This is a genomic window from Paenibacillus thalictri, assembly GCF_004307995.1.
In the GTDB taxonomy this organism is placed as follows: Bacteria; Bacillota; Bacilli; order Paenibacillales; family NBRC-103111; genus Paenibacillus_AF; species Paenibacillus_AF thalictri.
Genome location: NZ_SIRE01000018.1, coordinates 173,015 through 220,974 on the forward strand (window position 1 = coordinate 173,015; position 47,960 = coordinate 220,974).

At 51.5% G+C, this 47,960-nt stretch carries 42 protein-coding genes (1 of these 42 cut by a window edge); 6 read left to right on the forward strand and 36 right to left on the reverse strand.

Annotated features, from left to right (window positions below; translation table 11 throughout):
- From EYB31_RS24370 to EYB31_RS24410, 9 genes are all read right to left on the reverse strand, one after another.
- On the reverse strand, positions 1-1,073 hold the 5' portion of the coding sequence (locus EYB31_RS24370; protein WP_240762790.1) for a putative bifunctional diguanylate cyclase/phosphodiesterase. The gene continues 844 nt to the left of window position 1, outside the view; the window shows 1,073 of its 1,917 coding nt (coding positions 1-1,073); its start codon is at positions 1,071-1,073; its stop codon lies beyond the left edge, outside the window.
- Positions 1,074-1,245: 172 nt separating this feature from the next.
- Positions 1,246-1,635 (reverse strand): DUF423 domain-containing protein, encoded by a 390-nt coding sequence (locus EYB31_RS24375; RefSeq protein WP_131016033.1) that lies wholly within the window; start codon positions 1,633-1,635, stop codon positions 1,246-1,248.
- 140 nt (positions 1,636-1,775) lie between these two features.
- Positions 1,776-2,078, reverse strand: coding sequence for a hypothetical protein (locus tag EYB31_RS24380; RefSeq protein WP_131016034.1), 303 nt, complete (start codon positions 2,076-2,078; stop codon positions 1,776-1,778).
- A 23-nt stretch (positions 2,079-2,101) separates the two neighbouring features.
- Positions 2,102-4,099 (reverse strand): beta/alpha barrel domain-containing protein, encoded by a 1,998-nt coding sequence (locus EYB31_RS24385; RefSeq protein ID WP_131016035.1) that lies wholly within the window; start codon positions 4,097-4,099, stop codon positions 2,102-2,104.
- 82 nt (positions 4,100-4,181) lie between these two features.
- Positions 4,182-4,940 carry a 2-dehydro-3-deoxy-D-gluconate 5-dehydrogenase KduD gene (gene kduD, locus EYB31_RS24390; RefSeq protein ID WP_131016080.1) on the reverse strand — a complete coding sequence of 253 codons (759 nt, stop codon included), beginning with the start codon at positions 4,938-4,940 and terminating at the stop codon, positions 4,182-4,184.
- Between the two features lie 68 nt (positions 4,941-5,008).
- Entirely contained in the window at positions 5,009-5,806 is a 798-nt protein-coding gene (locus tag EYB31_RS24395) for an SDR family oxidoreductase (RefSeq protein WP_131016036.1), read from the reverse strand.
- A gap of 210 nt (positions 5,807-6,016) precedes the next feature.
- Positions 6,017-7,537 carry a monocarboxylate uptake permease MctP gene (gene mctP, locus EYB31_RS24400; protein ID WP_131016037.1) on the reverse strand — a complete coding sequence of 507 codons (1,521 nt, stop codon included), beginning with the start codon at positions 7,535-7,537 and terminating at the stop codon, positions 6,017-6,019.
- 49 nt (positions 7,538-7,586) lie between these two features.
- Entirely contained in the window at positions 7,587-7,799 is a 213-nt protein-coding gene (locus tag EYB31_RS41580) for a DUF3311 domain-containing protein (RefSeq protein ID WP_206105493.1), read from the reverse strand.
- A gap of 360 nt (positions 7,800-8,159) precedes the next feature.
- A complete protein-coding gene (locus EYB31_RS24410) occupies positions 8,160-8,699 on the reverse strand; it encodes a DoxX family protein (protein ID WP_131016039.1) in 540 nt (179 codons plus the stop codon).
- Between the two features lie 483 nt (positions 8,700-9,182).
- Between EYB31_RS24410 and EYB31_RS24415 the strand changes: the two genes are divergently transcribed.
- On the forward strand, positions 9,183-10,400 hold the full coding sequence (locus EYB31_RS24415) for a WD40/YVTN/BNR-like repeat-containing protein (protein WP_131016038.1): 1,218 nt from the start codon (positions 9,183-9,185) through the stop codon (positions 10,398-10,400).
- 512 nt (positions 10,401-10,912) lie between these two features.
- Here EYB31_RS24415 and EYB31_RS24420 read toward each other — a convergent pair.
- Positions 10,913-11,452 (reverse strand): DoxX family protein, encoded by a 540-nt coding sequence (locus tag EYB31_RS24420; RefSeq protein ID WP_131016039.1) that lies wholly within the window; start codon positions 11,450-11,452, stop codon positions 10,913-10,915.
- 470 nt (positions 11,453-11,922) lie between these two features.
- Between EYB31_RS24420 and EYB31_RS24425 the strand changes: the two genes are divergently transcribed.
- Together EYB31_RS24425 and EYB31_RS24430 are read left to right on the forward strand one after the other, a co-directional pair.
- Positions 11,923-12,777 carry a DMT family transporter gene (locus tag EYB31_RS24425; protein WP_131016040.1) on the forward strand — a complete coding sequence of 285 codons (855 nt, stop codon included), beginning with the start codon at positions 11,923-11,925 and terminating at the stop codon, positions 12,775-12,777.
- A 378-nt stretch (positions 12,778-13,155) separates the two neighbouring features.
- Positions 13,156-14,121, forward strand: coding sequence for a Gfo/Idh/MocA family protein (locus tag EYB31_RS24430; RefSeq protein WP_131016041.1), 966 nt, complete (start codon positions 13,156-13,158; stop codon positions 14,119-14,121).
- Between the two features lie 369 nt (positions 14,122-14,490).
- On the opposite strand, the gene EYB31_RS24435 is transcribed toward EYB31_RS24430, so the two are convergent.
- The 5 genes from EYB31_RS24435 to EYB31_RS24455 form a co-directional block, all read right to left on the reverse strand.
- Positions 14,491-15,552 carry an ADP-ribosylglycohydrolase family protein gene (locus EYB31_RS24435; protein ID WP_131016042.1) on the reverse strand — a complete coding sequence of 354 codons (1,062 nt, stop codon included), beginning with the start codon at positions 15,550-15,552 and terminating at the stop codon, positions 14,491-14,493.
- Positions 15,553-15,577: 25 nt separating this feature from the next.
- Positions 15,578-16,411 carry a carbohydrate ABC transporter permease gene (locus EYB31_RS24440; protein WP_240762792.1) on the reverse strand — a complete coding sequence of 278 codons (834 nt, stop codon included), beginning with the start codon at positions 16,409-16,411 and terminating at the stop codon, positions 15,578-15,580.
- A 14-nt stretch (positions 16,412-16,425) separates the two neighbouring features.
- Entirely contained in the window at positions 16,426-17,337 is a 912-nt protein-coding gene (locus EYB31_RS24445; RefSeq protein WP_131016044.1) for a carbohydrate ABC transporter permease, read from the reverse strand.
- A gap of 18 nt (positions 17,338-17,355) precedes the next feature.
- Positions 17,356-18,684 carry an ABC transporter substrate-binding protein gene (locus EYB31_RS24450; RefSeq protein WP_131016045.1) on the reverse strand — a complete coding sequence of 443 codons (1,329 nt, stop codon included), beginning with the start codon at positions 18,682-18,684 and terminating at the stop codon, positions 17,356-17,358.
- Positions 18,685-18,820: 136 nt separating this feature from the next.
- Positions 18,821-19,285, reverse strand: coding sequence for an RpiB/LacA/LacB family sugar-phosphate isomerase (locus tag EYB31_RS24455; RefSeq protein ID WP_131016046.1), 465 nt, complete (start codon positions 19,283-19,285; stop codon positions 18,821-18,823).
- Between the two features lie 271 nt (positions 19,286-19,556).
- On the opposite strand from EYB31_RS24455, the gene EYB31_RS24460 reads away from it, so the two are divergent.
- Positions 19,557-20,630, forward strand: coding sequence for a LacI family DNA-binding transcriptional regulator (locus EYB31_RS24460; protein WP_165452589.1), 1,074 nt, complete (start codon positions 19,557-19,559; stop codon positions 20,628-20,630).
- Between the two features lie 174 nt (positions 20,631-20,804).
- Here the strand turns inward: EYB31_RS24460 and EYB31_RS24465 are convergent, their stop codons facing one another.
- From EYB31_RS24465 to EYB31_RS24500, 8 genes are all read right to left on the reverse strand, one after another.
- A complete protein-coding gene (locus EYB31_RS24465; protein ID WP_131016048.1) occupies positions 20,805-21,875 on the reverse strand; it encodes a bifunctional phosphoglucose/phosphomannose isomerase in 1,071 nt (356 codons plus the stop codon).
- Positions 21,872-23,893 (reverse strand): alpha-amylase family protein, encoded by a 2,022-nt coding sequence (locus tag EYB31_RS24470; RefSeq protein WP_131016049.1) that lies wholly within the window; start codon positions 23,891-23,893, stop codon positions 21,872-21,874. Before EYB31_RS24470 ends, EYB31_RS24465 begins: the two co-directional genes overlap by 4 nt.
- Positions 23,894-23,943: 50 nt before the next feature.
- On the reverse strand, positions 23,944-24,909 hold the full coding sequence (locus EYB31_RS24475; protein WP_131016050.1) for a D-2-hydroxyacid dehydrogenase: 966 nt from the start codon (positions 24,907-24,909) through the stop codon (positions 23,944-23,946).
- Between the two features lie 13 nt (positions 24,910-24,922).
- Positions 24,923-26,776 (reverse strand): response regulator, encoded by a 1,854-nt coding sequence (locus EYB31_RS24480; RefSeq protein WP_131016051.1) that lies wholly within the window; start codon positions 26,774-26,776, stop codon positions 24,923-24,925.
- A 3-nt stretch (positions 26,777-26,779) separates the two neighbouring features.
- Positions 26,780-28,549, reverse strand: coding sequence for a sensor histidine kinase (locus EYB31_RS24485; RefSeq protein WP_131016052.1), 1,770 nt, complete (start codon positions 28,547-28,549; stop codon positions 26,780-26,782).
- A gap of 18 nt (positions 28,550-28,567) precedes the next feature.
- Positions 28,568-29,443 carry a carbohydrate ABC transporter permease gene (locus tag EYB31_RS24490; RefSeq protein WP_131016053.1) on the reverse strand — a complete coding sequence of 292 codons (876 nt, stop codon included), beginning with the start codon at positions 29,441-29,443 and terminating at the stop codon, positions 28,568-28,570.
- A gap of 15 nt (positions 29,444-29,458) precedes the next feature.
- The gene (locus EYB31_RS24495; RefSeq protein ID WP_240762806.1) at positions 29,459-30,319 is read right to left on the reverse strand and encodes an ABC transporter permease; all 861 of its coding nucleotides are present in this window, start codon (positions 30,317-30,319) and stop codon (positions 29,459-29,461) included.
- Between the two features lie 255 nt (positions 30,320-30,574).
- Complete coding sequence (locus EYB31_RS24500; RefSeq protein WP_165452590.1) at positions 30,575-32,296, reverse strand: extracellular solute-binding protein; 1,722 nt, start codon at positions 32,294-32,296, stop codon at positions 30,575-30,577.
- Between the two features lie 440 nt (positions 32,297-32,736).
- Here EYB31_RS24500 and EYB31_RS24505 point away from each other — a divergent pair, with 440 nt between their 5' ends.
- Positions 32,737-33,702: an EcsC family protein gene (locus tag EYB31_RS24505; protein WP_131016056.1), complete on the forward strand. Its 966-nt coding sequence runs from the start codon at positions 32,737-32,739 to the stop codon at positions 33,700-33,702.
- On the opposite strand, the gene EYB31_RS40355 is transcribed toward EYB31_RS24505, so the two are convergent.
- From EYB31_RS40355 to EYB31_RS24560, 12 genes are all read right to left on the reverse strand, one after another.
- Positions 33,695-33,856: a PDDEXK family nuclease gene (locus tag EYB31_RS40355; RefSeq protein WP_165452591.1), complete on the reverse strand. Its 162-nt coding sequence runs from the start codon at positions 33,854-33,856 to the stop codon at positions 33,695-33,697. The genes EYB31_RS24505 and EYB31_RS40355 overlap by 8 nt on opposite strands.
- Positions 33,857-33,929: 73 nt before the next feature.
- A complete protein-coding gene (locus tag EYB31_RS24510) occupies positions 33,930-34,703 on the reverse strand; it encodes an RQC-minor-1 family DNA-binding protein (RefSeq protein ID WP_131016057.1) in 774 nt (257 codons plus the stop codon).
- Positions 34,704-34,833: 130 nt separating this feature from the next.
- Positions 34,834-36,090, reverse strand: a complete 1,257-nt coding sequence (locus EYB31_RS24515) for an enolase C-terminal domain-like protein (protein ID WP_131016058.1) — start codon at positions 36,088-36,090, stop codon at positions 34,834-34,836.
- A 17-nt stretch (positions 36,091-36,107) separates the two neighbouring features.
- Entirely contained in the window at positions 36,108-37,352 is a 1,245-nt protein-coding gene (locus EYB31_RS24520) for an enolase C-terminal domain-like protein (RefSeq protein ID WP_131016059.1), read from the reverse strand.
- A gap of 308 nt (positions 37,353-37,660) precedes the next feature.
- Positions 37,661-38,440 (reverse strand): NAD-dependent epimerase/dehydratase family protein, encoded by a 780-nt coding sequence (locus EYB31_RS24525; protein WP_131016060.1) that lies wholly within the window; start codon positions 38,438-38,440, stop codon positions 37,661-37,663.
- A gap of 38 nt (positions 38,441-38,478) precedes the next feature.
- The gene (gene yiaK / locus EYB31_RS24530; protein WP_131016061.1) at positions 38,479-39,477 is read right to left on the reverse strand and encodes a 3-dehydro-L-gulonate 2-dehydrogenase; all 999 of its coding nucleotides are present in this window, start codon (positions 39,475-39,477) and stop codon (positions 38,479-38,481) included.
- Positions 39,478-39,570: 93 nt separating this feature from the next.
- On the reverse strand, positions 39,571-40,938 hold the full coding sequence (locus EYB31_RS24535) for an ABC transporter substrate-binding protein (protein ID WP_165452592.1): 1,368 nt from the start codon (positions 40,936-40,938) through the stop codon (positions 39,571-39,573).
- A gap of 13 nt (positions 40,939-40,951) precedes the next feature.
- Entirely contained in the window at positions 40,952-41,986 is a 1,035-nt protein-coding gene (locus EYB31_RS24540) for an Ldh family oxidoreductase (protein WP_165452593.1), read from the reverse strand.
- Between the two features lie 164 nt (positions 41,987-42,150).
- On the reverse strand, positions 42,151-42,882 hold the full coding sequence (locus EYB31_RS24545; protein WP_206105494.1) for a response regulator transcription factor: 732 nt from the start codon (positions 42,880-42,882) through the stop codon (positions 42,151-42,153).
- A 25-nt stretch (positions 42,883-42,907) separates the two neighbouring features.
- The gene (locus EYB31_RS24550) at positions 42,908-43,762 is read right to left on the reverse strand and encodes a carbohydrate ABC transporter permease (RefSeq protein ID WP_338119985.1); all 855 of its coding nucleotides are present in this window, start codon (positions 43,760-43,762) and stop codon (positions 42,908-42,910) included.
- Positions 43,759-44,646: a carbohydrate ABC transporter permease gene (locus EYB31_RS24555; RefSeq protein WP_240762794.1), complete on the reverse strand. Its 888-nt coding sequence runs from the start codon at positions 44,644-44,646 to the stop codon at positions 43,759-43,761. The genes EYB31_RS24550 and EYB31_RS24555 overlap by 4 nt, the downstream gene beginning before the upstream one ends.
- Before the next feature lie 130 nt (positions 44,647-44,776).
- Positions 44,777-46,519: a sensor histidine kinase gene (locus EYB31_RS24560; RefSeq protein WP_131016065.1), complete on the reverse strand. Its 1,743-nt coding sequence runs from the start codon at positions 46,517-46,519 to the stop codon at positions 44,777-44,779.
- 253 nt (positions 46,520-46,772) lie between these two features.
- Here EYB31_RS24560 and EYB31_RS24565 point away from each other — a divergent pair, with 253 nt between their 5' ends.
- The gene (locus EYB31_RS24565) at positions 46,773-47,462 is read left to right on the forward strand and encodes a FadR/GntR family transcriptional regulator (RefSeq protein WP_131016066.1); all 690 of its coding nucleotides are present in this window, start codon (positions 46,773-46,775) and stop codon (positions 47,460-47,462) included.
- A 117-nt stretch (positions 47,463-47,579) separates the two neighbouring features.
- Here EYB31_RS24565 and EYB31_RS24570 read toward each other — a convergent pair.
- On the reverse strand, positions 47,580-47,960 hold a 381-nt coding region (locus tag EYB31_RS24570; RefSeq protein ID WP_170318266.1), incomplete at its 5' end, for a transposase.

A 47,960-nucleotide genomic window follows, 5' to 3' on the forward strand; every position in this document is an offset into this window, starting at 1 on the left:
TGATATGTATTTTTGCCTTTTTCCTTTGCCCGGGATAAGGCGATATCGGCATATTTCATCAGCGTTTCGGCGTCGCTTTCTTCTTCAGATACGATAGCAATGCCGATGCTTGCCGTCACATGCAGTTGAAACTGCTGAAGCGTAAAAGGCTCTTCCAGCACAAGCGAGATCGAGCGGGCCAGCTTCACCACCTCGTCTACCGACACGATGTTGGCAAAAAAGAAGGCGAATTCGTCGCCTTCGGTACGGGCGACGAAATCTTGCTCCGACACAACGCGGGTAAACCGCTCAGCCACCTGCAGCAGCAGCATATCCCCGTAATCATGGCCAAAGCAGTCGTTGACGATTTTAAACCGGTCGATATCCAGATAAAAGACGGCAAGCAATCCGCCAAGCTGACAGGACGTTTGGAGCGATTGTGTCAGGTGCTCGCTGAACAATCTCCGGTTCGGGAGTCCGGTCATATCGTCGTAGTAGGCCAGATGACGCATCTGTTCTTCGGCCCGTTTGCGCACGGTGACGTCTTGACCGATAAATATGAGGCCTTGCGGGCCATCTTCATCCATGACGGGTACAGCCGTAACTTCCAGATCGACACGATACCCGTTCTTATGTATAACCGATGTGGAAAACGATTGAGGCACACCTGTGCGGGCTTCGCCGAAGTGTTCGATCGTCTTTCTGATGTGTTCTCCGGCCAGCACTTTCGTGAACGGCGTTTGTCTGATTTCTTCCTCGGAGTAGCCAAGCAATTGCTCGGCGACGGAATTGATTTGCAGAAACCGTCCCCCCAGATCGATTAAGCCAACCGCATTCGGATTATAGTGAAATAACGATGAGAATACGCGTTCTTTCTCGGACAGCATCGTTTTGAGCCGGGCGATTTCCGATCCTTCTTCTGCCGAAGGAGACTGGTTTTCCTTTTGCCGCATAGAAAGATTTCTTGATTCTCTCCATAAGAATGCGGAGAAAACGGCCCACGCGATCGTTGAAATCATCCATGACCAGATATTGTTGTAGAAGACAGCCAGTGCCAAATAGGCCGCAAATGAGCACAACACCGTCCATTTCAAACATGCCCACTCCTTTTTACCTTACTCATGAATAAACTGCCCCTGCCCGTTCTATTCCATGTTTATCCGTCGATGTAAGGAGGTGGCTGCAAACTCACAATTTCTACGCGGAAAGCCGATATTCCTGCAAAAACTGTGAATTTCTTAACAAAACCGAAAAGAACCGTGTGGATTACGGTTCTTTTCTTGTTGTGACTTCACTTTTATAAGCGGCAACGGCCAAAACCATCCACCCTGCGAGAAAAGAAACGCCTCCCAGCGGAGTGATGGCACCAAGCCAGCCGATGCTTGTCAATGCGAGCAGATACAAGCTCCCGGAGAACAATACAACACCCGCAAACAGCAGCCATCCTGCCGTAACCGCTTTTTTGCCGAGTCTGCCTGCAAGCGAACCTGCGGCAATCAGCCCAAGGGCATGAAACATATGATATTGTACGCCGGTTTGATAAACCGCCAGCATATCTGCTGTAATAACACCTTTAAGCGCATGTGCGCCGAATGCTCCGAAAGCTACGGATAAAAAAGCAAGGATGCTTCCCATCCCGATCAAACGTTTATTCATAGCCATCCGCCTTCCTTGGATCTACTCCCATCATAAACGATTTCCCCGCCATATTCCAAGCAGTTCGCCAAATTGCCATAAAGCGGCTGATCTCACTTGTTGCGGCAGACGCTTACTCCGGAAGCCGACCGATCGGCGGATTATTCAAACTGTCCGATGTCGTGTTGTCCGACGATTAAAGTCACCGGTTCAAGATACACTTTGGTTGTGACCGGCTTGTTAATCAGATCGATTTCAATATCCGTAATCGTGTGTCGTACCGTGCGGCCCTCACGTTTGTCATAAACAACCTCAAACTCTTTCAAGCCAAGCTCATAATGCATGACGGATGAACCGATCGACAGTGCGGGCGAATCGTAGTCGCCGTGATTAAATACCGTTTCAGCCAAAATTTCCTCGTTCATATCGATGATTTTGACAGACTGCAAAATATTGTAGCGCATCCGTTTCCTCCTAATTGATTGGACTATTCGTACTTATTCGACAAATTCCTTCCAATTCCTCTTGCTTTGCAACGGCTTTGCTGCGATTTCTCGGCTAATCTGCGTCCGGCCATAAACGGATACAATAAATACAATCCGGCGGCAAATAAGCCGAAGGCCAAATAAGCAGGAAACAAATGCCAGAAATCGGTGTAACCGATAGTGAAATGGACGAGGAAGCCGGCAGCGAACCCCGGCAGTCCCCCCAGCAGAAACATCCACCACAGCCATCGCTCACCTTCGCGAACGCCCCATAACGCAGCGGCAAGCAACGCGATCGCATCGGCGAACAAGGCGCCTCCGAAGCCCGCGCGATCATGCGCAATCAGCGGGAGCAGCTTTTCATTGATGGCCTTAAGCATGTCGGGGGATGCGCAAAGAAATTCCAGATCGGTGACTACAAATACCCTCGTAATCCCGATATACGAAATCAGAGCGCCGCCGGCAGCCAGCGCAAAACCAAGCGACACCAGCATCAGCTGCCCCCACTGCGCCCGGCGCCACAGCTTGTCGTTATGCAGATTAGGCGGCGTACGCGATGGCGTGTCCGCACGTCCCCTCATCGAAAGGACAAACATCGGCAGCAACATGACGGCAACCGCCGCATGAAGCGGATCGAAATAGCCGTAGCCCAGGAACAAGAAGAAACTGCCGAAGCCTACCCCGCCCGATGCCAGCAATGCCGTTTTGCACCAATGCAGCCCTGCCTTTAAGCCGTACCGGGCCAACATGAAATAAAGAACGCCGATCGATATCATCGTTCCTGCCAGCGTAATCCGGTCGTGCGACATGAAAGGAAGCAGCCGCAGGTTGGCTGCCGACAGCGCCGCAGACGAAATGCCAAGAAACTCGATATCGTAGGGCAGCACAACGAGTGTAGAAGCAATCAGCCATGCCAATATGCCGCCGATGACCATACCCAGACCCAGAAAACACATCCACCCCCAACTCCGCCAAAAAGCGGCAGGCTCCGCATCCGTACCACACGTTTTCCGGTATACGACGGCTTCGTTAATGCGTTTCGGCAAGCCCGGACCGGCGTATACAAGCCCGCTATGAAGCTGAACCAGCTGCGCTCCGGCCTCATAGAGCTCCAGCGCATCCTGCGGCTCGTTCACGCCGCCGGAGGCGACAATCGGCCAATCTTCGCCGCATAACTCGCGGATGAGCCGAATTTTGGCGATGCCGGGCTGCTTGGCGGCGGGTCCGACAACCAGCCAGTCTCCGCTCTCATCCCGCATATGTACGGCATCGCCGATAACCATCCCTTTCCATATGTCCCGGTCGGCGGCAAGAACAAGCTTGCACGTCTCCGGCTCCGGAAAATCGGCAGGCACGTACAGCAACAGCGGTTTTCCGCAGGACGCCGCATCCAGCCTCTTGCCCGCTTCCTCCACTGCATCCAGAACATGCTGCGCGCGCCGTTCACCGGCGTATAAGTCAATGACAAAACCGTCCGCATACGCCGCCAGCCGGCCAGCCATCCGCTCTATTTGCCGTATCGCTTCCTGTATATCCGCTCCCGGCATACCGCTGAGCCGGATGATATACGGCTTGGAGTGAGCGCGCTTGCGCTGCAGCCGCCGGATCCAAGCATCCAGTCCGTCATTGACCGGCAGATCCGGATAAACGATACTTTCGTGAACGAGATCTCTGTATACGGACTGACCGCTTTCCACTTTTTCCACCGTAACGGGTCCGATTTCGAAATAACCGAAGCCAAACGGAGCCAGCGCCTTATGCGCCGTTCCATGTACGTCAAGCCTTCCGCTTAAACCGATCGGGTATTTGAACTCGGTGCCCCAGATGACGTTATGCAGATCGGAGTATGATTCCATATGCCCCATCGTTTTAATGACCCATGTACCGCCCGGCAGGCTGCTTAACGTGCCCATCGCCCTTAACGTTACATCGCGCGCCCGCTCCGCAGGCAGCTTAAACAATGCGGGCTTAAACAACGTTTGATACGACCAATCCGGCAAAAGCGATCAACTCCTTAACAGCGCTTGCTTCATTGCCGCGAGTATGTATCCTGCGGCTTATCAAGACCGCAGCAAACGTGTCTCATCGGCCCATCCACCCACCGTCAACCAAAAGAACATGCCCGTTGACATAATCCGATGCCCTTGAAGCGAGGTAGATGACCGCCCCCTTCATGTCTTCCGGGTTGCCCCAGCGCCCGGCGGGAATACGCTCGAGAATTTGACGGCTGCGCACCTCATTTTGCTTTAGCGCCGTATTCATCTCCGTATCCATGTATCCCGGGGCAATCGCATTGACATTAACGCCTTGACCCGCCCATTCGTTGGAAAGCGCTTTGGTCAGCTGGGCTACGCCGCCTTTGGAAGCCGCATAAGCAGGAACGGTAAAACCTCCCTGAAAAGACAGCAGCGAAGCGATATTGATGATTTTGCCGCTTTTCTGCGCAACCATCCGTTTTCCCGCCTCCCGGCATAATAAAAAGACCGATTTGAGATTCACATCGATCACGTCATCCCAGTCGTCTTCCGGAAAATCGGTGGAAGGAGAACGCCGCTGAATTCCGGCGTTGTTGACCAAAATATCGACGCGGCCGAATAACCGGTCGACTTCTTCCATCACCTGCAGCACCTGCGCGCGGTCCGCCAAATCGCAGTCGACCGTTTCGCAGCGCCTGCCAAGTTCGCGGATCCGCTCTGCGGTTTGCCGGTCTGCTCCATTGCGCTGCACAAGCGCGATATCCGCGCCCGCCTCGGCCAAGGCAAGCGCCATACCTTGCCCCAGCCCGCGGGTCGCTCCTGTAATCACGGCAACTTTGCCGGTTAAATCAAATATGTTCAACATGTTATCGCCCTTTCCCATTGGATTTGAACCGAGGGCGGCCCGCTTAAGGCAGCCCCTTCCTCAACTGCTCACACACCCGGCTGCTGACCGCCGTCAATGACGATTTCCGTACCGGTGATCGACGGTACAAGGTCCGAAACAAGCAGCAGCGCCATCGCGGCAATTTCCGCCGGATCGGCCATATGCCCTAACGGAATGGACGCGCTGGTCTCCGCTTTCTGCGCTTCCACGCTGATGCCTTTTGCTTCCGCGTGTTGTTCGGCCAGCCGCTGCGCCCGCTCTGTCGCCGTGGTTCCCGGCGAAATGGCGTTGATCCGCACGCCCGACTTGGCCAGCTCTTTGGACACGCCTCTTGTAAAATTAAGCAAGGCCGCATTCGACGTGCTGCCCGCCAAAAAATTAGCGGACGGCGTACGTCCCGCCGCGCCGACGATGTTGACAATCCGTCCGTCGCCTTGGCTCATCATATGCGGCGCCGCTTCCCTAACCATACGAATATATCCGAGCAGCTTCAAATTCCACGCTTCCAAGAAGGCTTCCTCCGGCAGCTCGAAAAACGCGCCCGCTCTTGCCGAACCTGCGTTATTAATCAAAATATCGATCCGGCCAAACCGCGACAACGCCGTTTCCACTGCCAGCTTCACCGTTTCCTGCTGCCGCATGTCGCCGCTCACTACTGCAATGCGAACCTCCGCTTCCGGCTGTTCCTGCACAACCTGCTCAACAGCCTGGCGCATCCGCTCCGGATCTCTGGCTACCATAACTACAGAAACGCCTTCTTCAAGCAAAGCTTTAGAGCAGGCAAGTCCGATACCGGCGCTTGCTCCCGTTACGATCGCCGTTTTCCCGGCAAGTCCTAATTTCATGCGTGAAACCTCCTTATCAACAAAGAAAGTGTTATGCTGCGCTTTCAAAAAATGCAGGTGCAGACAACCTTTGGGTTGCTTTCTCTATTGTACAATCAGAAGCTGCGTTCTGAACACCGCTATCTGGGAAAATGATCCATACTACCGGGAATTTTCTTCAAAAAAAGAACCGGAAACCCTTTTGCGGGCTTCCGGCTGCTTTAGTCCGTGTTATGATGCCGTTGTTGCTTCTTCAAAATCATAATCGGATTTATTCGTCTCATCTTTGCCGTTTTTCACACCAACGGCACGGAAAATAATCGTGAGCACAAGCGATACGATCAAATTCACAGCCAGCGCATATAAGCCGGAGTAAATCGTTGTGCCTTCGGCCAACCCGAAAGGCAGCTTGTACTGATTGCCATAACCGGTTGAAGCGGCCATATAAGTGCCCCAGCCCATGCCCGCAATCCAGCCGATCAACAGCGCCGACTTGTTGAACCAGTTCGTATACAGGCCGACAATGACAGCCGGGACGGTTTGCAGGATCCAGATGCCGCCGAGCAGTTGCAGATTGATCGCATCCTGCTTATTCATAAGAAGAATAAACACAAGAGCGCCGAGCTTGACGATAAGAGAAATCATCTTGGCCATTTTCGCTTCCTGCTTATCCGTACAATTCTGATTGATGTATTCTTTGTAAATATTGCGTGTAAACAGGTTCGCCGCAGCAATGGACATAATCGCTGCCGGGACAAGCGCCCCGATGGCGATAGCCGCAAAGACAAACCCCGAAAACCAGTCAGGGAACATGTGCAAAAACAGCTGCGGGATCGAGTCGTTCGGATTGGTTACTTTAATTCCGGCAGCCAGCGCCATGTAACCGAGCAAGGCGATGACCCCAAGAGCCAGCGAATAAGCAGGCAGCAAAGCCGCATTGCGTTTAATCACGTCCCGGCTCTTCGAGCTGAATATGCCGGTGAGCGAATGCGGGTACAGAAACAATGCCAACCCCGAACCAAGCGCCAAGGTCGAATAAGCGGCGAACATTTTCGGAGTAATAATCGCCGCCTCATGATGCTTCGCTTCCGCTGCATCGAAGATCGGCCCGAAACCGCCGAGCTTGTACGGAATATAAATAACGACAGCCGCCACCGATACATAGATCATCAGGTCTTTGACCACGGCAATCGCCGCCGGAGCGCGAAGACCGCTGTTGTAAGTATAAATAGCCAGCACCAGGAAAGCGACGATTAACGGCAGGTCTCCTGCCAGCCCCGTACCTGAAAAACCCATGGCGACAAGCACCGCCTGCATGCCGACAAGCTGAAGCGCAATATAAGGCATCGTCGCCAAAATGCCGGTAATCGCAATGGCGAGCGCCAGCGTGCTGCTTCCGTATCGGCCGCGAACAAAGTCCGCCGCCGTAATGTATCCGTGTTTTTTGGCCACCGACCAAAGACGCGGAAACACGACAAAAATAAAAGGATAAATCAAAATCGTATAAGGTATCGCAAAAAAGCCGAGTCCCCCTTTGGCATACATAGACGCCGGAACGGCGATAAAAGTATAAGCCGTATAGAGATCGCCTCCAAGCAGAAACCATGTAATCAGGGTGCCGAAACGGCGTCCTCCAAGTCCCCACTCGTCAAGCAGCTCCAAATTTCCCTTGCGCCAGTTGGCAGACAAGAAACCGACAACGGTAACAAGAAGGAAAAAGATGAGAAATACGATAAAAGCGGTCCAGTTCATAATGCGCTCCTTTATTAGCCATCCAAATCGATCAATTATAAACCATAGGTTATTTCTTTTTGGTCGCGAAATATACGAAAACCGTCAATAAGGCCGTTAAAATGATCCATAGAAACTGGTACCAATAAAAAAACGGCACTCCCGCCAGCCGAGGCTCCACCGAAGCGTAAAATGGCGGCCAAAGCACTGCAACACATGGGATTGCGAGCAGGAGGAAGTACAGGAATCCGTGCGATCTGGACTTGCTTGGTTTGTTCTCCACGGTTAAATGACACCCCTTTCATTTCTTGATGTTATTACAGCAACCTTTCTATTTTTTCACATATTTTAACCTCTGACAAAGGTAATTTTTTCTACTTTATAGAATATCTATTGCCCTCGCTTTTTATACAAAAAAAATTGTTCGGTAGCATCGCCGGACGGTTTAGAGCGATAAGTTACTTTTTGCGCGTTATAAGGGGATGCGTATGGGCAAGTCCGCCGTGCCGCCGTGATCTTGCATCGCGACAACCCGCTGCAACAAAAAGAACCATGGAGTCGTTCCATGGTTCCCGCTTGCAGATGAAGTTTTTTTAAGATGCGGTGTGTGTTTAGCGCTGCCGGTTCAGGCCAGTTTGGAAGCTTAAGCGTGAGCCGGTTTGGCCGCGCCGCCGGCCTTATTGTTGCGGCCGCCTTTGTGACGTTTGTCCAGCCAGTTGTGAAGTGCCGGCATCAGGTAGTAGTCGACGCCGAATCTTGCCGCGTTTGTGCCGGCCAGGATGACGATACCGCCAAGCAATGCAAGCCACGGGTTGGTGTTAAGCGTTCCGGCGAACATGAACATGAAGTTCATCAGCAATCCGAAGAATGCGGCCGCGGTAGTTAAGCAACCAAGGATGAGGCCAAGCCCGACAAGCGTTTCACCGACCGGTATGAGGTAGTTGAACAACTTGGCGTTCGGTAAAGCAAAGTGTTCCAAGAAGGCGGTGAGTGTCGGGTAAACAAGCTCGCCTGTCGCTTTGTCGGCAATCGGTTTGGCTACCGCGTTTTTGAGGAAGCCGGTGGCATCGAAGCCGCCCGTTAATTTATGAAATCCGGCGGTAAGCCATTCATAACCGACGTACAATCTGACCAGGAGCAGCAATCCTGCTGCATACACGTTTTCTCTCATCCATTTTAACATGATAACCATCTCCCTAAATTAGTTTTAAAATTAGTGTTCGTGAATTATTTCACAAATTTCTGTAAAAAGAAAACTTCTATCCGAAGCGTTTGCGTTAGCATTGATTTAAATGCGTCAGTTTATGTTGCTTAAGATCGGATTGCCTTGCAGCGGGATCGTTTGGGTTTCCGGTTTTGACTTTCGAATGTGTACCGCATGGCTCATGTTCCTTTCCTTATTGGTATTTCTTTGATTACCTCTTCCTTACATCTATAATGTAACACGCGGGAAAATATCTGGATGTGAAAAAAATCACATATATCGAAAGTTTTTTAATTAGCGTTCTCACCAATCCATACGGGCGGAAGCCAGACTCCTGCAGATCCGTGAACCGCCGAAGCGAAACTTACTAAAGAAAAAAAACGTCTAACAAGTAAGTTTAAAAAATGGGAGCGGAGTGAGCAGGCTGTGAAAAAAGCCGTCGTATATGTTCTTTTAGTTAGCATGGGGGCAATGTCGCTTGCAGGCTGTCAGGAAGGAAGCGGGAAAGAAGCTGCGAAAACTACATTGTCGCAAACCCTAACTGCCCTGTCCCCGGATAAGAAGCAGGGTCGATCCAAAGACGATCAGGCTAAAGATACTATTAATAATTCTGCAGCAAACGATTATTCCTCATCCGACGCGCCTTCCACCGGAAATTTGGAGCAGCCGCTCTATTTAGATGGAGACAACGATTGGGTGATTTTCGATGGCACGCTGCTTCGTTCCGACCATAATGGACAGCAGTGGGAGCCGGTGCTTGTCGACAATATCCTTTCTTCGGACCAATTATTATCCGGCTACTTTTCCAGCCCCTTGACGGGATGGGTCTTTTACTGGAGAGACGATAAGAACAAGCCGTCCCTAGTCATTGCACATACCGAACCCGATTATAGTATGGAGGGAAAAATAACGCCATGGTCAACCGAGGCATTACCGACCGAGGAGGATTGGGAGACGTCACCGGACGTAGCTGTACATTTCTTTTCCTATGAATACCGACCCAGCTATGCCTTGCTTTCTTCCGGCCCGGCGGCGGGTCAGATGATGAAATCCCTTTACCTCTCCGATGATCATGGCGTGAATTGGAAACGGCTGGGGAACCTGACCTCTATGATCAAAGGGTATCCGACAGGCATCTCTTTCCGGAGCAGCGACGTTGGATGGATATCGTGCTCCATACGCGGGGAAGAACGAATCCAGTTTTACCGTACCAAGGACGGTGGACGCACATGGTCGGAGCAACCGCTCCCCTTCCCTGAGCCTTTTCAAGGTAGCGGTTCTTATGCCGAGACTTATGCTCCCGTCTTTGACCAGGAAAATGACCACCACGGCATACTTTTCGCTGAATTCGTAAATGATTTGGGCAAAACGCTTGTTCCCTACGAAACGCAGGATGGCGGGGAAACATGGATACCCAAATCTCCGCTGCCTGAAGAAGTAAAAAGCCCGCCGATTGCCGGCATCAATTTTCTGGAAATGAACGGTTGGGCTCTTTCCGCAGACGGATCCACGCTGTACACCATTAACGACATCAATAAAGGCTGGCAAGTTATCCGGCCTAGCCGGGAGCTGCAGCGTGCAAGCGGCATGTATTTTCGCGGTGATGGCTCGGGCCACGTATTGATGAACGGGCATGAGTTACGTACTTCCGACGGCGGCAAAACTTGGCTTGCCCCTTGATTCCGGCTATAGCTTAACGAGGATGCCGACTTTTCCACGGCAGCCTCGTGGTTGTTTTGCGTTCTCGTTTCCCGGTAACACTGGGTCATCTGCATCAAACCAGAGTTACTTGTGACACACCAGATTTTTCCTATATGTTACAGCTTATTGTCACGCGCTTCCCACCACCTAAATGATGAAGGCTTTGACGTTTCGTATTTAGCGAAGGCAGGATCATCATACCTTTTCACCAATCCCACCTCGCGATCCCGAGCATGAAGCATTAACGCGGTTGTTCCTAACCAATTCTGTATATTCGGATCCGGTTCTGCCTCCTTAGACTGCCGCGGTCGCTGGAGCAACTGCTCCATCTGTCTAGCCTACTGAAAGCAATCGAAGTGATCGAGGATGACGCCCATGCTGAGCGTACGCAAAAAAGAACCATGGATAAATTCCATGGTTCCCGCTTGCAAGTTGATGAAATTTAGGCACTAGGCCAAGTTATCGCTGCCGGATCAGGCTAACTTGGAAGCTTAGGCGTGAGCCGGTTTGGCCGCGCCGCCGGCCTTATTGTTGCGGCCGCCTTTGTGGCGTTTGTCCAGCCAGTTGTGCAGTGCCGGCATCAGGTAGTAGTCGACGCCGAATCTTGCCGCGTTTGTGCCGGCCAGGATGACGATACCGCCAAGCAATGCAAGCCACGGGTTGGTGTTAAGCGTTCCGGCGAACATGAACATGAAGTTCATCAGCAATCCGAAGAATGCGGCCGCGGTAGTTAAGCAACCAAGGATGAGGCCAAGCCCGACAAGTGTTTCACCGACCGGTATGAGGTAGTTGAACAGCTTGGCGTTCGGTAAAGCAAAGTGTTCCAAGAAGGCGGTGAGTGTCGGGTAAACAAGCTCGCCTGTCGCTTTGTCGGCAATCGGTTTGGCTACCGCGTTTTTGAGGAAGCCGGTGGCATCGAAGCCGCCCGTTAATTTATGAAATCCGGCGGTAAGCCATTCATAACCGACGTACAATCTGACCAAGAGCAGCAATCCTGCTGCATACACGTTTTCTCTCATCCATTTTAACATGACAACCATCTCCCTAAATTAGTTTTATAATTAGTTCTCGTGAATTTTTTCACAAATTTCTGTAAAAGAAAACTTCTATCCGAAGCGTTTGCGTTAGCATTGATTTAAATGCGTTAGTTTATGTTGCTTAAGATCGGATTGCCTTGCAGCGGGATCGTTTGGGTTTCCGGTTTTGACTTTCGAATGTGTACCGCATGGCTCATGTTCCTTTCTTTATTGGTATTTCTTTGATTACCTCTTCCTTACATTTATAATGTAACACGCGGGAAAATATCTGGATGTGAAAAAAATCACATATATCGAAAGTTTTTAATTGTTGTTTTATTTTTTATTTGTTGTTCTCGCCCTTCCCCTGAACATTCGTTATAATGTACTGAGCGTTTTAAGCTGAACCGTTCAAATCGATTCAAGTGGCATCAACCGGACAACGTTCTCTAACGATACCCTATTAAGGAAAGGATGAATGAGTTATGCCTCGCGGAATCGGACTTCTTATTCTGGCTACCGTCCTCTGGGGCGGAAATTACATATGCGGGCGTTTTTTGGCGGACGCGCTTCCCCCAACGCTGCTCAATACGATCCGGTGGGCAATCTCGACGGTGCTGCTTGCCGGCATATTGGCGGTTAACAAAAAAAGCTTCCCGCTGATCGCGAATTGGAAACCATTCGCGATACTCGGATTTTTGGGCGTGTTTTCATTCTCGACGTTAACTTATCTTGGCTTGCACAGCATCAGCGCCTCACAGGCTGGCATGATTTCCGCGGGAATTCCGATCGCCATCCTGCTGTTTACGCCGCTCATTCTAAAAGAACGGATCCGCGTCAAAGCCTGGATCGGCGCGCTCGTATCGGTAGCGGGCGTCATCGTCTTGTTCCAAGGCAAACATGCCGCCGCTTCCTCAGGATCCATGCTGGGCAATCTGGAGATTCTCCTCTCCTGCTTTGCTTGGGGACTGTACACCGTGCTTGGCAAACGTTATGGTAAAACGACGGATCCGCTAACGCTTACTGCCGGCGCCGCTTTCTACGGGACGTTGTTCAGCGCCTTAAGCTGCATCGGCACCGTTCATGCAGATTCGATCCATATGACAGGAACAGCTTGGTTATGTGTCGCTTACGTCAGCACCTTCGCTTCGGTCGGCGCATACCTCGCTTGGAATGCCGGAGTCAGAACGGTCGGCCCCGGCCGCGCGGCGCCGTACATCAATCTGTTGCCGGTATGGACGGTTGTGTTTGGCGTCATCCTGCTCGGCGAGCAGTTGTCCCTTGTTTCTTTCGCAGGCGGGTTTATTACGATTATTGGGGCGGTTCTGGCCAGTTTGTAAACGACACTCGCCGCTTCGCAAGTTCTCGATAAGAAGCGCAGTGAATGGCGTCTGTCCAAACATGCTGAAAAGCTGGGGATAACTCCAGTTGTGGATATGTGTATATTTACCATTTGAGATATGCACAACCTCGGCCTGCCTGTTGTTGAGTTTGTGGATAATTTTGTTAATAAGCACATCATCTGCGCTGTTATTTTTTTCAATCCGAGCCGCATCATTCGTGATATAATATACCCATATGTTGGATGAGAGCGATTAACTTTGCTATCGCAAAGTTCTTGAGCACACGCTTTCGAAGCGAACTTTGCGCAGCAAAGTTCTTGAGCACATGCTTACGAAGTGAACTTTGCTATCGCAAAGTTCTTAGGAGGACTGAAAATGTCGACAATTAGATGGGGAATTATCGGCTGCGGCAACGTAACCGAAGTCAAAAGCGGGCCCGGCTTTCAAAAAGCCGATAACTCTCAGCTTGTAGCGGTTATGCGGCGGGATGCCGCTTTAGCGGAGGATTATGCCGCACGGCACGGCGTGCCCAAGTGGTACAGCGACGCAAAGCAGCTGATTGAAGATCCTGAGGTGGACGCAGTGTATGTCGCTACGCCGCCGTCTTCCCACAAGGAATATGTGCTGCAAGTTGCGCAAGCGGGCAAACCCGTATACGTGGAAAAGCCGATGGCGATGAATTATGCGGAATGCCAGGACATGATCGAGGCTTGCGAGAAAGCGGGAGTTCCGCTGTTTGTCGCGTATTACCGCAGAGCGCTGCCGCGTTTCGTCAAAGTCAAGGAGCTGCTCGCAAGCGAAGTCATCGGCGAGGTGCGTTTTGTAGCTTCGACACAGCTCGGTCGTCTAGTCAACAATTCCTCCTGGCGGGTGGACCCTGTCGTATCCGGCGGCGGATTGTTTGTCGACGTAGGCAGCCATACGCTCGATTTGCTTGATTACTTGTTCGGACCGGTTGCCGAAGTTCACGGGATGGCGGGCAATCAGGGACGGTTTTACAAAGCTGAGGACATCGTGACGGCCACCTACCGCTTCGAATCAGGCGTGTATGGAACAGGCACCTGGTGTTTTGCCTCTTCGCAAGACTTGGATCGGAATGAAATCGTCGGCTCGAAGGGAAGCATCTCGTTCTCTACCTTCCAGGATAAGCCAATCGTGGTCACCTCCGCGCAAGGGGTGGAGGAGATTATGATCGACCACCCGGCGCATGTGCAGCAGCCGCTGATTCAAACGGTTGTGAACGAGCTGCTCGGGAAAGGAACCTCTCCAAGCAGCGGTCTCTCCGGAGCCCGGACAAGCAAAGTGATGGACACTCTGCTCCGGGGGTATTACGGAACATAGTTGCTAGAAATAGCGAATCTTACTAGAAATAACGGCCGCCGTAAACGGCAGGCAATAAGAAACTTAAGAAGCCCTGTTTTCACTTATGGTTCCTTGATGAGCCATAAATGAAACAGGGCTTCTCTTTGCTGACCTCCATTTGTTCGGCCTATACTCATCCAACTTGTGGACAACCGCTCTGTGGATATGTGCGCAAGTCCGAAATAACTTTATGGAATAAGGCATCTTCTCTTGATCAATATGTGGATAACTGAAGTGTGATGTCCTGGTTGAACTAAGAACCCCCACGATACCGTGAAGGTTCTTAAGAATCGGGAAAGCAAAGCGAACCCCAAGCGCACGTTGCTGCGCTGCGCGACTAAAAAGGTATTAAACGGCCATCCCGGCGTATATTTGCTTCATTCTCTCATATCTTGCGACATACGCCTCGTAGAGGCCATCCGCGTGCTCGCGAATCGTGCGCTGCGAATTGGTGTATTGATTGATGCTTGTTGCATGATTCGTCTGTTCGATCCATTCCGCCGGAACGCTCCCCGCCCCGGTCAAGGCACCGGAAATACCGGAAGATACGGCCGTAATGCAGTCCACATCCCGCCCGAAATTGACGGCGGCGACCATCGCATCCTTCAGATTGCCCCCTACCATGCGGAAAATACATACCGACTTCGTAACTACCTCGTTTGCCGAGCTGAAGGCGTAAGGGATGCCGCACCCGCTGTACACGCTGTCGAAGGAGGCGCGCAGCTCTTGGAAATCTTTGCAGGCGGCGGTTCTTTTCAGCTCCCGGTCCAGCTCCTTGAGCACGATGTCTTTATCGCAGTGGTCGTAAATCGCACCCAGCACACTGTCCACCGTCGCATTGGGCTTAGTTGCAGCCGCAATCGCGACACCCGTTACGCACGCCCATTTTAACCCGCGGCTGTTCGACGTCTGGTACAGCTGCCCGACCTCCAGCACATCCGCGACTGCGCCTGCTTCGTCGCCGGCGTTAATAAGCCCGATCGGATGACAGGAACGCGAGAAGCTGTTAAGCCCCGCGTAATCGCAATATTTGCCGAGATCTCTGGCCGGTATGCCCGTTTTGGCCATAGCCAGCAGCGTCGCTTCGAACGGCTCGGAAACCATGCCTGCGGAGATTGGTTTAATGTCGCGCAGCCAAATGTTTCTCACATCTTCGGCATTCACGCGATCTTTTTTCTCGATAATCGCCGTGATCATCAGCTTCTGCCGTTCGATGCCGTCCTCCGTCGTGCCGGGCTCGCGAACCCAGCCGTTGTTGTAGTGATGGTACGGAAGCAGCTTTTCGAGCGTACCGTATTTGGCGTCGATTTCCTCGTAACTCCAGCCCTCGACAGCGGCTCCCATAGCGGAACCGACGTGCGCGCCGACAAGACAGCCGTAAAACTTTTCCCTCAACGTTACATTAGCCATGAACCAAACACCATCCTTTATATAATTATCCTTTAATTCCCCCAAAGGTAATGCCTTGAATAAAGGACCTTTGGACGAAAAAGTAAAACACGATAATCGGCACCGCTACCATAACGGAAGCGGCCATCAGCTGGCTCCATTCGGTATGGTACGCCTGCTTGAACTGCTGCAGCCCGAGCTGCAGCGTATACAGCGTTTCATCGCTCAAATAAATGAGCGGGCCAACAAAATCGTTCCACGAATGCATAAACTGGAACAGTGCAATCGTCAATATCGCCGGCTGGCATAAGGGCAGCATGACGCGGGTATAGATGCCAATTTCCGAGCAGCCGTCGATACGCGCGGCATCCTCCAGGCTTTTGGGCAGCTGCTTGAAAAACTGCCGCATCAGGAATATGAAAAACGGAGCGCCGAAAAAAGCCGGAAGGATTAACGGATAAAACGTGCCTACCAAGTTCAGCTTGGAGAAAACAATAAACAGCGATACCATCGTAACTTGGCTCGGCACCATCAGCACGGCAAGCGTGATCACAAACAGGGTGTCCCTGCCTCTCCACTGCAGCCGGGCAAAGCTGTATCCGGCCAGCGGACAGCTCAGCACCGCTCCCAATGTGGCGCAGCACGCGACGATCAACGTATTTTGCAGGTAAACGAAAAAAGGCACCGTCGTCATCGCTTTCAAATAATTGCTCCAAACGAGAGGTTCGGGAATCCAGACCGGCGGATAGACGAACAATTGGGTGTTTGGCTTCAGCGATGTGGAGACCATCCACAGAAACGGGAGCAAAAAGAGAAAACCCGAAACGATTAGCAGCAAATAAGCAAGTAATGCGGGCCAAGCGGCCAACGGCCTTTTCAAGCTTCTCCCTCCTTTCAGTCGTCTCCTTGGTAATACACCCATTTGCTGGATGACTTGAACACCCACAAAGTGATCGTAATAATAATGACAAACATGATCCACGCCATAGCGGAAGCAAAGCCCATTTTCATATACAGAAAGGCGTTGTTATACAAATACATGCTGTAAAACAGCAGCGAATCGGCCGGTTTCCCGGTTCCATACGTGACCGCATACGGCAGCGTAAATACTTGCAGCGCATTGATGATCCCCATCACAACGTTGAAAAAAATGACGGGAGTGAGCAAGGGCAGCGTGATCCGCCACGCTTTATTTACGGCACCCGCACCGTCGATCTCGGCCGCCTCGTAGTAATCTTTGGAGATGTCCTGCAGCCCCGCCAAATAAATGATCATCGCATTGCCGATCCCCCACACCGACATAAGAATCAGCGACGGCTTCGACCAAGTCGGGTCGCCCAGCCATCCCGGCCCTTTGATGCCAAGCAATTCGAGATTCGAGTTGACAAGGCCAAACTGCGGGTTAAGCAGCCATTCCCAGATAATCGAGGTGGCGACGACAGGCACCAGCGTGGGCAGGAAAAATACGGTGCGGAAAATACCGCGCCCCTTGATCTCCAGATTCAACAGCAGGGCCAGCAGCACGCCGACAACGACGCTTAACGGAACCTCGAATGCCGCGTAAATCAGCGTATTTTGGATTCCCGTCCAAAAAAGCGGATCTTTCATCAGCTCATGATAGTTGGCCAAGCCAACCCATGTCGTTTCGCTGACGACGTTATAATTCGTAAAGCTGTAATAGATGGAACCAAACAACGGGTACGCATAAAACAGCAGCAATCCGGCCACCCAAGGAGCAATGAACAAATAAGCGTATTTGGCCCTTCTTTTTTCGATGCCGCTGCGTCCCCTCACCATTTGAGACATACGGCTTCACGCCTCCCGTTACTTGATCTGGGCTTTTTTCTTGTTGATTTCATCGTTTACTTTCTTGGTGATTTGATCCAAAATTTCTTTCGGTGTACCTTTGCCGTTATTGACGAGATCCGGCGCTTTGGCGAGCTCATCCCACATCATGTTGCCGGCCAGCACCACCGGCCTGTTTTTCCCGTTAGGCAGCACCTCCAAAAACTTATCCTGACGGCGGTCGTCGGCGTAAATTTTCTTATTGATGCTTGGAATGGCGGCGAACTCCCCGGTTATTTTTTTCAAGCTTTGCGCTTCCTCGCTGGTTGTCATCCATTTGATAAATTCCCATGCGGCATCGGGATTTTTCACCCCTTTGGGCATGATGAGCACCCGACCGCCAACAAAGGTGTTAAAATCTTTGCCCGTTGGTGTCGGAATGTAGCCGATGCCATAGTTCAGCTTCGGATTATATTCTTCGATTTGCGAAATCATCCAATTGCCGTTCACCATCATGGAAAGCTGACCCGTGATAAAAGGATTGGTCGCATTGGTGCCGGCCGAACTCGTGAAGCTCGTTACATCCTGAATGCCAAATTGCTTGGCGAAATTTGTTTCCCACTCCAGCGATTTAATAATGTTCGGATCGTTAGCCGTCACTTTGCCCGACTTTTCATCAAGAAACGAACCTCCGAACGCCCAGCCCCAGGAATACACCCAGCCTTCTCCATACCAAGGTATCAGGCCAAAGCGGGTGAATTTGCTGCCTTCCTTTTTGGTCAGCTTTTTTGCCGCCTCTTCCAATTCCGCAATCGTCGTCGGCGGTTTTTCCGGATCAAGCCCGGCTTCCTTGAAATGATCCTTATTGTAAAATAAAGCCCTCGCCGTGCCGTCATACGGAATGCCCAGCAGCTTTCCTTCGTAAACCGATTCGTCCCATGCCCATTTGTAAAACATCGATTCGGTGATATTGTCTTTTTTCGCCCTATCGTCCAGCAGCGTCACTGCATCCATATATTCCGCTACGCCGTACCGGCTGGCGAGCATAACGTCGGGCGGATTGCCTCCGGCCACGGCGGTAACCAGCTTCGAGGTGACGGAATCGCCCCCGTCCGCTGCAACGTATACCGGCTTCACCTTAATGTTCGGATGCGATTTGTTAAACGCTTCCACCGACTTGGTGATCGATTCTCCGGACGGACCGGTCGACCAGTTGTGCCAAAACGAAATTTCCGTCACTCCCGATGCGGGGCCGCCCCCTTTTTCACCGGTTGCGGTATTTTTGCTGGCGGGGATCGAGCAAGCGGTTAACGTTAATAAAGAAGTCAACACCACGCATGCATGTTTCAACACAAATGAATGAGCCATGCTTTAAACCTCCCTTATTATCTTGAAATGGTGCGGCATAACGGCCTCCCGGTTTTCGACGCCCTCCTTTCCCCACTTTCCGTTATGCCATTGCTATGGAAAATAACTTCCAGCGAAGTCATTCTAAGATGACAAATCAAGATGAGCTTGGGTTGTAAAACGACTTTTCCATTTCCGAAAGTTTTGCCACCCGCCTGCGAAACTGCTCTTCGGTGCTGAATTCCGCCTGCAAAAAGGTTGCAATATATGTTGCAGCCAGTGTGGGGCCGATAATCTGCGCTCCGATACACATGACGTTGACATCGTCATGCTCCACGCATTGAGCGGCGGAATAAACGTCGTGGCATACGGCTGCCCGGATGCCGGGAATTTTGTTAGCCGCAATGCAGGCGCCAACCCCTGTGCCGCACACCATAATGCCCCGTTTCGCTTTCCCGGACAACACGGAATCGCATACCAGCCGCGTTATGTCGGGAAAGTCAACCGGATGCTCGTCATAGCTGCCGTGATCCATGATCTGTACCCCCAGCGAGCTTAAAACCTGAACCACATGAGACTTTAACGGATACCCCGCATGGTCATTCCCCAACGCGATATTCATCGATAATTCTCCTTTTTGATTGTAAAATTGGTATCGTTCCCATAGAATCTATTGCGAATAAAGCCGAAAGATGTCAAATTAAACATAATATCGTCATGAAATAAGTGAATTCCTGCTTAATCATTCCATTTTGGTGTGGGAACGATACCATTTAATCGCTTACATTTTCGATTTTATTAACTGATGTTTTATTTGTCAATACAAATTTTTCAAAAAAATGAAATCCGATGCAGCGATAATTAGATTGATTTGTATAAAGAAGCCCATTATAATGAACTCAAATGGGAACGGTTCCAATAATGAGCAGGCGGTGAAAACAATTTTGAATCGAATTACTATAAACGATGTGGCTAAACATGCAAACACGACCAAATCCACGGTATCGCGTGTGCTTAATAACTCGCCTCTCGTCAATCCAAAAACAAAAGAAAAGGTGCTCGAAGCCATTCGAGTGCTTGGATATACGCCCAGCACGACAGCCAGATCGCTTAAATCGGGCAAAAACCATGTGCTCGGACTGGTCGTCTCCCAGCAGCAGATTAGCGAAGTCATCATGAACCCCAATTACCCCGCGATCATCAAAGCAATCTCGGAAAGGGCGCAAAGCGAAGGGTATCACATTTTATTGATTACTTCGGCCGGTGTTGAATATCAGACTTACGACGGCATTCTCACGAGCCATGCTGTAGACGGCTTTATCGTACTGGGCGCAACCATCGACGATCCGCTGAATGAAGTGCTTGATTCGGCCAATATCCCCTACGTGTTCAACATGAAATATTCGAGAGCACGCGATGACTGTTACGTTTCTTTTGACGATTTCGAAGGCGGGTACATAGCGGCCAAATATTTGCTGGACTTGGGTCATACGGACATAAAGCTGGTGGTCGGGGATATTAGGGGCAAAGTGCTGACGCATAATTTACAGCGGATCAGCGGCTTTAAAAAAGCTCTTGAGGAATACAGCGTTTCATTTAACGAATCGATGGTGCTTCGCACGCCGGGCGATATGGAAAGCAGTTACAACTTCATCAGCAATTTGTTTAATCATGAAAAACCGAGCGCTCTGCTGCTCTCCAACGAGGTGACTTCGATCGCCGCGCTGAACGCGCTGATCGATAAAGGGTTCCATGTGCCCAATGACGTATCGCTGGTCGCTTTCGGATATCCGGAATTTTTTAGAAACACGCGTCCGAGCCTGACGACAGTCGGCCAAGATACGATTTGGCAGGGCAATCATTTGGTCGATATGCTGCTGCAGCGGATACAGGAGCATAAGAACACGCCCCCTCCGCTCATCCGCAAACCGGAATTGATCATAAGAGAGAGCACGAGGAAGCTGTAGTTGATGGGGCAAGAATTCGGCAAGAAAACACAGCTTGTGAACACTCCATATCCTTGCAGGCACGCAATTTCTGCGCGTTCAGGAGCCACACCAGCTGTTGGATGGCCTGCGCGAAAAAAAGATGACTCCATCCCGCGCAGGCATCAGCAGCAGCCGTTCTCCCGACGTCCGGTATCAGCTTGTATACAGTTTGCGGAAACGGTTTAACGCATCGCTTTGCGCAGGGTTGACGCCGCGAATAAGCGCCGTATACAAAGTGACAAAATCGATCGTGTGCACAAGCGAGCACAAACGCGCCAGCCGGCTCTCCCCGATCGAAGCCAGCTCCCGCACGCCACCGGCTTGCCCTCGCAGCACATCACGTGTCGCCGCGATCCGCTTGGACATCGCCGGCGAATCCTCGCGGTCGCGCAGCAGCGTAAAATGAAACTGCCTCAGCATGGCGCTGTCGGCGTCCCAGCCGTACGCTTCGTCATGATGCAGCGCAGACATCGCGTTAGCAAAAGCCATCACCTTGCCGTTTTCGGCAAGCTGGTTTTTGAAGCGCAGCGCGGCGGCATCGGTAAACGGCAGGGTGCCGTAGATGACGGGAATCAAGCCGTCCATTTCCGCGGCGATCTGCTTGGCTGCATTCCGCTCCAGCGGCACCTCCGCTCCATATTGATCCGAAAGCCGCTCCAATAAGGCGGCCGTTTCGGCAATATCCGCCGCGGGATCGTCCAACAGGCCCATTTGATGCAGGATGACCAGCAGCGGCACCAGCACGTGGCCGGTCGAGATGATCCGCGGCACCCGTCCTTCCGGCAAAGCATAAAAGGAATGCCCGTGCTCCGCGGCGATCTCCTTCGCTTTCCCTCCAGCCGACATCACAAGAATAAAAGCTCCGGTTTTCGCCGCATGTTCATAGGCGCTGACAATCTCCTCCGATCCGCCGGAGTAATTGACGACGATCACTAAGGAATCTTCATCCACATAAGCCGGCATGGAATACGCCTGGGATAAGATGACCGGAACCCGCAGCCGGTCGTGCACCAGCGATTTCAGTTGCACAAGACTGGCTACAGGTCCGCCGCCGACACTGCATACAACGATCTCATGTATGCTGCGGGTAAGCTTCGGCGCTTCGAACTGCAGAGCGCGTTCGTACCCTTCGGCAATCCATTTGTGGCCTGCCGCCGTCGCTTGAAGCAGCTGCGATTTGTCGAGCTGAAGCAGCGCTTCCGTATGATCGAGTGATGTTCTCATTCCACGGCCCCTTTCTTAATTAACACGGCGGCAAAATCCGCCAACTCACCGATTTCGATTGTCGTATCTCCGGCGTCGGTCGAGCCGATCCGGCACTCCGTGTCCTCCGTCAACGCGGTGAATTGGCCGAAACCTTCTCCCAAGCCGTTCAGCGTCACGCTGATGTTATACACAGGAACCGGTTCAAAATACGTTACCCCGTTAAATCCGGACAAATTCAGCAGGTGCAATATATAGGTCTCGTCATCGAGCCGGTTAAAAAACAACTCGACGTTTTGCGGCGCGTTTGTTTCCACTTTATACGGCTGCCCTTCGAGCGCATGGTCGAGCAGATCAAGCAGCACATGCTTGTGATCAGCATAGCCGAACTGATGGTACAGCTCCCCCGGCTGCCATGGCATATATACCGCTTTGCCGCGGCCGTTCTCGCGAATTGCCGCACCCGCATACCCCATCACCGTATGCCCTAATGCGCGTTCCGGCGGTCCAAACGTCGAGGCCGACACGAGCGGCAGCGGATTGCCGGCTGCTCCGGCAAACTGCGCATATTGATAGGTACCGTCCAAAATAACCCAGTCCCGCTCGGGAAATCTGTTGAAGATGGTCTTATCGTCCGTTTTTAAATATGCGGCCCGCATCTTGGTATCCACCGATTCGGGATTCAAGCCGAATAAGCGTCCGGAAAAATCCGCATTCGCCCCGGCTTCCGTAAACGACAGCCCCGTTGCCAGCAGATGAACGCCGTCTTGCTGCGCCTGCTCGAGAACCGCAAGCTGCTCTTGCGAAAACGCTGCGATATCCGGCACGATCACCGCTTTGTAACGCTGCAGGCTGTCCGCTTTGGCCGTCATATTGTCCTGGTGAATGACGTCGAACAAAATATGCTGTTCCTTCAACATTTTAAAAATCCCCGCATATTCCTTGCTGTTTTTATGCAGCGGTCCGCCGGGCTTGATCAGGGCGACGTCGGCAGCCGACAGAAACCGCCCGTAATAACTTTCGTTCTCCTCATGGTATTTGAAAATCGACTGCACCGTCTGCAAATTTTCACGATCCGGATAATCCTCGAAGACACCGATGATGCAGAAGTCGAGCCCCGAGCCGCTGGCCAGCCCTTCCTTGAGGCGAATGTTCACCTCATGTTTGGAAACGCCGGTGAACCGGTAAAACAAATCGATCGCGTTGATGCAGCAGTTGCTCACCAGCTTGTCATCCCATGAATCCTCGAGCGACTTGACGTTTTCCGAGCCCGAATACAGCCATACCGGATGCGGACGTTTGATCGCCGTGTTGGACTCCTTGCGCACGATATCGACTTTATGCTCGTTGTAAGTGGAAATCGCGATGTCTTTGTTTTTGCTCTGCACCAGCTCGTGGATGTTGTCCAGCATCTGCTTGGTTGTAATGTCCTGAAACTGCTTGTAGGTACGATATACGGGATCGTTCAAATCTTCTTTGTCCGGCAGCTCGAGCCCGAACATCTCGCTGAATCGCGTCTTGCAGTTATCGCAAAAGCAGGTGCCGTAATAGTTGCCGCTGTAGTCCCAGTTCTGGTAGCCGAACATATTGAAGAAAATGCCGTCGACGTCGTAATTTGAAATGACCTCGTCGATCATCTGCAGCGAATATTGCTGCTGATAATAACCGTTAATGCACGTATGATAGATGCCAAAATAATTCACTTCCCGGCCGTCCTTGCTTTTGTAAAACCATTCCGGCTTGCGGGCGTAAATCGATTCGTGCGCCTTGCTGAAATCGAAGCGGGCAATAAACTTCATGCCGTTGGCATGCGCCTTATCGATCGCTTCGCGCAGCAGATCTTTCTCCTGCCCCGCCGCCCGATAATGGTATTCCAGCTGTGTCGGGTAAAAAGCGACAATACCTCCCGCGTTCATCATCAGCACATTGGTCGACAGCCGCTTAAGCTCGCCGATGAGCGCATCCACATCCAGGTTGGCGTCCGATTCCCGCAAATTGTTCTGTATCAGTCTTAAATTGTTTTTCTCCCACCATGCCATTGTTGTTCCTCCTCTAATTCTTCCTGCATCAGCCGCGGCGGCGTTCCCGTTTAATACCCCTTGCCAAATTCTCTGACGTTCAGCATCTGCTCCCATTTCCCATCCAAAAAGAGCTGCAGGTTGTGCATAAACCCGCCAGTGAACCGCTCGTTGAACTGGTCTCCGCCGCCGGCGCAATGCGGTGTAATAATGATGTTGTCCAGTTCCCAAAACGGGCTTTCCGGCGGCAGCTTGCCAAGCTTAAACTCCTCCACAAATACATCGAGCCCCGCTCCGGCTATTTTATGGCCGCGTAAATAATCGAGCAGCACCTCCTCGTCAATGAGCGCTCCGCGCGAAATGTTGATAATAAAAGCGGTCGGCTTCATCAGCTTGAACTGCTCTTCGCCGAGCAAATTGACGGACTGATCGGTAAGCGGCAGGCTAAGCACGATAAAATCGCTTTGTGTTATGACCTCGTTTAGCTGCTCCGGCTTGTAGACGCGGTCATATTCCGGCAGCTGGCGGCCCGTCGTGTTGATGCCGATGACCCGCATCCCGAAAGCCCGCGCCCGGATCGCCGTTTCCGTACCGACGTCCCCGGTGCCGATAATGCCGGCCGTTTTGCCGTTTAAGTTGATAAACCCGCGTACGCCGCCCCACTCATGTGCCAGCTGCTTGTTCATGACCGCGGCGCTTTTGCGGGCCAACATCAGCATTTTACACATGATGTCCTCGGCAATCGGCATGCCCAGCGAGCCGCGGGCATTCACCACGACAACGCCCCGCTCCTGCAGGTAGTCCATCGGCAATCTTTCAATGCCGATATGCGCAACCTGCACCCACTTCACCTTCTCGCATTTTTCCAGAAAGTCCCTTTGCAGCGTACGATGGTTGGCTATGATGATATCGGCATCGGCATATTCGCCGGAATCGGCGAACTCCTGCTCCGAGCCAAACAGCTTGACTTCAACTCCTTTCGCGCGTATTTCCTCCAGCTGACTTTCTTGAAATTTAAACGTAGATACAAGCTTCATAACGGCAAACCTCCTAGTTTTGAATCGATTTGTATTCCTGCGGCGTAATGCCGTAATACTTCTTGAACACCTTGATAAAATAATGCGGCGTCTGGTATCCGAGCTTGCCTGCTACGGCATACACTTTGTCGTGTTTATTGCGCAGCAGTTGGGCCGCTTTCTCCATCCTCGCTTTCGTCACGAAGTCGCTTAAACTGACGCCGGTTTCCAGCTTGTATAATTTGGACAAGTAAGCCGGGTGCAGTCCGACACAATCGGCAATCGCCTGCAGCGAAGTATCGCCATCCAAATTCCGCTCGATATAACCGTGCACCCTCTCCACCACCGGCATGCGGGACAATCCTTGTTCCATGGCAGCATCGTCTTGGATCGTGCGGAACACATGCAGCGTCCAGACACGTAGCTGGTTCAGCGAATAAAACGGGCGGTTTTGCTGCAGCTTGGCGCCGTGCCGGCCGATTAAATCTTGAAGTTGGCGGCCATTTTTATGGCAAACATGCATAAAGGCTGCGGCGATGGCAAAAAACGCTTCGCTCAAATATTCCGGCGACTCCCGCCACTTGGCATCAAGCTCCGTAAAGATCGATTCCAGCCGTCGCTCCGCTTGCTCCCACCGGCCGGATTCCAACATATGCAGCAAATGGGGAGGTTCATACAGCGATTGCAGAGAACCTACGTTGACTGTTTCGGACCCATCCTCCAGCACGATAAAAATCTGCTTCTCCGTTCCCATCTCTTTGCGCATCCGATGCACCGCCTGCCGATAAGCCGAAGCGACCGTAAGGGTACGGGCCGGGTCACCTTCCGCCGAAGAGAGAACTGCTGCGTCAAGCACTGGCGCGCTGGATGGAGCCGCTGCACCCGACGACGGCCGCTTGGCCCACGCCGCTTGCGGCCCGGGATCAAGCAGCGGCAACCAGCGTTTGATGAGCAGCATGGATATTTTACGCTTCAAGTAAATGCGCACTTTCCGCTGCAATTCCCGGGCACAATCACCGAGCCGCTCCAGCGCCGGTTCACAGTTCCCGAACCCGCTTATGGCCGCCGAAATCGGGGCATTCGCATCCCCCGCACCGCTGCGGCAAACGCACGGTCCGCTGCAAGCTCTGCTCATACCGCTGCCAACCGGAAGTTCTTTTCGCGCGGGCGCCGCCAAAAACACCAAATATCCGCTTGGGTCCTTGCCGTACCACAGCTTAAATTCAATGCCGAGCAGCTCTTCGGCCATATTGGTGACCGCATATTCGAGCGGCGATATCTCGGTTTCCTCGTCCTCCTGCGGCTGCATGTCCTCGTCAAGCCGGACGATCATCATGCCCACCTGTTCCCCGCAGTCCAAATCGAGCTCCAATTTCCTCATCTTGCATTGCAGCGTTTCGGGCGGCACTTGTTTTCCCTGAAGCAGCTCTTTCAGCATATTGGCCCGCAAAGCGGGAATGTGCTCGCGCAAGGTATACATCACGCTGCTGTACCGTTCCTCCGTATTCCGCTCGGCATGCATTTCGGCTACCGTCTGATCGATCAGGCCGACCAGTTCGGAAGTATCGACCGGCTTCATCAAATAACCGAGCGTTTTATGCTGAATCGCCTGCTTGGCATATTCGAAATCGCTGTAACCCGACATCAGGATACATCTTGTTTTGGCGGAAAGGGCGCGCACCTGTTGAATCAGTTCAAGCCCGCTCATCCCCGGCATACGAATGTCGGTAATCAGAATGTCGGCCGGCTCCTGTTCGAACATGGCCAACGCTTCACCCCCCGAATACGCTTTGCACACCGTTTCGATCCCGTGTTCGCGCCAGGGAACCGTAAGGGCCATGCTTTCCACTTGTCCCGGGTGATCGTCTACGATCATCAGCCTCAGCATCGCTTACCCCACCTCCGCTTCCGAAATCAACAACCGCTTTTCCATGACCATCATGACTCGCAATCCGCCCCGTTCGGAAGCCGATATACGCAGTCCGGACCGCCCACCATAATGATGCTTCAGCCGTTGATGCACATTCCACATGCCGCATCCGCTGCCGCTTGATCCGCCCGGTTCGGCAGGCTCGCACGCAAGCTTCGCTTCGAGTTCCTTCATGCCTTCCGCACTCATCCCCGCCCCGCTGTCTTCGACAACGATGACATGCTCCCGCTCCGTTTCGTATCCCGTGATGCGAATCTCCCCCATCCCCGGCTTGCACTCGATACCGTGGACAATCGCATTTTCAACAAGCGGCTGAAGCAGCAGCCGGGGGAGCTTCGCCTCCAGCATAATCATCGGGATCTCGATTTCGTAGCAAAGCCGGCGCGTTTGCAGCTTCTGGATTTCCAAATAATTGCGTATCAGGTCTAGCTCCCCGCCCAGCGTCGTCTCCCGCTGCATCGTCCGGGTCGTATAGCGGTAATATTTGCCCAAATGCTGCGTCATCGCCACAATCGCCTGCTTGTTTTCAAGCTGGGCCATGCTCTGAATAAAGGCCAGGCAGTTGTACAAAAAATGCGGGTTGATCTGCGACTGCAGCTGTTTGAGCGTGGCGTCGCGCACTTGGATTTTTTCCTGCAGCACCTTCTCGATCAAATCCTGGATTTGGTCGGCCATATGATTGAAATGATTAAACAGAATGGAAAATTCCTTGCTTGACGGCTTCGCCAACCGTTCCGAAAAATCGCCCCGTTTCAGCTTGTTGACGCCGCCGATCAGACGGCCGATCGGGACCTGCACGTTTTTGTAAAGCAAGTAGGCGATGATAATTCCGATGGCCAGCAGCATGGACAACGTGACGTAAAACAGATTGCGGCTTGTCGTGATCGGGGCGAGCACGTGCTCCAGCGGCACGGCGTCCACCAAATACCAGCCCAGCGTAGCCGATTTGGCATAGCTGAGCAGATACGAGGTTCCGTTAAGCTCGATCACCTCGCTGCCTGACTTCCCCAGATCCTTGCCTTTCAGCAGCGCATTCATGCTTTGGACGAGACCGTTGTCCGCGCTCGAATTCATAATCGGCTCAAACGACGGGTGAAAACAGAAAGGCTCTCCGATGCTCCCTTCCTTGAATTTGTCCAGCATCACTTCGATATTGTGGGCGGCAAAAGCGACTTCGATAATGATGTTGACATGTTCGATACCGTCAAACATGACCGACGGGTCCGACGAATAGCGGAAAAAGTAGTTCTGCACGCCGTAATCCGTCTGCTTGGCGCGGTAGCTCCAATCCATGCTCATGTTCCGTCTGAAGTAATCCATGTCGTAGCGCTGCGACGGATTCGTCGACACCATCTGCAGCGCCACCGGCGAAAAGAGGGTCATCTCGTTGGTCCAGCCGTAGGATGCGCTTTGCAGATTGATTTTTTCCTGAAGCGTCTGCTTGATCTTAATCGTGTCGAACAAATCGTACGAATACGACATGTGGATCGACTGGAATTTGACGGCCTCCGGCTCCCTCCCCAGCGTAAACGCGACCTTCGACAACTGATCGGCGACACTGTCCATCTGGCTGAGGAAAAAAGACAGCCGGTTAACGTTCGAATTTTCAATTTCCTTTTCGACCACCTTCATGCTCACCTGATTGGAGTAAGCATAAAGCAGCAGCAGCGGAATCAGCAGCAGGAACACCATCGTCATGACTTTGCTGAAAATGCTCTGGTTTTTAAGCACCGGCCTCGCCCCACTCGCCTATTCTTTCACCGAACCGAGAATGACGCCTTTGACAAAATATTTTTGCAGGAATGGATACACCGCCAAAATCGGCAGCGCGCCGATAAAAATTTGCGATGCTTTGACGGTGCGCGGCGAAATGTTTTTGATCTCGTCTTCGGTTAAACCAAGCGCCGCAAAGTTTTCCGACACGATAATCGACCTTAAAAACGTAGAAAGCGGGTAGTCCTGTGAATTGGACATGTACAACATGCCGTCAAACCAGGCGTTCCAATGAGTGACCATCGTGAATAGCGACAACGTGGCGATCGACGGCATCGATACGGGCAAATAGATCTGGAACAAAATGCGCAGATGCCCCGCCCCATCCATCAATGCCGCCTCCTCCAGCTCCTTCGGAATCGTGCGAAAAAAATTGAGCAGCAGGATCAAGTTCCAGACGCTGACCGCGCCGGGAATAACCAGCGCCCACACCGTGTTCATCAGGCCGGTCCCTTTGACAACAAGATAAGTCGGTATAAGTCCGGCATGAAACAGCATCGTGAATACAAAAAACCAGGCGTATACGGAGCGGCCGCGGAATTTATGCTCTTCCTTGGACAGCGGATAAGCGGCCAGCAGCATCAGCAGCATGGAAACGACGGTGCCAAGCGCGGTCCGCTTGACGCCGTTCAGCAGCGCATGCATGAAATTACCGTTGCCCAGCGTTTCCGTGTATGCCTCAAATGTCAGCTGCACGGGCCAAAACGTTACGAGGTTGCCGGTAGCCGCGGCGCTGGAACTCAAAGATAGGGCAAAAACGTGAATCAGCGGCAGCACGCATACTGCGGCAAGCACCGCTAGGAAAGTGTTGTTGACATAAGTAAATATTTTGTGCGGCACCGATTTGTGCATGAGAGCTCACCCGCTTTAAAAGATTCGGTAATTGGCGAATTTGGCCGCCAGCCGGTAGGAAATGACAACAAGCAGGAAGCCGATCACCGATTTAAATAAGCCAACCGCCGCCGCAAAGCTGAATTGTCCGCCGACCAATCCGATCCGGTAAACAAAGGTATCGATAATATCGCCTTTTTTGTAAACGAGCGGGTTATAAAGGTTGAAGATCTGGTCAAAGCCGCCGTCCAAAATTTTGCCCAACGCAAGCGTTCCTACGACCACGGCGATCGGCAGCACCGACGGCACCGTAATATGCAGCGTCATCTGCCAGCGGTTCGCGCCGTCGACCTCGGCCGCCTCATACAGCGCCGGATTGATGCCGCTTAGTGCGGCCAAATAGATAATAGCCGAGAAGCCGAAATCCTTCCACACGTCGCTGATGATAACTGTAAACCGGAACCAGTCCCCGTCCCCGAGAAAAAACACCGGCTCAAAGCCGAGAAGCCGCACCAACTGGTTGACGATACCTCCCTTGACCGAAAGGATGTCGATCAGAATGCCCCCCAGAATGATCCATGACAAGAAATGCGGCAAATAAACGAGCGTCTGCACCGTTCTTTTGAACAAAGCGGCCCGCACCTCGTTTAACAGCAAAGCGAATAGAAATGGAACCGTCAGGTTGCTGCATATTTTCAACGAGGAAATAATGAGCGTATTCCAGATCACCTGCTTGCTGTCCGGGTACGTAAACAAATACTTGAAATGATCGAAGCCAACCCACTCCGATTGGAAAATACCCAGCCACGGCTTATACTCCTTGAACGCGATGATAATACCCAGCATCGGCACATAATGATAGATGAAGATGACCATAACCGCAGGCAAAAGCAGCATATGAAACGGCCATGTTGTTTTTAGGTAAGACGCGATGGGCGATTTTTTAACGCCTGCAGCTGCCTGCGACGGTACGGCGTGCTGCTTGGAACGAATCCACTCGCTCATGAAACCAACCTCCTTTCCGGCAAAATCGGGGAACGCAACTGAGCGAGGAGGGGCTTGCCAAATATGCCCCGTCTGCAACAATAGAATCGCGCGCGCTGCAATAGCAGTCCCGCCCAGCGCTTCCCGTTCCCCTCCCGCTTGCGCTGCTTACTTGCTTAACGATTTGTACCACTCGTTGACTTCCTTCGTAATGTCGTCTCCGCCGTTCGCTTTCCAATCGCTGACGAATTTGTCGAAGGCGTCAAGCGGCAGCTTGCCGTAGATGATTTGGTTAAATGTTTCTTTCTCCATCTTCTCCAGCAGCTCCAGTTTTGTTCTCATCGTTTTGGTCGGAGCGCCTTTGAATTCGTTTTTCACTTCGTATTTGTTTTGCTCGATCCGCACTTTGCCCGCCAATTGATGAATCGGAACGCGGTCCTTGATGCTGTCTTCGATCGGATTGGCCGGCGTGGCCTTCGGATCGTTGGCAAATTTCAGGATGCCCTCGTCATAGGAGTACGGCCGGTTCAAGTTTGTGCCGCCGATCAGGGAAGCGTACGCTTTTGCTTCGATTGGCGTTTTGCCATCGGGCAGCGGCCACTTGTCCTTAGGCACGCCCATTTTTTCAAACTGCTGGTACACCGGTTTGCCGTCCAACATGACGTAGTCATAACCTTCATGGTTGCCGAGATAAAACTCGGAATCTTTATCGAAGAACTGGTAACCGAACATCCTGTTGTAATAATCGAACCAGGCGTCCATATACGGAAAATCTTTGCGGAACACGATGCCGCGTTTGACCATCAGCGTTTCGTTGCGGCCGATGCTGCCGGTTGGTCCGGCAGGCAGCGACATCGGCTGAAAGTCGGCGTTCGGGTTATTTTTGGTCGTATCAAGCAGCGGCGTCGGATACATGAAATATTCTCCGGCGACAAGACCTGCGGAACCGCTTACAAAACTTTCGGTCGCCTTGTTTGCGTCTTTGATTCCCGCCTCCGGATCGATATACCCTTTCGCCATCCAATCGCGCATTTTGCCAAGCGCCTGTTTGATCGAAGGCTGAATTGAGCCGTAGACAAGCGATCCGTCCTGCGCTTTGCTCCAATGAAACGGCATGTAGCTGCCGTATGCGCCGAACACCCAGTCCGCCGTCGCCCGGCTGCCGTTAATCCGGTCCTGCATGGACAAGGCCAGCCCAAACGTATCTTTTTTGCCGTTGCCGTCAGGGTCCTGATTCGTAAACGCTTCAAACACTTTGTCCAACTCGTCGATTGTCTTCGGCTGCGGCAAATTCACTTTCTTCAGCCAATCTTGACGAACCCACAGCAGCGTGCCGCCGGTTAAGCTTTCGTACATCGGCACCCCGTATGTTTTGCCATTGCGCTTAAACATGTTGAAACCGTCCGGATATTTGGCGTACAAATCTTTAATGCGCTGCGGTGCGTATTTGGCAATCGCATCGTCAATCGCCATCAGCTTGCCGGATTGGATAAATTCGTCAATCAGCGTAGCGTCGGACAGTTGAAACACATCTGGAAGCGGATCGCTGCTGGCCAGCAGCAGGCGCATTTTCGTATTAAAATCTTTGTCGTTGTTGACAACGAAGTTATGCTTCATGATGATACCCATACGGTCTTTCATCCAGCGGGTGTGCACATTGTCCTCAATCGTTTCCCCGGGTTTGAATTTCGTATTGGCGTCCAAGGTCCGGGCTGTCGTAATCGTGATCGGCGGATCGTATTTCCCGTCGGCTTTTTTGGCCGAGCTTCCGGCCGCTTGTTTCCCCCCGCCTGAATTGTCGGAACACGCCGCTACTACCGAAGATAACAGCAGGGCAGCTGCCAGCGGAACATACAGCTTGGTAAGCTTGGTGCTTGTGCGATCGCTCATCTCATTGATTCCCCCTTCAGAATTTTGCTTGCCTGCCCTCATTGTAGGACGGAGCCGCCGGCGATGATATACAAAATTTTTAAGGGGATACCACTATATTTATATCGCTTGCCACCCATTTTAATATGGTTTGCGTCGGCAACATACGGACAAATTTTGAGGTAACAGGGACGGGCAATATATGTCCTGATGCGGGAGCGGGATTTATGGCGTAAAAGTCGGGGGAAGCCGCTCTTCAGCTAAGGTTGCGTTAGATTTGGCGAGGTTTTGCCAAACCGCTCGGCGGTGGTGTAGAACATACGGGATGCGCGCTGTTCCCGGAAGGCCACTGAAAAAGTGAACGCTGCATGAAGGCGGCCGGACGGCCTCTCACTCTACAAATCCGCAAAGCTGCTGTATAATAATAACAATCTTACCTTAAAGCAGCTGGAGGCAATGTTATGACCCCATTCGAACCATACGAATCGTTAGCGATCTCGGAAATAGCCAAACATGAATGCTCCCCTAACCCGATCCAGTCTGCGCTTGAACTCGTTGGCAAACCGATTGCGAAAGTGCTGGAAGTCGCTCACCAGTCCAAAAACAAATACATTCGGAAGGCTGTCTCTTCCATTGACACCACGATTGAAAAGTCGCTTAAAGCGACGATCAAGGGCGCCAATCTGCTGACCGGCGAAGATGTCGTGCGTAAAGCATATATGAAAAAACACAACATCCAAATTACCGATATCAACACAGTCAAGCAGTTGCCTCTTCAGCAAATGGATAGCGTGGCCGATTCGTTTGATTTCAGCAACGGATTTTTCGTAACAACGGAAGGCGCCGTGCTGGGAGCCGCCACTACGCTGCTGGAGGCGGTGCCGCTTGCGCAAATTGCCATACCGGCGGTAGTGACGGCCGATGTGGCGGCCTCGATGACGCTGATGTCGCGGCATGTGTGCCAAATAGCCACTTCATACGGCTACTCGTCGAGGGATGCGGCGAATGTTCCGCACATTTTATCGGCGATGGTCTCGACTTCTTCGTCGTCCGACGAAGGGTTCCTGGTAACCAAAGCCGCAGCGATCAGCGAAATACGCGCAGCCACGCACTTTGCCGCCAATCATGCCGGTTCCTTATCCGGCAGCGTTGTCAAAGATTCGGTGTCCCCTCAACTTGTCAAATTGGTGCAATTCGTAACGGAACGTTTAGGAATGATCATCACGGAAAAAGAATTGGGCATGCTGGTGCCGATCGCCGGAGCGGTCTTAAACGGAGGACTTAACTTGGCATTCCAGCAGATGAACCATACCAATGCCAAAGATTATTTCAGGCGGCTGATTTTAACGGACAAATACGGGGAAGATGCTGTGACGGCAGCGATTCAGCTGGAAAAGGACAAGCTGAACGCACGTACCGCTATTTGAATACGCCGCTTAACTCAATATCGAAGCCGGGAAATACAAACGATGTAAGTCTGCCGTCTTTGCCAAACACATCTCTTTTCCGGTATGCGCCATGCTCTAACCCATACACCTCAATCGTTTGGTGTATGGGATCGGAGCCACAAATTCTTCGCAAGTTGTCCCTTTAAGCGAAGAATTTGCACGGCATTATTTCTCATTGTAACATAAGGCGCCATTCGTCGCAGTTTTCAAAAGAAGCCCCAGCCTTCCTTGGTTCTGCGGCGCTGCTCCCGGCACGGTTCACAGCGTTTGGGCGGATCCCAGCCCTTCATACGGAAAAAATCCTGCTCCTCAACCGGCCAATCAAACCGCTTGCCGCATTCCCAGCATTTCAGCCTTTCGGCAGTCCGCGGATAAACGACCAGTTGTTCAGCCACATCGTCAACCGGCGCGTCTTCCAAGCTCAGCGGGCCTCCTTTCCCGCTCAACAGGTGGTCGATAACTTGACGGATCGCCCGCTTTACCTTCTGGTAATCGACCTCCGCCCATTGCTCCAGCAGCGGGATATACGCCGTATTGCCGGTTTCGGCAAGCTTTTGCAAAAACAATAAAATCATGCCCCGATTCCTGTCCTTCAGGTAAGACAGGTCTTGCCGGAGCTCATTGCCTTGAACCCATTGATCCCATTGCCGCAGCAGCAGACCCGCCGCTTGATCGCGCTGAATGATCCAGCCCCTCTCTGTAAATACAATCACCGGCATATCTCCTTGGTGTTCGATCTCCAGAAATTGATGCCGGATCATCCAATCAACCTTCTCCGTGATCCTCTCCATCGTAATGACATGGTAGTATCCGTAGGCCACGTTATCGTTTAATCCAAGCTCCAGCAGCTTCTTATCACGCGAGCCCTTTAAGATCTTCACCAGCATCGTTCTGCCACCGCGGCCAACCAAGCTGTCTGCCGCATGCAGAATATGACGAATCTCCTCTTCTTCCAGATCAGTTGCACTTGTTGATGACATTGGAACTTCACCCTCATTTACTATGAATATACCATCCATTATTTCATATTTCACAAAAAAAATCCCCTGCTCCCTTGCTGCTTCGCCAAAGGATGAAGAGGATTTCTCGCTTTATTTTTGCCCGGAAACCTTACTCTCCGGACAGACGGTTCTGTTCAATATAGCCGTAATTGATGTCCACACCCAAACCGGCCTTTTGCGGAACCGTAATGAATCCTTCCTCATCCATCGGATCGACCATCTCGTTTAACCATGGAGGAGTGACGTCATAATTCAAGAAGGGGTGCAGCAGCCCACGTTCGTAGTATTCGCCGGGAATACTCATGGCCGCTATGGCGTGCACGCTTCCGATTCCGGGACTGTGGGCCTCAAGCGGAATGCCAAAAGCTTCGGCAAGATGGGCGATTTTCATAAACGGTGTCAGTCCTCCGACACCCATGACCCCCGCTCTCAGTATGTCCGCCGCTTTATGTATGACCCATTCCGTACGGGCGTATATTTTACCCGCATGGGATTCCGGACCGATAACTGGAATGTCGAGCTGTTCGCTCAGCCATGCATAAGAGGATACGGAATATTCGTTCATCGGCTCCTCAAACCAGTAGTAGTCCAGCTTCTCCAGCTCTTTGCCTATGGTCAGCGCCTGCTGGCGGGAATACGTGTGGTACGGATCAAGCATCAGCACCATATCGCTGCCTACTCTGTCCCTTACCGCACGGCAAGCCTCGATATCCCGCGCGGGGTCGGGAGTTGCCATAATTGTCGATGGAGTCCATACCTCATCCATCCATGTGTGCAGCTTAAACGCCTTATACCCCATCTTCTTGCACGCTTCGGCGTAATCCGCAAAATCTTCAGGCGAACTAAGGCCGCCTTGATAATGGTCCCCCACCATCGTGCTGGCATAGGCCTTTACCTTCTGGCGGTGACCGCCAAGCAGCTTATACACGGGCTGATTACTGACTTTTCCCGCCAAATCCCATAAAGCCAAATCAATCATCGCCAGCATCCGGTCCGTCAATTTCGGAAACGACCGCTGCAGCCCGGAAAGCTTGCGCCAAATCCGCTCCCGGCAAAACGGATCTTCCCCCAGCAGATGGGGGCGAACCGTCTTGAGCAGCACATCCCATGAGTTGGAGTTTACTTGAAAACTCGCTTGCTGATTCCCGCCGGACGGTGTTTGCAGCCGTTCAAACGGGTATTTATCCGTAGGTTCGAAATGCCGCTGCGAGCTGACAAATATCCCTTCCGCCCCTTCGTCCGTCACGATGCGAATAAGCGCCTCTTCGGACCATCGCCCGGGAACCGGATGCTGGTGGCCGGAAGCGTCAAATCCGTTATACGCCGGAACCTGAAACCGCACTACCTGAAGATCGACTATTTTCATCAATAGCCCTCCTTTTTTTACAACCGATGCGCATCAATATAGTCAAAATTAATGTCCCACCCGAGACCCGGTTTGTCTGGCACATGAACATACCCTTCTTCATCCATATGTTCGACCGACGAATGAAGCCAAGCAGGCACATGGTCATAATTCAAAAACGGATGCAGCATGCCGCGTTCGTAATATTCTCCCGGGATGGTCATCGCCGCCATCGCGTGCAGATTGCCCGGACCTGGGGAATGAAGCTCCAACCGCACGCCAAACGCTTCGCATAAACCGACAACTTTCATCAGCGGCGTCAAACCGCCGACGTTCATCACTCCCGCCCGGCATATGTCGCTGGCTTTTCTGACGATCCATTCCGCCCGCGAGGCGAGTTTTCCTTTGTGCACCTCGGGTCCGATCACCGGAATATCCAGACGTTCGGCCAGCCATATATAAGACGAAAGCGAATATTCGTCCATCGGCTCCTCCAGCCAGGCAAAATTCAGCTTCTCCAATTCCTTGCCCAAATAAAGCGCCTGCTCCCGGTTGTAGTAATGATAAGGGTCAAGCATCAGGTCCATGTCGTCGCCGACCCGCTCCCTAACCGCGCGGCATGCCGCGATATCCCGCTTCGGATCGGGCGATGCCGAAATCGTCGATTCCGTCCACGTCCGTTCGGCCCACGTGTGCAGCTTGAACGCCTGGTAACCTCTTTTTTTACATTCCTCGGCATAATCGGCAAAAGCCTCCGGCGTATTGAGTCCGCCTTCCAGCTGATCTCCGATCATCGTGCTGGCATACGCTTTCACCTTCGTGCGGTGGCCGCCAAGCAGTTTATACACCGGCTGGTTAAATGCCCGGCCGGCCAAATCCCATAAAGCCAAATCGATAAAGCAAACCAGTCTGTCCGTCAAACGTTTGCTGCTCCGCTGCATGACCCACAATTTGTTGTGAATTTTTTCACGGGCCATCGGGTCTTCCCCGACAAGCAGCGGTTTGATCACTTTGTCAATGACGCCTTGAATCGGGTCATGTTTCGGGTCCGGCAGCGGTTTGCCGGATGACTTGCCCGATTCCAAACCCAGCAGAGCATGCCGCTCGTTTGGAATGAGCTGCTGATACGGGATATGATACCCTACCGCCCCTTCGTCCGTCATAATGCGAATCATCGGATGAGCGATATCGTGTTCGCGGCCGGGACCCTGATGGCCGTCTTTGTTGCTGCCAAGCCATGACTTGGCGTGAAATGTCACCACGTCCACATCAACGATTTTCATAAGTGTTCCTCCCGTATATAAGGCTCTAGGAGTCTGTCCGACGGATTGATGTTGATGAATTTTTATTCAGCTGACTGTTACGACGGGAAGGGATTGCCATTCCACCGCCAATGAAAACCGTGTTTTTATTTGATTTTACCTTACGGTAAAAACACGATTTTCAAAGCGGACGTAAACTTAAGAGTTTTCCGCAGGAAAACTTGCATCGGAAGCATAAGCTACACGGCAATTCCCTTCCCTCTGTATAATCCTGAATAAATATTCACCGATTTACTTTCGTCGGACAGGCTCCCAGCATTCTGCGCCTCCTAATACACCGCCGGACGGTGTGCCCCGATGCCCCCTTGGTAGACAAGCTCGTCCGGATTAGCCTGATCCGGATCAATGTCCCCTTCGTACGCCGCACCGTCATCCTGCGGGTTATAGCCGATTAACTCTTTTAAATAAGCGATATCCCAATATTTATCGCGGTTGTTGGAGATGCCGAATAAAGTCAGGAATTTCAACTGTGCATCCGCTTCCACACAACATTTCATCAATTGGACCAAATCCCGTCTGCTGATCCAAGTTTTCAGGTGCCTTTCCGATTTGGGAGGGACTCCGAAAAAAGTGCCGATCCGCACATTGATAGACGAAATACCGCATTTATCCGAATACAAACGCCCCATTAACTCTCCGTGGCATTTCGACAGCCCGTATAAATTGCTCGGACGGTACAGCGAATCCGCATCGACGGTTTCGTCTGTAAGATAACGGCCCACGGTATGGTTGGAGCTGCCAAAAATCACTCTTCCGACTCCGCACTCCTTGGCCGCTTCATAAATATGATGCGTTCCCAAATAATTAACTTGGAACGCATCGGCCAGACTGGGATGATTCATCCGGTAAGCCATATGGATGACCGTATCGACGCCTTTCATCCAGTGCAGGCAGCTTTCGAAATCCGTCACATCCATCATTTCGATGCCAAGGCTCGGATCCGGCTGAATGTCGGTGCCGATCACTTCGTAATCCGGGTCATCTTGTAAGCCCAAATAAATGCATTTGCCAACCATTCCGGCAGCCCCGGTAATGAGTATTTTTCTCATACAAATCCCTCCCCGAAAACGAAATCTAACGAAATCGCTTATGCGTTAAGCACCGACTGCCATATGTGCGGATCAACAGGAACCCCGTTGCGCAAATGATCGTCCCGTCTGCGCAGCGTATCTTCGCCCGGATACCGGACGGCGCCATGATCTTGAACGGGCACGGACCTGTGCAGATCATCGACGATTTGCTCGACTTTCTCCTTCAGGATACTGCGGTCCGATAAAACCGTCGTGTCGAATGCCAGAAACACTTGAGAAACCGCTTGTTCGGCTTCATCCAAACCGACCTCGTAAGTAGAGCGGCCGCCCGACAGCATCGTGGCGATAAGGTCCAACATAATTGACAGTCCGGAGCCTTTCCAATAACCGATCGGCAGCAGCCGCCCGCTGGCCAATATTTGATCCGGGTTGCTTGTCAAATTCCCTTCTACGTCATAACCGCCGGCCACCGGCAACTCCTCGCCGCGTGTCGAATAAGCGTTCAGATTGCCATACGAAAATTGGGACATCGCGACATCAAGCACAATCGGGCCATTGTCCCGCGGAACGGCCAGCACGATCGGATTGTTGCCGATCTTCCGGTCTATAGCCCCCCATGGCGCCAAATTCGGCAGCGTATTCGTCCAGCATATTCCGATACATCCCGCTTCCGCGGCCTGCCAGCCGTAGCTCCCCGCCCTCATCCAATGATTCGTGTTTTTGATCGCTACACAGCCCATACCGTGTGTTCGCGCAAGCTCGATGGCCCGTCCCATGCTCAGATAAGCATTGATGTTCCCCGGCCCCCTGTGTCCGTCCCACCGCTCGATCGCTCCCATGCTTTCCACTTTTTCCGGAATCGCGTGAATATCGATGAAGCCTTTGCGGATGTATTCCAGATAGACCGGAAACCGGTTGAGCCCGTGGGAATGAACCCCATCCCTGCTGGCCTCGGCGAACAATGTGGAGGAAAGCTCCGCTCTTTCCACGGAAAATCCTTCTTTTAACAACACTCTGCGGAACTCGCCGTACAACTGTTCATAAGGTACGCGCATCCCAGCACCTCCTGCTGCATGTTTGATTGCACTTCCTCGAATAGAGTTGGGCCAAGGCTTCCCTTGACCCAACCGTCATCTCTTTCTATTATATTATTTCTTCAACGTCTTTAAGATGTCATTAATTAATTTCATAGAGTCGTCCGTCACTTTATTGATGTTAGCGTTCGGATACGCTACGATTTCCACCGCATTTTCCAATACCTCGATAATTTCCCCGTTGGTCGTAGGACCGTTATCGCCGAGACCCATATTTTTCATGCCATATTCATGGCCCTTTAACACAACCGGATCATACAGCTTCTCGGCGCCTACGGCTTCAGCCACAGGTTTAACCGCGGAAATGGAACGGGTATCCTTCAAAATTTTATTGGCCTCAACATCGTTTAAGAAAAAGTTAACAAACTTCACCGCTTCGTCGACATTTTTGCTCTTATTCGAAATGGCAACCACTTGCGGCGGTTTTACGATCAAAGCGGAGTTTTTAGCGCCTTCGCGAGTCGGAAGCGCAAACGGTACGAATTCGCCTTTAATCCCGTTAGTATAAGGCGATACGGTTGATGTCCAGGAGAATACCATGACGGCTTTGCCGTTGATCCATTTCGGATTCGTCTGGGCGGCATCGTTAAACACCTGCGCGTCGGATGCCGGAATCGCTACTTTATCCGTGTACAGCTTGTTGATGTAAGTCAGCGCTTCCGCCAGGTCGTCTCTTGTAAAACCGAGTGAATAATCGTCGCCGATCATATATTTGCCTGTTTTTTGCACAATGTAACGTTTGAGCACGAACTCCACCATACTGCCGATATCCATGTTCAGCATATACGATTCGGGGTCCTTCTGATTGACCGTTTTGCCGTATTTGTAGAAGTCGTCCCATGTCCATTTCGTATCAAGCGTGGAGGGGATGCCGAATTTGTCGGCCACCGTTTTATTCATGATGCCAATCGTCGCATTGACGCCCATCGGAAGCCCGACCAGCTTATTGTTAAACACGCCGTTTTCCTTTAAAAATTGCGGGTCGATGCCGGACAAGTCGATCAAATTGTTCTTTGTGTTAAAATCGACGAAAAAGTCGGAGTTTCTTGTAAAGTCCTCCATCCACGGCGGGTTCAACTGCACGATGTCGGCAATACTGCCGCCGGCAAGACCGGTAGCGATCAATTCCCGTTCCGACTTGCCGCGATATTCCGCCTTAATCGTGACATTCGGATTTTTCTTCATGTACAAATTGATCACTTCGATCGTTGCTTTATGGCGAACTTCGTTCCCCCACCAGGAAAAACGGAGCGTAACCGGAGCTGTCGATGCCGCAGGTTGTGTGGTTTCGCTTTTCCCTGCGTCTTTGGCGGCGCCGGAACCGGAACCCGCGTTAGAGGCCGGAGCGGAGCCGGTACAGCCCGATGCAACAGCCAGCGACAAAATGCACGACAATAATGTAATTTTTCTTTTGGATATCATGGAAAATTCCCCCTTAACCTCTGTCATTAAAGAGCGGCGTTATGTCCAACCTGGCGGCGATTTCCGTTAATTTGTCCACCAGACTGTCCTCCAAATCGATCGTTCCTTTGCTTAACATACCGGCTTTTCTTCGGTAAGAGCCGTGCCCTGGGATATGCACACCGGGCGCAAGCTTGTCGGCGCGATCCAGTAGCGTTGACGTCCGCTGCTTGAACGTAGCCATATCCATCATCGTATCCGGCTTAATCACAAGCGCCGTATGCCCCCAGTGATTGTCGACGGCTTCTTCTTCCGGCGCCTGATCCATAATCCAGCCTCCGGTAAACACGCCGCTTAACACTTCTCCCAACATCGAAAGCGCATAGCCTTTGTGTCCGCCGATAGGCATTCTGGTGCCCTCCAGCATTTTGGCCGGGTCGGTCGTCGGTTGTCCGTCCGTATCGACGCCCCACCAAGGTTCCACCGGTATGCCTTTGGCCGCTCTGGCGCGAAGCTCCCCATGCGACGCATAAGCGAGGCAAGCGTCAAATACGATGGGAATATCGGCTTCTGTGCTAAAACCAAAGCCAAGCGGCAGCGAGCCCATGCAGTTTTCTTTGCGTCCTGTCGTTCCCATGTTCATGCCGCCCTTGCACAGCAGCAAGGAAATGTAGCCTTCCTCGGCGGCCTGCTCGACGTAAGGAGCCGCCGCAAGAAAATGATTCGAATTACGGATAAAACACATGCCGATACCATATTCGTCGGCCAGCCGCTTCGCCCGCTCCATGGCAAAGCAGCATACCACCTCGCCGAGTCCGCGGTCGACGTCCCACGCTTCCATCGTCTTAAACGCGGTGAGCTGCTTGTACTGTGGCTTCGCGTTTACCTTCCCGCTGAGCAGTCCCGAAATCCGCGACGGCAAATCGTAAATATCGTGATGCCCTACGCCCCGCAGCGTCGCCCGCATAAACACGTCCACTGCTTTTACGCAGTCATCGCCCGGCACCCCGCAGGCCGCAACCGCATCATAAATAAACCTTTCCAGCTCGGCTAAATTGACTGTTGTCATGTTGTTTGGGATCATAGTCTCTCGCACGCCGGCCCCCTTCCATTATTCGCGCAACCGTTTAATATAAAGCGCTTTCTTATCAAAGAATAGCATCCCCCTACCCGAATAAACAGGCGCTCATCTTATGAAAAGGTATCAGTATCTACCCCTTTTTGCGTACGGATTCACCTGTACTCCCGCGGAGAAACGCCGTGGTATTGCTTAAATGCTCTGGAAAAATTTTTCGGATTGTTATAGCCAATTGCCGATGAGATATGATAAATTTTAAGATTAATGTCGGCCATCATCTCTTTGGACTTAATCATCTTCATCTCGAACAAATAGTCGGAGAAGTTTTGGCCGGTTTTTTCTTTGAATATTTTCGACAAATAATTAGGGCTCATATTGACCTGCTGCGCCGCTCCCTCCAGCGAAGCGTTCTTCAACTGCTTGACCACGTAAGATTCCACAATTTCGATAATTTTATCGTAATAACCGCCGCTTGTATCGGCCGGCTCCGCCGGTTTCGACTTGCAGCGCTCATTCAGCTCTTGCTTGATCAAAGAAAAGACGGAGACGATTTCGTCGAATTTCACCGGCTTTAATATATAATTGCGCACGCCGTGCACAAGCCCTTGCCGGGCATATTCAAAATCGGCATAACCGCTCAGGAAAACAACGATCGGACTCAGCCCCTGCTCGCGTATGCACCGGGCCAGCTCAGTTCCCAAGAGCACCGGCATTCTGACATCGGAGAGGACAACGTCGACAGGATGATCGTACAAGTAGTCCAAAGCCGCCTGACCGTTCGGGAAACTTCCCACCACCTCAAACCCGAGTTCCGCCCAAGGGTAGTGTTTCTCCAGCCCCAATCTGATTTTCGACTCGTCGTCCACGATAATTAACTTGTACATCATATCGACCCCCAGTCACCGGATATCGTTAGCCTTTGAGCCCTGTTGTCGCAATTCCCTCGACGAAATATCTTTGCGCGAAAAAGAAAATCAGCACAAGCGGCAGCACGGAAAGCAGTCCCATCGCCATCACCACGTTCCACTGCACGTCGGACGCGGTATCCATCGATATGCGAAGGCCAAGCGCAAGCGGATATTTCTCCACACTGTTGACATAAATCAATACATCAAAAAATTCGTTCCACGTCCACATAAACTGAAACAGCCCCGCCGAGAAAAGAGCCGGCTTCATCACAGGCAAAAGCACTTTAAACAGAATGCCTCCAGCCGAGCAGCCGTCCATCTTGGCCGATTCGTCCAGCTCACGCGGAATCCCCCGAATGAACTGCACGAGCATAAAGATGAAAAACGGGAAGCAAGCGAACAACGCCGGAACGATAAAAGGCAAATACGTATTCAGCCAGCCCAGCGAGTTAAACAACAAATACCGCGGAATGACGATCACCGCATTGGGCAGCATTAAGGTCGACAGCATGACGGCAAACCACAGCTTTTTGGACGGAAAATTAAATCTTGCGAAGCCGTAGGCAACCAGCGAACAAGAGATCACCGTAAACAGCACCGTAGGCACCGTCATAACAATCGTGTTCCAATAAAAATCGCTGAACCCGATTTCGGTTAGTCCGTTCCAGCCTGCTTTATAAGCGGCAAACGGGTCGGCAAAGGGAAACTTCTCCGGTAAAATGCTGCTTGAACCGAATATTTCGGCATTTTGCTTAAAGGTCGCAAACAACATCCACAAGAGAGGGTATATCATGATCAGACTGCCGATAACAAGGACGGCATGGCTGACCCAAGGAGTGACGGCTCTTCTTTTCATCATGCTCCCTCCTTATCGTTATAATGAACCCAAGTGTCGGAAGATTTAAAGATCAGGAGGGTGACAAGCAAAATAATCGCAAACAATACCCATGAAATCGCCGAAGCATAACCCATCTTAAAATTGTTGAAGCCTTCGTTGTACAACTTCATCCCTACGAGGTAGGTCGACTTAAGCGGTCCGCCGCCCGTGATGACAAATGCCGACGTAAACGCTTGCAGCGCATGAAGCGTCTGCATGATCAGATTAAAGAAAATAATAGGCGTAATGAGCGGAATCGTAATTCTGAAGAAATTGGAAGCCCACGAGGCTCCATCCACCTTGGCCGCTTCATACAGCTCCTGCGGAATTTGCTTTAACGCCGCCAGGAACAGCACCATGGACGATCCGAACTGCCATACCTCCAGCGAGCTGATCGTGAACAGCGCAATATGCGGATCTCCCAGCCAGTCGGGCGTGGGGATGCCCATGCTTTGGAGCATATTGTTGACGATGCCATCTTTCATAAACATGAGCCGCCATAATGCGGACAACGCGACGCTGCCTCCGAGAATCGACGGCAAGTAAAACAGCGTCCGGTAAAAGCTCATCCCCTTGATTTTGATATTAAGCAGCAAAGCGACGATAAGCGCAAAGCCAAGTTTCCCCGGCACCGCCATCAGCGCGTAGGAAAAAGTGACTTTCAAGGAATGTAAAAAATCTTTATCGATTTTAAACATTCTAATGTAATTGTCAAACGCAATGAATTTCGCCGACCGGAGAACGCTGTAATCGGTAAACGAGTAGATAAAAGAAGCGACTAGCGGATACAGCTGGAAGGACAGAAACCCGATCAGCCAGGGCGAGATGAAAATCAGCCCGATGTACTTGGTGTTCAGTTTAGCCAAAGAAATGAAACCTCCCTGCAAAATTGTTTTGTCATTCCGATGGCGGAATGTAAGCGGATTCTTTGGCTTCATTATAGCACCCGGCCCCGATTCGTTTGTATGTACCGGACTTATGAAGAGGTATCATTACTTACGATTCTGACAAACTGCGGGTTTCCTGGCTTTTTATTCGAAACGTAACGGTGACCCCTTCGCCGGGGTTGCTGCGGATGGACAGCTTGTATTCGTCGCCGTATTTTAATCTTAATCGCGAATGGATATTCCGCAGGCCGATATGCTCGGAGATGCCGTAGTCGTGTTCAGACTCCAGCGATGCAGCCACCTCGTCCAGCCGCTGCTCCGACATACCGGGTCCGTTGTCCGTAACCTCAAATTCGATGTCATCCCCAACCCTGCGGATCGTAATATGGCAATAACCGCCTTCCTTGCATACTCCGTAGTGGACGGAATTTTCAATGATCGGCTGCAGCAAAAGCCGGATCGTGCTGCATTCCAGCACGTCCTGCTCGTACGTCCAAGTGACCTTAAACGTGTCGTCGAAGCGATAACGCTGGATGTCGATATACTTCTTGGTAATCTCGATTTCTTCGCGGATGGTGACCATATGAAGCGGGCTGTCGAGCGAGTAACGGAGAATTTCGGACAGCTGCTCGATCATCGTGTTAGCGAAAGATGGCCTCTGCGTAATGTTCAGCACCTCAAAATTGATCGATTGCAGCGTATTAAACAGAAAATGCGGGTTGATCTGATACTGGAGCGCCGTCAGCTCGGCCAGCACCTGCCGGTATTTCCTTTCGGACAATTGCAGATTCATATTGCTCTGATTGACGAACGAATTGATCGTATCGTTTAAAATGAGCGAATAAACGTCGTTTTTCTTCTTCTCGACGACGTTTGGCAGCGTCATGCCCGCTTTGGCCAGCTTGAATATTTTGAGTATATTGGCGATTTGCCTGTAATTGCGGTTGGAAAAATAATAGGCCAACAGCGAACTGATCAGAAGCGAGACAATCGCCGAATATAACGTCAGCTTGATGATCAGGAGCGCCGAGCTGTAAATCGTGCTTGTCGGTATGATCGAAACGTATTTGAAATTATATTGCTCCGAGGCCATTTCCACCACCCGGTAACGGTCGCTTTGGAGCAGTTCGGCGAAAAGCGAACTTTCGTCGGTATGGCTGTCGCCGCTGATGGATTCCGACAGCTGCCCCACATCTTTATTGGAAAACAACATCTCGCCTTTTTCGTTCAGCACCGTTAAATACTGGTCGTCATAAGACGTAATGGAATCCAGCATGTTGTTGAAATACTCCTGCCGCACATTAATCACGATGACGCCGTTCAGCTTGGTCCGCTGATAGATACTGACGATGTCCAGGTCGTTGATCCGCCGTTTTTCCGTCCACAGCATCGTATCCTGGCTTTGCTTTTTAAAGCTGTCGTACCAGGCCGTGTCGTAATATTCGGTGATCGACTCCTTATCCCCGTTCGCCAAGAAGTATTTACTGTCGCCCACCTTGACATAAATCGAGTTGATATACAGTCTGGAATAACTGGACGATTTGAGCGAAGGCCGGATGAGCTTCAGTGCCGTCGTATCCTCATGGGTCACCTGGTCCGTGCTTAAAACCCTAAATAAAGGCAAGCTTAATTGAGGGTTGTAGTCAATCAGTATTTTCATACTGTTCATATCCGAGAAAATAAGCTCGATCGTTTCTTTGGACGTATTTAACGCTTTGTGCGTATTGGTGTCGATGTCTTCCTTCAACGAATTTTGAAACACATACATCACCATCAAGCTGAAAATCAATACAGGAATGGAGACAGCAATAATAAAAGTCATGAAGTTTTTAATAAAAAATTTCGTCAGCACGCCCCGGCTCCCCCTTTAGTCCGCTTTTCCTCCATATTACGTGACGAGGGCCGCAGTAAACAAGCATCAGGCAGTATGAAGCACCGCCGTTTAACTCTTGTCATCTTCCGGCCTCTCTTAACAAATCGTTATCAATCGCCAAATTGTAATACAAATAAACAAAATGGTCAATTCATCCATTTTAACGCCCAAGTTGATCTCCTTGCCCATTTGTCTTACAATTATGTAGCGAAAGGGCACGAGGTGATCTGTAGTGAAATCGAAAGAAGAGTTGTTTGTCCCGTCTGTCGAAAGAAAAACGTTATCCAAACAAGTCCTTGACCGATTTGTTGAATTATTAAGCAGCGGTCAATGGAAACCTGGAGATAAACTTCCTTCCGAAATGGAATTAGTGGAAATGCTGGACGTCAGCAGACCGGTTCTGCGGGAAGCGATGAGCGCGCTGGAGACGCTTGGCGTCATCAACCGGAAAACCCGCAGCGGTACTTTTTTGAACGAAAAAATAGGCAATCAGCCTTTTTCGGTGATGCTTGCTTTGGCCACCGAAAATTTACCTGCCATCATTGAAGCGCGAATGGCGCTGGAGCTTGGGTTGGTGACTATAGCTGCGGAGAAAATAACCGAGGAACAGCTGAAGCAGCTAAAAGCAACGATCGATGCGATCACGCAATGCACTGACAATAATTACGGGGAAATCGATAAGCAATTCCACAGGTTGATCGCGCTTAGCGCAAACAATCCCGTCGTGGAAGGCATGATTGATTCCTTGCTGATCGCCCACGACAAGATGGACCGCCGGATCAAGATCAGGGAGCGTGAGTTGACCGTGGAATTCCATACGAAAATTTACGAGGCTTTGGCTAAACACGATCCGTTCGAAGCATTCACTCACATGTACGGGCATCTGAGCTATGTACGCAAAAAGCTGCTGCAGCAGGATTAGTAGATGGGCGGCCACAGCCGCCGGCCGCGGAGCGTAAGGGATACAAGTCTATGGGTCTGTCAAGATCTTTGTGTAAACTCATTTAAAAAGATTTCTCCCCGAGGGGAGAAAAAATTTTCAACGTAAAAATTGGCCGATGCGGTCGGGAAAGAAAACTGAAAGCTGAAGCAAAATTTGCCCCCAATTTTGCACCCGGCCCGTCCATTTACGAACGACGTCCATGGTCGCCAGATAAAGCATTTTTAGCAAAGCCTCGTATGTTGGGAAGATACTTTTCCCTTTTGTGACCTTACGAAGCTGGCGGTGATAGCTCTCAATCATATTCGTGGTGTAGATAAGTTTCCGAAGCTCCGGCGGGTACTTGAAGAAGGTGGCCAGTTCATCCCAGTTCGATCGCCAGGAACGGACGATCAAAGGATACTTACTACCCCAAGCCTCTTCAAATTGGTCCAGTTCTAGCAAAGCCGCTTCTTCCGTTGCCGCTTTGTAAATGGGTTT

Coding starts and splice junctions, on each gene's coding strand:
- EYB31_RS24375 (WP_131016033.1), bottom strand. CDS start 1,635: ATGAATAAACGTTTGATCGGGATGGGAAGCATCCTTGCTTTTTTATCC.
- EYB31_RS24380 (WP_131016034.1), bottom strand. CDS start 2,078: ATGCGCTACAATATTTTGCAGTCTGTCAAAATCATCGATATGAACGAG.
- kduD (WP_131016080.1), bottom strand. CDS start 4,940: ATGTTGAACATATTTGATTTAACCGGCAAAGTTGCCGTGATTACAGGA.
- EYB31_RS24395 (WP_131016036.1), bottom strand. CDS start 5,806: ATGAAATTAGGACTTGCCGGGAAAACGGCGATCGTAACGGGAGCAAGC.
- mctP (WP_131016037.1), bottom strand. CDS start 7,537: ATGAACTGGACCGCTTTTATCGTATTTCTCATCTTTTTCCTTCTTGTT.
- EYB31_RS24410 (WP_131016039.1), bottom strand. CDS start 8,699: ATGTTAAAATGGATGAGAGAAAACGTGTATGCAGCAGGATTGCTGCTC.
- EYB31_RS24415 (WP_131016038.1), top strand. CDS start 9,183: ATGGGGGCAATGTCGCTTGCAGGCTGTCAGGAAGGAAGCGGGAAAGAA.
- EYB31_RS24420 (WP_131016039.1), bottom strand. CDS start 11,452: ATGTTAAAATGGATGAGAGAAAACGTGTATGCAGCAGGATTGCTGCTC.
- EYB31_RS24425 (WP_131016040.1), top strand. CDS start 11,923: ATGCCTCGCGGAATCGGACTTCTTATTCTGGCTACCGTCCTCTGGGGC.
- EYB31_RS24430 (WP_131016041.1), top strand. CDS start 13,156: ATGTCGACAATTAGATGGGGAATTATCGGCTGCGGCAACGTAACCGAA.
- EYB31_RS24435 (WP_131016042.1), bottom strand. CDS start 15,552: ATGGCTAATGTAACGTTGAGGGAAAAGTTTTACGGCTGTCTTGTCGGC.
- EYB31_RS24445 (WP_131016044.1), bottom strand. CDS start 17,337: ATGTCTCAAATGGTGAGGGGACGCAGCGGCATCGAAAAAAGAAGGGCC.
- EYB31_RS24450 (WP_131016045.1), bottom strand. CDS start 18,684: ATGGCTCATTCATTTGTGTTGAAACATGCATGCGTGGTGTTGACTTCT.
- EYB31_RS24455 (WP_131016046.1), bottom strand. CDS start 19,285: ATGAATATCGCGTTGGGGAATGACCATGCGGGGTATCCGTTAAAGTCT.
- EYB31_RS24460 (WP_165452589.1), top strand. CDS start 19,557: ATGAACTCAAATGGGAACGGTTCCAATAATGAGCAGGCGGTGAAAACA.
- EYB31_RS24465 (WP_131016048.1), bottom strand. CDS start 21,875: ATGAGAACATCACTCGATCATACGGAAGCGCTGCTTCAGCTCGACAAA.
- EYB31_RS24470 (WP_131016049.1), bottom strand. CDS start 23,893: ATGGCATGGTGGGAGAAAAACAATTTAAGACTGATACAGAACAATTTG.
- EYB31_RS24475 (WP_131016050.1), bottom strand. CDS start 24,909: ATGAAGCTTGTATCTACGTTTAAATTTCAAGAAAGTCAGCTGGAGGAA.
- EYB31_RS24480 (WP_131016051.1), bottom strand. CDS start 26,776: ATGCTGAGGCTGATGATCGTAGACGATCACCCGGGACAAGTGGAAAGC.
- EYB31_RS24490 (WP_131016053.1), bottom strand. CDS start 29,443: ATGCACAAATCGGTGCCGCACAAAATATTTACTTATGTCAACAACACT.
- EYB31_RS24495 (WP_240762806.1), bottom strand. CDS start 30,319: ATGCTGCTTTTGCCTGCGGTTATGGTCATCTTCATCTATCATTATGTG.
- EYB31_RS24500 (WP_165452590.1), bottom strand. CDS start 32,296: ATGAGCGATCGCACAAGCACCAAGCTTACCAAGCTGTATGTTCCGCTG.
- EYB31_RS24505 (WP_131016056.1), top strand. CDS start 32,737: ATGACCCCATTCGAACCATACGAATCGTTAGCGATCTCGGAAATAGCC.
- EYB31_RS24510 (WP_131016057.1), bottom strand. CDS start 34,703: ATGTCATCAACAAGTGCAACTGATCTGGAAGAAGAGGAGATTCGTCAT.
- EYB31_RS24515 (WP_131016058.1), bottom strand. CDS start 36,090: ATGAAAATAGTCGATCTTCAGGTAGTGCGGTTTCAGGTTCCGGCGTAT.
- EYB31_RS24520 (WP_131016059.1), bottom strand. CDS start 37,352: ATGAAAATCGTTGATGTGGACGTGGTGACATTTCACGCCAAGTCATGG.
- EYB31_RS24525 (WP_131016060.1), bottom strand. CDS start 38,440: ATGAGAAAAATACTCATTACCGGGGCTGCCGGAATGGTTGGCAAATGC.
- yiaK (WP_131016061.1), bottom strand. CDS start 39,477: ATGCGCGTACCTTATGAACAGTTGTACGGCGAGTTCCGCAGAGTGTTG.
- EYB31_RS24535 (WP_165452592.1), bottom strand. CDS start 40,938: ATGATATCCAAAAGAAAAATTACATTATTGTCGTGCATTTTGTCGCTG.
- EYB31_RS24540 (WP_165452593.1), bottom strand. CDS start 41,986: ATGACAACAGTCAATTTAGCCGAGCTGGAAAGGTTTATTTATGATGCG.
- EYB31_RS24545 (WP_206105494.1), bottom strand. CDS start 42,882: ATGATGTACAAGTTAATTATCGTGGACGACGAGTCGAAAATCAGATTG.
- EYB31_RS24550 (WP_338119985.1), bottom strand. CDS start 43,762: ATGATGAAAAGAAGAGCCGTCACTCCTTGGGTCAGCCATGCCGTCCTT.